Genomic DNA, 40,566 nt, shown 5'->3' with positions numbered 1-40,566 from the left:
CACCCGCTACGACAAGACCGCACAGTCCTACGAAGCAGCCGTCACCCTCGCATCACTCCTGATGTGGGCGTGACATTTGACGACAGAACCTAGTCGAGTTCGAGGACGCGCGCGTGCAGCACCTGGCGCTGCTGGAGCGCCGCGCGGACGGCGCGGTGCAGTCCGTCCTCCAGGTAGAGGTCCCCGCGCCACTTCACGACGTGCGCGAAGAGGTCGCCGTAGAAGGTCGAGTCCTCGGCGAGCAGGGTCTCCAGGTCCAGCTGGCCCTTGGTGGTCACCAGCTGATCGAGGCGGACCGGGCGCGGTGCCACGTCCGCCCACTGCCGGGTGCTTTCCCGGCCGTGGTCGGGATACGGCCGGCCGTTTCCGATGCGCTTGAAGATCACACGGAAAGCCTACCGGGCGAGCGGCTCCCGGCGCAGCCACGCGAGCCCGGTGCGATGCTGGGACGAACCATGACATAAACGTACAGATTCGGGTCGCACACGATCGGACAGCGGTCGGGACAGCGGTCGGGACAGGGGTCCTCATGAGCGTCAGCGAGCAGCCGGACGGGAAGCCCGGTGGGCAGCCCTGGGCGGAGATCGCCGCGGGCTACGCCTTCGACGGACCCGCACTCGATCTGGGGGCCCTGCTCTGGGACGGGACGTGTCACCCGGACGCGCCGATCCGCATCCCGCTGCCGATGCTCAACCGCCACGGTCTCGTCGCGGGCGCCACCGGCACCGGCAAGACCAAGACGCTCCAGCTGATCGCCGAGCAGCTGTCCGCCAACGGCGTCCCCGTCTTCCTCGCCGACATCAAGGGCGACGTCTCCGGCATCTCGGCGGCGGGCGAGGACGGCGAGAAGGTACGGGAGCGGGCCGGGCAGGTCGGTCAGGAGTGGGCGGCCACCGGCTTCCCCTGCGAGTTCTACGGCCTCGGCGGCATCGGCCCCGGCATCCCGCTGCGGGCCACCGTCACCAGCTTCGGCCCCGTCCTGCTGTCCAAGGTGCTCCAGCTCAACCAGACCCAGGAGCAGTCGCTCGGCCTGATCTTCCACTACGCCGACACCAAGGGCCTGGAGCTGGTCGACCTCAAGGACCTGCGGGCGGTCGTCGCGTTCCTGGTCTCGGACACCGGCAAGCCGGAACTCAAGGGCATCGGCGGTCTTTCGACGGTCACCGCCGGGGTGATCCTGCGGGCCATCACCGCCTTCGAACAGCAGGGCGCGGGCGGCTTCTTCGGGGAGCCGGAGTTCGACACCAGCGAGTTCCTGCGCACCGCCGCCGACGGCCGCGGCCTGGTCTCCGTACTCGAACTGCCCGCCGTGCAGGACAAGCCGCAGCTGTTCTCGACCTTCCTGATGTGGCTGCTCGCGGACCTCTTCAACGACCTGCCGGAGGTCGGCGACGTCGACAAGCCGAAGCTGGTCTTCTTCTTCGACGAGGCCCATCTGCTGTTCAACGGGGCCTCGAAGGCGTTCCTGGAGTCGATCACGCAGACCGTGCGGCTGATCCGGTCGAAGGGCGTGGGGGTGTTCTTCGTGACGCAGACGCCGAAGGACGTGCCGGGCGATGTGCTGGCGCAGCTCGGCAACCGGGTGCAGCACGCGCTGCGCGCGTTCACGCCGGACGACGCGAAGGCCCTGAAGGCGACCGTGCGGACGTTCCCGAACTCGGCGTACGACCTGGAGGAGGTGCTCACCGGGCTCGGCACCGGCGAGGCGGTGATCACCGTGCTGAGCGAGAAGGGCGCCCCGACCCCGGTCGCGGCGACCCGGCTGCGGGCGCCGGAGTCGCTGATGGGGCCGATCCCGGCGGCCGAGCTGGAGGCGGCGGTGAAGGGTTCGCTGCTGTACGGGCGGTACGCGGAGGCGGTGGACCGCGAGTCGGCGTACGAGAAGCTGACCGCCGAGCAGCAGGCGGCGGAGGCGGCGGCGCTGGCGGCGGCCGAGGAGGCCGCGGCCGCGAAGGAGGCCAAGGAGGCCGCGCGCGAGGCGGCGCGGGCTCCCCGGCCGAAGGAGGATCCCTCGCTCGCCGAACAGGTCGTCGGGAGCGGGATGTTCAAGTCCCTCGCGCGGTCGATCGGGACCCAGCTGGGCCGGGAGATCTCCCGTTCGATCTTCGGTACGGCGCGCCGGAGGCGGTGAGACCCCGGCGGCGCGCCGCGCCGCGCCCGTACGACTTACCGGTTGGCCTCGTCCTTACTGGGTGACCTCGTCGTGGTCGGCGTGCAGACCGCCGCCGCTGCCCGTGCCGCCGGTGGTCGGGGTGGAGACGACCGGCTTCTTGAGCGAGCTGAGGTCGTGGGCGTAGGTGCCCACGGCGTTGGCGATGACGCCGATGTTGATGCCGAAGGCGCGCATGTCGATGTTGCGGATGTCGTCGCCCTTGGCGTGGTAGTTCACGTCGTAGGCGACGCCCGCCGTGCCGCCGAACTTGGCGGCCTGGGCCGGGGTCTTGAGGCCCTCGGCGCCGGTGAAGGTGCCGCCGGAGGGGATGCCGACCTCGATGAACGGGCCGTAGTCGGAGCGGCCGTCGAAGTCGGTGCCCTCGTGCGGGACGCCGCTCCTGTCGAGGTACGCGTTGATGTCGCGCTCGATCTGGGCGGAGCCCTCGGGACCGGCCTCGGCGCCGACGCCGTCGGAGTTGTCGCCGTCGTAGACGAACTGGCCCCAGTTCGGCGAGGCGATCATGTCGAAGTTCAGGTAGAGCTTGATCTCCTTCTTGTCGAGGGAGCTCATGTTGGCCACGTAGTGCTCGGAGCCGAGCAGGCCGTTCTCCTCGGCGGACCACCAGGCGAAGCGGACCTTGTTGCGGATCTTGTCCTTGGACTTGGCCAGTTCGAGGGCGGTCTGGAGCAGACCGGCGGAGCCGGAGCCGTTGTCGTTGATGCCGGGGCCCGCGGTGACCGAGTCGAGGTGGGAGCCGAGCATCACGGTGTTGGCGGCGTTGCCGCCCTTGGTCTCCGCGATGACGTTGTTGGTGGAACGCTTCTCCGAGAGCTGGCGGATCTCGAAGGAGAGGTTCACCGGGCCGGTGGCGAGGTCGGCGGCGAGCTTGTCGCCCTCGGCCTTGCTGAGACCGCCGGTCGGGATCTTGCCGGCCGCCGGGTCGCCGAGGGTGCCGGACAGCGTGCCGTCGACGTTGTTGTAGATGACCGCGCCGACGGCACCGGCCGCGGCGGCGTTCTGCTGCTTGACCGCGAAGGTGCAGCCGCCGCGCTTGATCAGCGCGAGCTTGCCGGTGAAGGTGCCGGAGGCGAAGTCGCCCGGCTCGCAGCCGGTGGTGCCGTCGGCGTCGACCGGGACGGCGACGAGCGGGGCGGTGATCCCGCCGACCGGCGTCGACTTGGTGTAGGTCATCGCGTGGATGGCCAGGTCGCGCGGCGCGGGCGAGACGACGGACGCCTTCTCGGCGAGCGTCTGGGTGAACTGGAAGTCGAACTTCTGGTACGTGACGTTGTAGCCGGCCTTCTTCAGCTGCGTGTAGACGTACGCGGCGGAGGCGTCGTGGCCGAGGGTGCCCGCGGCCCGGTTGCCACCGGCGGAGTCGGCTATGGCCTGGAGCTTCTGCAGGTGCTTGAAGGCGTCCTTGGCGGTCGTCTCACGGGTCAGCTTCTTCGCCAGCTTGGCCGCGTCACGGGCCGGGGCCGCTCCCGGGTCGGGCGTGGCGGTGGCGGGCGCCGCGAGCACGAGCGGGGTGGCGAGTGCGGCGACGGCGAGCGCGGCTGCGGCTCTGCGCTGGGATGTGTTCACAGAAGTCCAGTCCTTCCCGATGCGTACGAGGTTGAGGGGAAGTTAGCGATCTCCGGGGGCTTCTGTGAACACATCACACACAATTCCTGTCAGGTCGAACAGGATTGACATCGGGAATTCGCAATTCCGGTGCGTTTGCCCGATGTAGGGGCGGGACGGAGAGAGTGGAGCGCGCGGGGGAGGCTCAGGAGGAGCCGTTCGCCTTGGCCGACTTCGCCGACTTGGCGGTCTTCGCCGCCTTCGCGGCGGCCTTCATCTCCTGCTTGTGGGCGCGCACCTTGGTGAGCGACTCGGGTCCCGTGATGTCGGCGGCCGAGCGGTAGCTGTTCTTCTCGCCGTACGCCCCCGCCGCCTCCCGCCAGCCCTTCGGGGTCACCCCGTACTGCTTGCCGAGCAGCGCCAGGAAGATCTGCGCCTTCTGCTTGCCGAACCCGGGCAGCGCCTCCAGACGGGCCAGCAGTTCCTTGCCGCTCGCCGCGTCCCGCCAGACGGCCGCCGCCTCGCCGCCGTACTCGTCGACGAGGAAGCGGCAGAGCTGCTGGATCCGCTGGGCCATCGAGCCCGGGTAGCGGTGCACGGCGGGCTTCTCGGAGAGCAGCGCGGCGAAGGACTCCGGGTCCTGGGCGGCGATCTCCTGCGCGTCCAGGTCGTCGTGGCCCATCCGGGTGGCGATCGTGTACGGGCCTGAGAAGGCCCACTCCATCGGCACCTGCTGGTCGAGGAGCATGCCGACCAGCGCGGCGAGCGGGGAGCGGCCGAGGAGCTCGTCGGCGTCCGGCTGCTGGGCGAGGTGGATCTCGGGGGTCATGCCCCGATCATCGCGCCGGGCGCCCGGGCCCGCCCGGTGGACCGCTCCGGCGGGTCGCGGGCCGCGGGGGCCGGTCACTCGGGCGGGTGCGGCCCCGGATGCGCGGTCGCAGCGTCGGCGGTCGTCGTCGCGAACCGGGCGAGGGCGGTCATCAGGTGGGCGAGGGTCTCGTCGCCGCCGAGGTGTCCGGCTCCCTCGACCACGTGCAGTTCGGCGTCCGGCCAGGCCCGGGCCAGCTCCCAGGCGGTGTTCAGCGGCCCGGCCATGTCGAACCTGCCGTGCACGAGGACGCCAGGGATCCCGGCCAGCCGGTGCGCGTCCCGGATCAGCACGCCCTCGTCGAGGAACGCGCCGTGCGCGAAGTAGTGGGCGCAGATCCGGACGAAGCCGAGCCGGGCGGCGTCGATCCGGTCGGTGTACGGGGTGCCCATGTTCTCGCCGGACAGCACCGCGTCCTCCCAGGCGCACCAGTCGGCGGCGGCCCGCTCGCGGACGGCGGGGTCGGGGTGGTCCAGCAGGGCCGCGTAGGCGCGGATGAGGTCCTCGGCGCGGTCCCCGCCTTCGCCTCCGTCCCCTCCGTCCCCGGCGCCGGACCCGGCTCCGGCGCGGAACCGCTCGTACGCCTCCGGGAAGAACCGCCGGACGCCCCCGTACAGCCAGTCCGTCTCGGAGCGGCGGGTGGTGGTGACGGACGCGAGGACGATCTCGCTGACGCGCTCCGGGTGCGTCTCGGCATACGCCAGGATCAGGGTGGCGCCCCAGGAGCCGCCGAACAGCAGCCAGCGGTCGATGCCCAGGTGGCGGCGCAGCCGTTCCATGTCGGCGACCAGGTGGGCCGTGGTGTTGACCGACAGGTCGGTGGCGGGGTCGCTCGCGTGCGGGGTGGAGCGGCCGCAGCCGCGCTGGTCGAAGAGGACGATCCGGTACCGCTCGGGGTCGAAGAGCCGCCGTGAGCCCGGCGACGAGCCGGAGCCGGGGCCGCCGTGCACGACGAGCGCGGGCTTGCCGTCGGGGTTGCCCGCGACGGACCAGTGGACGTGGTGGCCGTCGCCGACGTCGAGCATGCCCTCGGCGTACGGGGCGAGTTCGGGGAACGGAATGAGTGCGGGTGCGGGGGCGGCGGCGGGAAGGGGGGTGGGAGGGGTCGGCATCCGGCCGACGCTAGCCCTCCCGCGCGGTGATCCGCACCTCCGGGTTCTCGCACCAGGCCAGGACGGCGGGCCAGGGGCCGAAGCCGTGGCCGGGGTTGAGGTGCCCGCCGCCGGGGACGTGGTCCATGTCGAGGCCGAGCGGGATCCCGTACGCGCGATCGGCGCCCTCGGGGCAGTACGGGTCGCCGTCACCGTGCACCAGCCGGGCGGTGTCCTTGACCGGGGCCAGGGCCAGGGTCAGGGCGTCGGCGGCGGGGCCGGCCGCGAACGCGGCGATCTCCGGGATGCCGGCGGCCACCCGCGGCGAGGGCGGCGCCACCAGGAGCACCCGGTCGGCGGCGGGCGCGCGTCCGGCCGCGACCGCGTGCAGCCACAGGAGCACCCCCAGGCTGTGGGCGAGGACGACGAACTCGCCCTCGGGCCGGTCCCCGTCGTTCGGCGGGGTGCCGTGCTCGGTCAGGGCGTCCAGCCAGTCCGCGAGTCGGGGCGCGTCGGGTTCCGGAAGCTGCGGATAGCGCACCTCGTGGCCGCGGGCGCGCAGTTCACCGGCGAGCCAGTGCTGCCAGTGGCCGGGCGGGCGGCGGTTCTCGAAGCCGTGCAGCAGGAGGTAGGTGCTCATGGGCCCGATCGTGCGGCCGGGCGGCGGGCCCGGTCCAGGGGCGTTCCGAGGCGTGGAACGCGCGCCGCCGGGGCCGCCCGTACCGTCACGGGCCGTCGGGCAGCGGACGGGCGTCCGGTGCCGCTCGCAGCGTGAGCAACTGGCGGACTCCCCGCTGCAGTTCTGGCGCGGACAGCTGTTGCTCCTGGGACAGGTGATGCATCAGGCTCGGTGAGAACGGGGCGAGCAGGAGATGGGCGAGGAGACCGCTGTGGGCGTCGGGGCGGGCCTCGGAGACCAGCAGGGCGACATGGGTGTGCATGGCGAGGTAGGCGCCGCTGGTGTAGCGCGCGCTGGGGGCGGCGGTCTGCGCGGCGAGCAGGATCGCGCGCTGCTCGACCACCCGGTCGACGAGCGCGTCGAGGAAGGCGTCGAGCCGTTCCCCGGCGGGCGCGCCGGGACCGAGCGGCGGCGGGCCGCTCAGATACGCCTCCTGGAACTGCCGCTCCCGGTCGTCGAGCAGCGCCCAGAGCAGCTGGGACACGTCGCCGAACCGGCGGTAGACGGTGCCGACGCCGATGCCGCTGGCGTGCGCGACCTGGTTCATGGTGACGGCCTCGGGGCCCTGCTCGGCGACGATCCTGGCCGCCGCGTCGAGGATCCTGCGCCGGTTGCGGGCGGCGTCGGCGCGCTCGGGGGCGGGACCGCCGACGGTGGGGAGGAGATTGAGCATCTGGGCGCCGTCCCCGGCCGCTCGATTCCTCGTGTTCATGACGTGCTCCCTGCCCTTCGGCTCCCGGCCTGCCGCCCGGCTTCCCTTCGCTCTGCCCCCTGAGCTGAGCATACCTGCCGTGCTTGCTAAACGGATACCTGTCCGCTTAACCTGATCCCGTTGAAGCGGAAAGTAATCCGGTTTTCAGGAGGGCTCGTCATGTCCGTCAAGGTCGCCGTCATCTACTACTCGGCCACGGGGAACGTCCACCGTCTTGCCGAGGCCGTCGCCGAGGGTGCCGAGAAGGCCGGCGCCGAGGTCCGCCTGCGCCGGGTGCCCGAGCTGGCCCCCGACGTCGCCATCGACTCCAACCCGGCGTGGCGCGCCCACGTCGACACCACCGCCGCGAACGTCGACGTCGCCGCCCTTGAGGACCTGGAGTGGGCGGACGCGTACGCGATCGGCTCGCCGACCCGCTTCGGCAACATCGCCGCGCAGCTGAAGCAGTACATCGACACGGCCGGTGGCCTGTGGAACCAGGGCGTGATGGCCGACAAGCCCGCGACCGCGTTCACCAGCGCGTACAACCTGCACGGCGGCAACGAGTCGACGCTGCTCGCGCTCTACAACACCTTCCACCACTGGGGTTCGGTCATCGTCTCCCCCGGCTACACGGACCAGACCGTGTACGCGGCGGGCGGCAACCCCTACGGCACCGCGTTCGCCGGTTCCAGCGGCGAGCTCGACGACAAGGTGCTGGCCGCGGCCCGCTACCAGGGCACCCGCCTCACCACGATCGCGAAGCGCCTGAAGGGCCTCCCGGTCGACTGACCCGAAGTCGCATGAGGGCATGAGAAAGCACCCCTGGGGAGACATCCCCAGGGGTGCTTCGTCCGTTCGGTCGCGGGCCTTCGGTGGTGTCCGGTGGCGTCCGGTGGCGCTCAGGCCAGGGAGAGGAAGAGCTTCTCCAGGCGGGCCCGCATCTGCTCGGGGTCCTCGCCGTCCTTGCGCCCGTTCTCCATGTCGGTCAGGCACTGCTGGAGCCCGGTCGCGATGATCGCGAACCCGGCCCGGTCGAGGGCGCGGGAGGCGGCGGCGAGCTGGGTCACGACCTCTTCGCAGTCACGGCCCTCCTCGATCATCCGGATCACGCCGGAGATCTGGCCCTGCGCCCGGCGCAGCCGGTTCAGGACCGACTTCAGCTCGGCGCCCGCGAGATCAAGTTCCACAGCCCATCACTCCTCACAGATACCCCAGGGGGTAATTTACTCCCCGTGGTGGGGTCCCGTCGAAGAATCCCGACGACCACCAAGGATGACACCGCCCGGCGCGGCCCGCGGTCGCGTCGCGTCGCGTCGCGTCGCGTCGCGTACGGCCGGGCGGAGGGCGAGGGTGGAGACATGGCCGATGACCCGCCACCGGCACGAGACTCCGATCCGGACCGTTCGGATCCGGACCGACCGGAGCCGGACCGTTCGGATCCGGACCGCCATGAGACCGCGGACGAACGCGCGGACCGCAACCTCCTGGAGCTCCTCCAAGAGCTGCGGGTGCTCCAGACCGGGGTCCAGATCGTCTTCGCCTTCCTCCTCGGCGTCGCCTTCACGCCCCGTTTCCTCGGGCTCACCGACGTCCAGCAGGACATCTACGTCGCCGCGCTGCTCCTCACCGTCATCGCGTCCGCCCTGCTCGCCTCGCCGGTCGCGATCCACCGCGTGCTGTTCCGGCAGGGCGAGAAGGACCGGATCGTCGCCTGGTCGGCCCGGCTCGCGCGGGCCGGTCTGGTCGTCCTCGCGCTCGCGCTGAACACGGTGCTGCTGCTTCTGCTCGACGTCGTGATCGGCCGGACCGGGGCGGTCGTGGTCACCTGCCTGAGCTGCCTGATGTTCGCGGGGCTCTGGTACGTGCTGCCCACGCTGCTGCGCCGACGGTGAGCGCGGTACGAGGCCGGGGTCAGCGGCCCCGGCCACCGTCGTCCTCACCCGGCGGGTGGAAGCGGTGGTCGGCCCCGGCGGCGCGCAGCTTGGCCTTCGCCCGGCTGATCCTCCCCCATGGCCTTCGGCATGGGAGGTGCCCCCAGCCACCGTCGCCTCCGGCACGAGGAAGGCGCGGGCGATCTCCGCCGTGGTCAGGCCGCCGACCGCGCGCAGGGTCAGCGCGATCCGGGCGGGCGGCGGCAGCACCGGGTCGCAGCACAGGAAGAGCAGGGCCAGCGTGTCGTCGTCGGCGGGCGCCGCCCGCACCTCGCGCGGCTGGAGCCGCACCGCGGTCGCCTCCCGCCGGGCGCGGGCCTCGTCAGCCCGCAGCGCGTCGGTGAGCCGCCGCGAAGCCACCCGGATCAGCCACCCGCGCGGGTTGCCGGGCACGCCGTCCCGAGGCCACTGCCCGGCGGCGGCGAGCAGTGCCTCCTGTACGGCGTCCTCGGCGGCGGCGAAATGCCCGTACCGGCGCACGAGCGCACCGAGGACCTGCGGCGCGTGACGGCGCAGCAGGTCCTCGACGGGTTCGGGGCGGGGCCGGGGCCGGGCGGGGGCGGAGGTCCCTCGGGTCCCTCAGGCCCGTCGGGCCCCATCGACCCCTCAGGTCCCACCGGCCCGGCCGACCCCTCAGGCCATCCAGGCCATCCAGGCCCCTCGGGTCCCTCGGAGTCCTCAGGCCCCGCCGTCGGCACCCGCACCCCCGGCGCCGAGCTCCGATCCGCCCGCCTCGTCGACCGGGCGGATCACCACCGGGTACTCCGGCGCCCCGGCCGGCTGCGGGCACTGGGCGACGCGGGCCGCGATCTCGGTGACCCGGTCGAGGCTGGTGCAGTCCAGGACCCAGTAGCCCGCCAGGACCTCCTTCGTCTCCCCGTACGGGCCGTCGCTGACGACCGGACGGCCCTCGGCGTCGGCGGTGACGAACCGGGTCCTGGCCGGTTCCACCAGGCCCTGCGCGTCGACCAGCTCACCGGTCTCGGCCAGGTCGTCGTTGATCGCGTTCATGTAGGCGAACATGGCGCGGAGCTCCTGCTCGCTCCAGGCCGGGCTCTGCGGCGACGGGCTGCCGTTCATGGCGTTGTAGTCGGCCTGCGAGCCCTGCACCATCACCAGGTACTTCATGACGTCCTCCTTGGACCGTGATCACGCGTACCCCTCACGGGGTTCTCTCACAGGGGACGTCGGAACAGGTCCTGGTTTCTCGACAACGCGCCCGGCGGATGCCCGCTGTCGGCCGACCGGCCGACAGCGGGCATCCGCCGGAGTGACGGTCCGGCTCAGTCGGCGGCGGCCCGCTCGCCCATCGGCCGCCGCCGCAGCGCGGGTTCGGTCAGGGAGCGCGGCTGCCAGACGCCGTCGGCGCGGTAGAGGTCGGTGCCGGGCGGCACGATCGTGTCGATCCGGTCCAGGACCTCGTCGGTCAGGACCAGGGAGGCGCCCTTGAGCAGCCCGTCGAGCTGGTCCATCGTGCGCGGGCCGAGGATCACCGAGGTGACGGCCGGGTGCGTGGCGGCGAACGCGATGGCCAGCTCGGGCAGGGTGCGGCCGAGCTCGTCGGCGAGCGCGACGAGCCGCTCGACCGCGTCGAGCTTGGCGGCGTTGCCGGGCAGCGCCGGGTCGAAGCGGTGCGGGGTGAGCGCGGCGCGGCCGCTGCCGAGGTCGACCGCCCGCCCCTTGCGGTACTTGCCGGTGAGGAAGCCGGACGCCAGCGGCGCCCAGGTCAGCACGCCCATGCCGTACCGCTGGGCGGTCGGCAGGACGGCGGTCTCGATGCCACGCGCGAGCAGCGAGTACGGCGGCTGCTCGGTGCGGAAGCGGCGCAGGCCGCGCCGCTCGGCGACGGCGTGCGACTCGACGATCAGGTCGGCGGGGAAGGCAGAGCAGCCGAAGGCGCGGATCTTGCCCTGGGTGACCAGGTCGCCGAGGACGTCGAGGGTCTCCTCAAGGTCCGTGCGGTGGTCGGGGCGGTGGACCTGGTAGAGGTCGATCCAGTCGGTGCCGAGCCGCCGCAGGCTGTTCTCGACCTCCTGGACGATCCAACGCCGGGACAGACCGCCCCGGTTGGGCCCGTCGCCGCCGACCGGGAAGTACACCTTGGTGGCGAGCACGGTGGCGTCGCGGCGCAGCGGGTCGCTGAGCGCCTTGCCGACGATGACCTCGGACTCGCCCGCCGAGTACATGTCGGCGGTGTCGACGAAGTTGATGCCCCGGTCGAGGGCTGAGTGGATGATCCGTACGGAATCCTGGTGATCAGGATTGCCGACGGCACCGAACATCATGGTGCCGAGGCAGTACGAGCTGACTTCGATCCCGGTTCCCCCGAGTACCCGATAGCGCATGCGGCGCAATCTAGGTGTTGGAGCGCGCTCCAGCGCAAGGGCTTTCGGCCACGGCGCGGGTGGGGGCGGCGAGGAAGTCGCGGACCAGGCGGTACAGGGTCTCGGGCTGCTCCAGGTGCAGGTCGTGACCGGCGTCGGGCACGCTCACGGACCGCATCCGGTCGGGCTGCAGCCGGGCCATCTCGGCGTGGTCGGCCGCGCCGATGATGCCGTGCCGGCCGAGGACGACGAGCACGGGCACGTCGATCGCGGCCCACTCCCGCCACCACGAGCGGGTGGTGTTCTCGCGCAGCGAGGCGATCAGGATCTCGGGGTCGAACCGGGGGCGCAGTCCGTCGTCGTGCGGTTCGAGGCCGTCCGCCCAGGCTTCCCCTACGGGGCCGCCGCCGAGGTGGGCGACGGCCGCCTCGCGGGAGGGGAACGGCACCGGCCAGCCGCGCAGCCAGTCGGCGACGGCCTGGAAGCTCTCGGGGTCGTCACGACCGGGCCCGGCCTCCACGAGCACCGCCCCGGCCACGCCCCCGGCACCCGTCCCGGCGGCGAGGAGCGCCGCATGTCCGCCGTACGACTGGCCGATCAACACCACACCGCTCAGGCCGAGTTCGGAGATGACGGCGTCGATGTCGGCGACGTAGGCCGCCCGGGACACGTCGGCGGGGCGGCGCTCGCTGGCGCCGTGGCCGCGCTGGTCGAGCGCGAGCACGCGGTGCCCGTCGGCGCGCAACCGGCGGGCCAGGTCGTCCCATTCGCCGCAGTGCCCGGCGAGCCCGTGCAGCAGGAGCACGGCCGCCGCCCCGTCACCACCTTCGCCCCCGCCGACGCCCCAGTCGCGGAGGGAGAGCCGTACCGCGTCTTCGGGCCCCTCCCCCTTCCGTACGAGGACGCGCTCGGTCCATTCCACCCCCTGGGCCCGCCCCGTCACGCGTACTCCTTGCGGGCCGTGTCCGGGCAGAGCAGCGCGTCGGCGACGGCCGTACGGGCGTAGAGCACCGAGCGGCCGGTGCGGTGGGCGCTGACCAGACCGGCGTTGCGCAGGGCCACCAGGTGCTGGGAGACGGCGGGCGCCGAGAGGCCGAACGCGGCGGCGAGCTGGGTGGTCGAGGCCGGGGTGTCCAGCTCGGCGAGGAGCAGCGCGCGGGAGCGGCCGAGCACCCCGGCGACGGCCTCGGTGGCGGTCGTGACGGTACGGGGTTCCCACAGGTTGCCGATCCCCCGTGCGGGATAGGCGAGCTGGGGCGGGTCGGGGGCGACGGAGCGGGTCAGCACCCGGGGCCAGATGAACGCGGACGGTACGAGCAGCAGCCCGGCCCCGGTCTCGTCGCGGTGGAGCGAGCAGGCGCGGCGGACGAGCAGCAGGGTGCCGTCGTCCCACCGGACGGTCTCGTGGAGTTCGCCGAGGACCCGCGCGGAGCCGTGTTCGGCGACCTGCCGGGCGCGGTGGAAGACGTCGGCTTCCAGGACGGCCCTGATGCGCGCCCAGTAGGGGGCGAGGGCGACTTCCCAGTAGGCGAGGATCTCGTCGGCGAGCCGGTCGAGGTCGAGCTGTTCGGCCGGGATGCCGAGGCCGAGCAGGGCGAGGTCGGGGCGGAGCTGTTCGACGGGGGTGCGGCGGATCGCGTCGAGCTCGGCCTCCAGGGTGGGGAACGGCCCGGCGGGGGTGGGGTTGAGGAAGTCGGCGACGTAGCCGTCCGCGGGGATCAGCCGGGCGAGCAGGCCGCGGTCGAGTCCGGCCCTGCGGAACCGGGGGCGTACCTGCTGGGCCCAGGAGCGGTGCAGCGGCGGGTCGGTGTCGGCGAGGAGCAGCCGGTAGCTGGTGATGACCTCCCACATGGGGGAGACCGCGAAGCGGGTCTGGGCCAGGTCGGCGGCGGAGAAGCTGAGTCCGGTGTCCATGTGCGGTGGTGTGCCCCCTGGTCGGAACCCCGTGACACCCCCTGCGGCACGGTCGATTCGGCCTGAGCTTAATCATTGGAGGGGTGGTGGCCCAGCCCCGCAAGCTCTCGCCATGCCCTCCTCCTTCAGCAATCTGCCGTCCGTGGTCTGGACCCTGTTCGCCGGGACCGTGATCAACCGCCTCGGGTTCCTCGTCACCCCGTTCCTCGTCTTCTTCCTCGCCTCGCGCGGCGTCACCGGCGCCGGGACCAGCTATGTGCTGGCCGCGCTCGGTGCCGGAAACCTGATCGGCCCGGCCGTCGGCGGGGTCCTCGCCGACCGGATCGGACGGCGCCCCACGATGCTGATCGGTCTGGTCGGCTCGGCGGTCGCGCAGGGCGCGCTGTTCGTGGCGCCCGGGGTGTGGACGATGGCCGCCGCCGCGCTGCTGATCAGCGCCGCGGGGATGGCCGTCTCGCCCGCCTCGTACGCGCTGATGACCGACGCCGTCGACGCGGAGCACCGGCAGCGCGCCTACGCCCTGTTCGGCTGGGGCGTGAACATCGGCACGGCGGTCGCCGGTGTCCTCGGCGGCTTCCTCGCCGCCCAGGGCTACTGGCTGCTGTTCGCCGTCGACGCCGGTTCGATGCTGCTGTTCGCCGGGGTGGTGGCCGTCCGGCTGGCCGAACCGGCGCGCGGCCCGCGGCCCGCCGGTGAGGGCCTCGGTTACGGCGTGGTGCTGCGCGACCGGCTCGCGCTGCTGCTCCTGCCGCTGTTCGGCGCCCAGCTGTTCGTCTACTCGCTCACCGAGGTCGCCCTGCCGCTGGCGATCCGCGACCACGGGCACTCGCCCGCCGTGTACGGCACGGTGGCCGCGCTGAACGCGATCCTGGTCGTCGCCCTCCAGCCGTTCACCACCGCGCGGCTCGCCCGGCTGCCGCAGATCCCGGTGCACGTGGCGGGCAGCGCCCTGATCGCGCTCGGGGTGGCCCTGACGGGGATCGCCGACGGGGTCCTGGGGTTCGCGGTGTCGGTGGCCGTCTGGTCGCTCGGCGAGGTGGTGGTCGCGGGCATCGGCGCGGCGGTCGTCGCCAACCTGGCCCCGGCCCACGCCCGCGGCCGCTACCAGGGCGCCTTCAGCTGGACCTGGGGCGTGGCCCGGTTCGGCGCGCTGACCCTGGGCGTGAGCGTCTACACCGGGATCGGCCCGGCCGCCCTGTGGTGGACGGCCCTGGTGGTGGGCCTCGCGGCGGCGGCCGGCACGCTGGCCCTGACCAGCCGGGTCACGGCCCGCACCCGGCCGGAGCCCGCCCCGGTCCCGGCCGCCCCGACCCCGACCCCGACCCCGACCCCGGCCGCGACCCCGGTCGGCGAACTGACCCCGGCGGCCTGACCCCGACGCGACCAGGCCCGACGAGGCCCGGCCCGACGCGCTGTCCGCCGTCCCACCGGCCGCGCCCCGCTCCTCCTACGCTCCTCGGATGACCGCGTACGAGAACGAGATCAAGCTGAAGGCCATCGCCGCGCTGACGGCACTGCGGGGCGGCGTCGAGGAGAGCCTGGCGTCCGACCTGCTGGGAGAGGTGATCCCGGTGCGGTTCGCGGTACCGGACGGGGCGGGCGCCGAGGAGGTGGGCCTCGCGGTGCTCGCCCAGCTTTCCGAACCCCTCAGCGCCCTGGTCAACGGCTTCATCCTGGCCTTCGACACCGTCGCCCAGGCCCACGACGCCACGGGCGCGGGGCCGGACACCGAGACGCTGCTCCAGGAACTGGCGCTACGGCTCGCGGGCGACGAACTGGGCTGACGGGGACGGGGAGGGCGCGGAGGCGGTGGGCGGAGGTTCGTCGCCCCGGAGGACCTCCCCTTCGGTCGCGGTCCCGGTCGCGTTCTCTGTCTTCACCTCCGGCGACTGCCGGGGGGTCGGGATCCCCACGGGATCGGGAGTCGCGGTTCGTACGGGATCGGGGGCCGGGATCTCGACGGGATGGGTGCAGCGCCACAGGGCCTTCGTGCCGGTCCCCGCGCGGACCGTCTCCTTGAAGCCCTGCTGGTCGCAGCGGGTGCAGGCGTCGATGACGGCGCGGTCGTACACCCGGCGGATGTCCTCGCGCAGCGTGCGGAGGCCGTCGAGCGCGAGGGGAGCCCGGTGCCAGCGGGGCACGTCGTACGCGGAGATGTCGTAACCGCACTCGATCGCCTTGCCGATCCGCGTCTTCAGGCCGGTCACCGAGGCGGACGCCGCCTCCGGGGCCCCCACCCCGGGGGTCTCGTCCCGCCAGGTCGCCGCGGACCGGGCGGCGCCCCAGGCGAAACAGAACATCTGGCCCGTGCTGTACCCGTGCTCGAAGCCCTTCCGGATGATGCCCGCGAGCTCGTCGCGGCGCGCCTCGGGCGTCTCGGGACAGCTGTGCTGCCTGCCGAGCACGCCGTTGAGGTAGGCGATCACGTCCGCGGTCTCCGCCTGGGCGGTCAGCGTCCTGAGCGCTTCGCGGGCGGCCGCTCCGTCGGGGCCCGGCCGGGTCAGGAGGGTGTACGTGATCTCCTCGGCGCGTGCGCGCCTGGCGGCGGGTCCGCCGACGAGCCGCCAGGCGACGTCCGCGACGTAGAAGGTGACGCCTTCGTCGTCCTCCGTGGGGAGGAACGCCTCCGTGGGGCTCTCCCGGGCGAGGGCGAGCAGACCGGCGGCGTACAGGCTCAGGAGGAACTCGCCGTCCTGCTCGGTGTCGCCGGTCCAGCCCAGCGGGCCGACGGCGGTGAGACTGGGGAGGAGGTTGCCGGGACCGCCGGTGGCGTGCTGGACCAAGGCCGCATAGAGGGCCAGGGCGCGCGGGTCCACCTCGGCGAGGGGGCCGGCCGGCTCGCTCTTCGCGTCCTCGTCCTTCAGCGCGGCGCCGATCAGCCGCTCCACGCGCTCCTGCTCGGCGCGCCTGGCCTCCTCGGCACGCTGCCGCCGCTCGTCCTCCTCCTGCCGCTGGACCGCGGTGCAGTCCGGGCAGAGGTACGGGGGAGCCTCGGCGTCGAGGTGTTTCCCGCCGATCTTGTTGGCCCAGGAGCGGTTGGTGACGGCGATCGGTTCGGAGCAGTTGGCGCACGGGCAGTCGAGCAGCACGGCATGGGAGTGCCCGGTGGCCACCGCACCGACGTCCCCGGTGACCCCGATGCTGCTCACGGTCCTGGCCCAGGTGCCGTTCTCCTTGACCTCCCAGTAGAGCAGGCTGATCCGCCGCGCCTCCTCGGGAGCGTCGTGCCGGATCACCACGCGAATCCGCGGAGCCCCCACCGGAAACTCCCGCACGACCGGCCCCGGGGCCCCCACCCGCTCCCGCCTGCGGCGGCGTTCGCGCCTACCCATGTGTCTGTCCCTGGTCCATATGGGGATGTTGGCGTACTTCGACTGCCGACACGATGGATTTCCGCCAATTGCGACAACACGCGCAGACGAAACAAAACGAACACAAGGGCGGGATCGGGGTGCGTGTTCGGTCCGACGGGATGTGGCGGGGCGCGCCGGAACACGACGAGGCGGTCGGCCGGGCCGCTTGCCTGGTCCCGCTCGCAGCGTTCCTGGCCTTGCCTGAGCGGGCGGCGGTCCTTCGGGGATGCCTTGACCAGGCCGGTCACTCGCCCCACACTATGTGTATGACATTTGTACGACAGGCTGGAGGAGGCATGGATACCGCAGCAGCTCCCAAGAGGAAGGCAGCCAAGAAGGCTGCCGCGACGGCGACGAGGCGAAATGCAGCGGCTGTGCTCGGGCCCAGTCGGTTGGCGCAGGTCCGGCTCCGTGGCGATGAGATGCAGGCCCTTCAGGAGGTCATGCGGACACTGAACCTCACCTCGACCTCGGACGCTCTTCGCGAAGGGCTTAGGCTCCTCGCGCGGGAAGCGGCCGAGGTAGGGGCGGCCGAAGAGATCCGCGCCTTCTACCAGGAGCAGGGTGCGCCTCTGCCTGACGGCGTGGTCGAGCCGAGTGACGCGGAGCTTGCGGCAGCAGACGAGATGCAGTGGTGAGTCCAGGCACGGCGCTTCGCGGCGAGGTGTGGGTGTGCGCGCTGCCACAACCAGTGGGGCCGCACCCCGTCGTCGTCCTCACCGTCAACCGGATCGCTGAGCCGCTCGCTTCGGTGACGGTCGCGCTGATCACGGGTACGTCAGGTCCCCAGGTCACCCATGTCCCGATCGGGCCTGACGCCGGGCTGACGAAGCACGACGAGTCGTACGTGAACTGCGCGGACCTTCACACGGTGGCGAAGTCGCGGTTGCGACGGAAGCTGGGCCTGCTCGCTCCGGGGGAACTGCACCGTGTGGAGGACTCCGTCCGTCTGATCCTCGGGCTGCAGCGCTGAACTTGTGCGTGCGGCCTCGCCTACACCGGCATGACGCCTTGGATGCGGGACAGAGTGAAGACCCGTTCGGCTTCACGCAGGTGGCACCAGGCTTCGAGGTAGGGCGGGTCGAGTTCGAGGCGGCTGAGGGTGCGCACCGTGCGGTTGCCGGAGGTGGCGGCGTATTCGACGGTGAGGGGTGTTCCCGTGTCGATGGCGTGGGCGAGCTGGCGGACATCGGTGTAGGACAGCCGCTTCGCCCACCCGGCGACGATCTCCTCGGTGTCGGTGCCGAAGGGGACCCCGCTGCCGAAGGGGTCGGGGTCCGGGGTGGTGGGCGGGGCGGTGAGCAGGCGGGCGGCCAGGGCGTTCGGGTCGGGGGCGGCCGGTGTCCTCTCGGTGTGATGGACCGCGCTGTGGCGGTCGGCGCCCTTGCCGGCCTTTCGGAGGGTCGGTACGGCGGCGGCCCTCTGCGATCGGGTCTTCTCGATGCGTACGGTTCCGTCGGCCGTCTCGGCGACGGGGGCGTAGCCCTCGGCCCGGAGCGCGGCGAGGGTCGTCTCCAGCGGGCTGCGGCTGACCAGCACCGTGGGAGCCAGCTGTCGCAGGCCGAGTTCGGCGAGCTTGCGGTGGGCGGCGAGCTCGGCGAGCAGCGCCGGCTCCTCGCCGTGGATGACGCAGGCGGCGGGGGCGACGCGCACGCGGCCGTGACTGCGTGCGGTGTCGGCGATGAGATACGACAGGGGCTGGGGCAGCGGTCCGGTGGTGACGGCGGCCAGATCGGCTGTGAGGTCGTCCGGTGTGTGCCCGGCGTCCAAGGCCCGGCGGACACTGCCGGTACTGAACCGCCACACCGAGGCCGTGCCGCTGGTCTCGCGGTCGGCGACGGAATCCAGCAGCGCGGCGAGTGGCGCGGACGGCGTGCCGGTGACGATTGCGGTGAGGTCGGCACCGATCCGGGCCGTTCGGGTAGCCGTGGGCAGGAGCTCTCGGCAGGTAGTGGCCAGTCCTGCCGGGTCGTCTTCCAGCAGGGTGCTACCGAGGGGGGACAGCGCGCCGCGCGCGAGTACGCCGACCAGCTCGGCCTCGCGGATCAGAGCGGCGAACGGTGTCCCGTCCAGGGGCGACGCGTCGGCGAGCGGGCGATGCCAGGCCACCAGCGGCCCCAGGTCCGCGGCGGTGGTCGCGCCGCGCCCCGCCGGAAGCTGCGACGCCGCGTGGAGCAGCCCGCGCCGGGCCTGCAGGCAGCCGCCGCAGGGGGGTGCTCCCGCGAGGGCGGGGAGCGCCTTGTTGTCCTCGTCACGCGCTTGGGTGGGGGTGAGCGCCAGGCTGTGCCATGCCTGGAGCAGTACGGCGAGTCGCCCGGCGGGCTCCTGCTCCGCCCAGGCGTCGTATGCCCCGGTGGGCGCCATACGGTCGCCGTCCCGGCCGAGCAGTCCGGCGGCGTACGCGGCTTCCAGGGTGAGGCGTACGACGGCGTCGTCGGCCTGGGACGCCTTGCCGATCCGGGCCAGTTCACGGGCGCCGATCCCACCGGATTTGAGTCTGGCCGGCGGGGACACCGAACAGGCAGCCAGAACCGACGCGGCCTGGGAGGCGAACGCCGTGGCCGCGGCTGCGGCCTCCCGCTCCACCTCGGCGGAGCCGACGGCCACCGATCGCACGGAGGGCGGAAGGGGATCGAACGGGGCGTGCCAGTCCGGCCCGCGCAGTGCCAGCGTGACTTCGACGGGCATGCGCGCGGGGCCGTACCGGTGGCGGTCCACGATCAGGAGCCCCCGGTCGAGTGCCCATCGCGCGCCGGGTTCGAGGTCGGGCCCGGGTGACCCGAACATGATGAACTGCCGCTGCCCCGCCGTGGAGTCCGCTCGGCGGGCAAGCAGCTTCCGTGTGATTGCGGGTGCCCGTGCCACCAGTGTGGCGATGGCTTGCGGGTCGCTGTGGTGATCCACCAAGGCCGCCAGGCGCTGCTGCTTGGTGCCGGGTGGCTTGATGCCGAGGGTGACGAGCATGGTGCGCAGCTCGTCCGAGGGCACGCCTGCCAGCAGCTTCTCCAGAGGGGTGTCCAGCCCCAGGGGTGAGTCCCACGCTTGCCGCAGGGGTGAGGCCATGCGGAGCGCTCCGGTGTCGTCCGGCCACACCAGTGCGTGATCGGCCAGCATCGCCAGCGTGGAGTCCAGCCCGCGGGCGGCTTCGCTGTCCGTCGCCCCCAGCAGCTTCGCCAGGGCATCGTGCGACGCCGGTTCTCCCAGTGCCGCCAGCGCCTCGGCCCCTTGCAGGCACGGCAGGGGGAGCCGCGGCAGGGCCACCGCTACCGATCCCGGGCGCTGGAGGCGGTCCGCCAGTTCCCCCACCGTCCGCGGCTCCGGAGATGACGCCGTGTCCTTCCGCGCGGCGAGCACGCGTGCCAGGCGCGGAGCGTCGAGGCTGCCCAGCCAGGACGCCAGCGTTGATCGGGATTTCATGGGGCACCTCGTCGAACCGCGCCGGAGCAGCGCCGAAGCCGCTCCGGCGCAGACTTCAAGGATGGCGCCTTCGCCGGGTTCGCGGGTGCGGAACGGAAGGTGTTCCTCCCCGATAGCGGCGCCTGGAGGGCGGCCTCGCCCACGTATGAACCGAAAGATGCTGTACTGATGCGATCTAAACGCAACCAGAAACGCGACCACGGCACGACGAAGGCCCCGCTGCGAGCAGCGGGGCCTTCGACATCGTGCCCGGTGAGGCACTGGCGGAGGATACGAGATTCGAACTCGTGAGGGGTTGCCCCCAACACGCTTTCCAAGCGTGCGCCCTAGGCCACTAGGCGAATCCTCCGGCGCAAACATTACATGACTCCGGGGGGTGCTCACGAACCCGATCGGCGGAGGTCCGTCGAGGTGGGGTGCGCGGGGGAGGGGGTGGGGCGGGTGGGGGTGGGGATCGGGTACCCTTGGCGGAGCCCCTCACGTGGCGCTATCTGACTGAACTCCCCCAGGGCCGGAAGGCAGCAAGGGTAGGTCGGCTCTGGCGGGTGCGTGGGGGGCGCTTGCGTTTTCCGGGGAGAGCCGTGGGGGTCGGCCGTCCGGCCCGGTTTGTCGGTGGGCGCCTATAACCTCGTACACGTGTCGTCTCTCGCGCTGTACCGCCGCTACCGCCCGGAATCCTTTGCCGAGGTCATCGGGCAGGAGCATGTCACCGACCCGCTGCAGCAGGCGCTGCGGAACAACCGGGTCAATCACGCGTACCTGTTCAGCGGGCCGCGCGGCTGCGGCAAGACGACCAGCGCGCGCATCCTCGCGCGCTGTCTGAACTGTGCGGAGGGTCCCACCCCGACGCCCTGCGGGAAGTGCCAGTCCTGCCAGGACCTCGCGCGCAACGGGCCGGGCTCGATCGACGTCATCGAGATCGACGCCGCCTCGCACGGTGGTGTGGACGACGCCCGTGACCTGCGCGAGAAGGCGTTCTTCGGGCCCGCGTCCAGCCGCTACAAGATCTACATCATCGACGAGGCCCACATGGTCACCTCGGCGGGCTTCAACGCCCTCCTGAAGGTGGTCGAGGAGCCGCCGGAGCACCTCAAGTTCATCTTCGCGACGACCGAGCCCGAGAAGGTCATCGGGACCATCAGGTCCCGGACCCACCACTACCCGTTCCGGCTCGTCCCGCCCGGCACGCTCCGCGAGTACCTGGGCGAGGTGTGCGGCCGGGAGGGGATCCCGGTCGAGGACGGCGTGCTGCCGCTGGTCGTGCGGGCCGGTGCCGGTTCGGTGCGTGACTCGATGTCCGTGATGGACCAGCTGCTCGCCGGCGCCACCGACGTCGGTGTGACGTACGCCATGGCGACCTCCCTGCTCGGCTACACCGACGGTTCGCTGCTCGACTCCGTCGTCGACTCCTTCGCCTCCGGCGACGGCGCCGCCGCCTTCGAGGTCGTGGACCGTGTCATCGAGGGCGGCAACGACCCCCGCCGCTTCGTCGCCGACCTCCTGGAGCGGCTGCGCGACCTGGTGATCCTCGCCGCCGTGCCGGACGCCGCCGAGAAGGGCCTGGTCGACGCCCCCGTCGACGTCATCGAGCGGATGCAGGCGCAGGCGTCGGTGTTCGGCGCCGCCGAGCTCAGCCGCGCCGCCGACCTGGTCAACGCCGGGCTCACCGAGATGCGCGGCGCCACCTCGCCGCGGCTCCAGCTGGAGCTGATCGTCGCGCGCGTGCTGCTGCCCGCCGCCTTCGACGACGAGCGCTCCCTCCAGGCGCGCCTCGACCGGCTGGAGCGCGGCGCCGCCGCCGCGCCGCCCGCCGCCGTCTTCACCACCAGCTCGCCCGCCCCGCAGATGGGGTACGTGCCCGGGCCCGACGCCCATGTGCAGGCGCCCGCGCCGACGCAGCAGGCCCCGGCCCCGGCACCCGCGCCCGTGCAGCAGGCCCCCGCCCCGGTCCAGCCGCCCGCGCCCGCACCGGTCCAGCCGCCCGCGCCCGCCGCCCCGGCCCCCGGGGCCTGGCCCGGTGCCGCCCGGCCCGGCGGCGGGACCCCCGGCGCCTGGCCGGGAGCCGGGGGCGGGTCCGCCGCGCCCGCGCCCGCCCCCGTACCGGCGCCGCAGCCCACCGCCCCGGCCCCGCAGGCCCCCGCGCCCGGGGGACCGGCCCCGGCCGGGAACATGGCGGCCGGCGCGGGCCAGGTGCGGAGCATGTGGCCGCAGATCCTCGACGCCGTGAAGAACCGGCGCCGCTTCACCTGGATCCTCCTCTCGCAGAACGCGCAGGTCGCGGGCTTCGACGGCACCACCCTCCAGCTCGGCTTCCTCAACGCGGGCGCCCGCGACAACTTCGCGAGCAGCGGCAGCGAGGACGTCCTGAAGGCGGCCCTCGCCGAGCAGTTCCAGGTGAACTGGAAGGTCGAGGCGATCGTCGACCCGTCCGGCGGCGCCAACCCGCCGCCCGCCGCGGGCGGCGGTGGCGGCTTCGGCGGTGGCGGCGGATACGGCTCCGGTGGCGGCGGGGGGTACGGCTCCGGCGGCGCCGGCCGCCCGCCCGCGCCCGCCCCCGCGCCGCAGGCCCCGGCGCCCGCCCCCTCGGCGCCGCCGCAGGCGGCCGCCCCGCAGGCCGCCGCGCCCGCGCCCCAGCACGCCCCGGCGCCCGCGCCGGTGCCGCAGGGACCGCCGCCGGTCGCCCCCGAGGACGACGTGCCGGAGGAGGACGACCCGGACCTCGTGGACTCGGCGCTGTCCGGTCACGACCTGATCGTGCGCGAGCTCGGTGCCACGGTCCTGGAGGAATACACCAACGAGTAGCGCCGTCTCGCTCGGTGGCCCGCACAAGGACCGGTCCGCGCCGCGGGCTACCCTGGCTGGCGTGAAGGTCCTCGTCATCGGCGGCGGCGCCCGCGAACACGCCCTGTGCCGCTCCCTCTCCCTCGATCCCGACGTCACCGCTCTGCACTGCGCGCCCGGCAACGCCGGGATCGCCGAGGTCGCCGAGCTCCACCCGGTCGACCAGCTCGACGGGGCGGCCGTCGCCCTGCTCGCCACCGAGATCGGTGCCGGGCTCGTCGTCGTCGGCCCGGAGGCCCCGCTCGTCGCGGGCGTCGCCGACGCCGTCCGCGCGGCCGGCATCCCCTGCTTCGGCCCGTCCCGAGAAGCGGCGCAGCTGGAGGGCTCCAAGGCGTTCGCCAAGGACGTCATGGCCGGCGCCGGGGTCCCCACCGCCCGCAGCTACGTCTGCACCACCCCTGAGGAGATCGACGAGGCGCTCGACGCCTTCGGCGCTCCGTACGTCGTCAAGGACGACGGTCTCGCCGCGGGCAAGGGCGTCGTCGTGACCGACGACCTCGCCGCCGCCCGCGCGCACGCGCTGGCCTGCGACCGCGTGGTCATCGAGGAGTTCCTGGACGGCCCCGAGGTCTCCCTCTTCGCGATCACCGACGGCGAGACCGTGCTGCCGCTGCAGCCCGCGCAGGACTTCAAGCGCGCGCTCGACGGCGACGCGGGCCCCAACACCGGCGGCATGGGCGCCTACTCGCCGCTGCCGTGGGCCGACCCCAAGCTGGTCGACGAGGTCATGGCGACCGTGCTCCAGCCGACCGTCGACGAACTGCGCCGCCGCGGCACCCCGTTCGCCGGGCTGCTCTACGCGGGCCTCGCGATCACCAGCCGCGGGGTGCGGGTCATCGAGTTCAACGCGCGGTTCGGCGACCCGGAGACCCAGGTCGTGCTCGCCCGTCTGAAGACCCCGCTCGCCAGCGTCCTGCTGAACGCCGCCAACGGCACCCTCGACAGCGAGCCGCCGCTGAACTGGCGGGACGACGCCGCCGTCACCGTGGTCGTCGCCTCCCACAACTACCCGGACACCCCGCGCACCGGCGACCCGATCGAGGGCCTGGCCGAGGTCGCGGAGCGGGACGCGCCGTACGCGTACGTGCTGCACGCCGGGACCCGCCGGGACGGCGACGCCGTCGTGAGCGCCGGTGGCCGGGTGCTCTCGGTCACCGCCACCGGAACGGACCTGTCGGAGGCCCGCGAGCGTGCCTACGCGGCGGTCGGCCGTATCCGTCTTGACGGCGGACAGCACCGCACGGACATCGCCGAGAAGGCCGCGCGGGGCTGACGGCCCCCTGCCGTACCGGCGCCGTACGACGTCGAGCGGCGCGGTCGCACAGTGAAGCGTACGACCGCGCCACCGTCATCACCTTTGCCCAAAGCCATTCCATCGGGTGACGACTCGCCCATCTGGATGACGCCCGCCGACACCCCAACTAGGGTGCGGCGGAGGCATTCCCGGGGAAGCTTCCGGGGTGCCACCGAGGCGTTCCCGGGAGAGTCCGGCACTTGGCCCACCGACATTGCGATGTCAGTGACGGGTGCCACAGTGGGGGAGTGAGCAACACCGCCACGGGCAGTCCCATCGAGGGCAGGAGGGGGTGAGGTACGGCGTGACAGCCACCGGATCCGCGGTCGGCGAGGAGCTCGGCGCGCGCGCCGCCCGCGTCCGCGCCCTCGCGGTGCTCAGGGTCCGCGGCAGGGCCCTCGGCGTCGCGGTGCTCCCCGCCGCCGTCGCCGTCGTCCTGTACGCGGGCGGGGTCACCGGCCACCTCACCGGACCCGGCTGGGACACCGCCCGCTGGGTGACCGCCCTGATCGCCGTGGTCGTGCTCCTGGTCGCCGCCGCCGTCGCCCTCGTCGTCGCCAGGTCCAGGCCCGCCGTGACCCCGACGGTGGAGCTCACCGAGCGCCAGGCCCCCGACCTCTACCGCCTGGTGCGCGACCTCGCCGACCGGCTCGGCGTGCCCGCGCCCTCCGCGATAGCCCTGACGCCCGACTGCGACAGCTGGCTGGAGGACCGCTCCCACCCGGCGCACGCGCGCGGCGCCCGCCGCGCGCCCGGCGCGGCCCCCGAAGCGCCGGTCCTCGTCATCGGCTCGCCGTTCATGTGGTGGATGCGCGTCGCCGAGCTGCGCGCCGTGCTCGCCCCGGTCGTCGCCGGTACGGGCCCGGCCGCGCACCCCGACATAGCCGCCGCCCGCCGCTTCGTGCGCGGCCTCGACGCGGCCGTCGCCGCACCCGACACCCCCGGCCTCGACCCGCTGCGCAGGCTCGGCGCCCGGGGCGTCGGCCGGCTGGCCCGGCTCATGCTCCAGGGCTGCCGGGGCCACGCCGCCGAGATGGAGCGCGGGGTCGCCGCGGCCGGTTCGGAGCGCGCCCAGGCCGTGGACTACGGGGTGCGGATCGTCGCCCAGGAGCAGGTCGGCCTCGCCTACGCGGGCTGGGACCGGCTGCTCACCCGGGTCGCGCTGCCCGCCTGGCGGATGGGCCGCTGGCCCGCCCGGCTGGACGCCGGAGTGGTGTCGGCGCTCACCGAGCTGTCCCGGCGCGACCGGCTGGCCGACGGCTTCACCTCCCGGCTCGGCGAGCGCCCCGCCTGCGACCTCCTGGAGGAGCCGGGCACGGTCGACGCGGCGACCTCGCTGCTCGCCGCCCGCCTCTTCCACGGCGCCCCGGCCGAACCGGGCCCCGACTGGGCCCCGGTGGAGTGGAGCGAGTACGCGGAGGAGGTCGTCGACCGCAAATGGCGCGCCGACGCGGCCCGCCTCCACCAGGTCCTCGACCGGCTCGGCGCCGGCACCCCGGCCGGCCCCGGCCCGACCGGGGGCGCGGTGACCGACGCGCCCACCCTGGCCCGGGTGATGAGCCACCTGACGGCCGCGCCCGGCGCCGTACGGCCCGAGGAGCGGGACGCGTACGACGAGCGGCGCGGCGCGTACGACGACGAACCGGACCTGGCCGGGGCCGGGGCCGGGACGGCGGCGGCCGAGGTGCTCGCCGCCGCGCTCACCGCGCAGACCGTGCGCGAGGAGGAGCGGCGACCGGTCGTGCCCGCCGCCGAGGGCCCGGACGGGCCGCTGCCGCTGTTCCCGCTCCAGCCGCCCCGCACCGGGCGTGACCTGCTCGCCGACCATGTGACGGCGATGGTCTGCTGCGCGGCCGTCGACACCGCCGACGCGGCGCCCGGCCTGGACTGGCTGGACGGCCCCGCCCTGCTGCTCGGGGGCAGCCGGAGCACCGACCTCGCCCCGGCCGTGCTGTGCCTGGTCGAGGACGGCGACCCGGAGCCGCTGCGGGCCTGGCTGACCAAGGCCGGGGTGCGCCCCGAGAAGCCGGTCCGGCTGGTCTGACCCCGGCTCGGGGCGCCGCTCGGGGTGCCCGCTCGGGGCGCCCGCTCCGGAGGGCCGTCTTCCACTCTCGCCGATTCACGACGAACGGTGACGGAGTGCGCGCGTTATGTGATGTGCTGGAGACCGGCACTGACAGAGGCAGGATCCAGCGGCAAGACCACGGCAGGACCACGGCAGGACCACCGGCAGGAACGGCCGTACAGCCGAGAAGTCGAACAGCCGAGAAGCCGAACAGTCGAGGCAGTCGAGACCGGCCGACCGGGGGAGTCGAGGGAGGGGCGCGTCATGGGGGCGGAACAGAACAGGCGGCGGTGGGAGTCGGGCGCGCTGGCCCACGCCGTGTCGGATCCGTTCGGACAGGGCCCGCTGCCCTGGCTGCGCGGTTCGGAGAACTATTTCGACGACACCGGTCAGATGGTCCCGTGGTACGCGGACGAGACCCTGGCCAGGGGCGGCGCGGGCGGCCCGCGCACGGCCGACGACGTGCACGGCCAGATCAAGGGCTTCGTCTCCAACGCGGCCGTGGCACCCGGCGAGGCGATCGATTTCCACGTCACCGTGGACCCGCCGCAGCAGTTCTCGGTCGACATCTACCGGATCGGGCACTACGGCGGCGACGGCGCCTCGAAGATCACCACCAGTCCGCGGCTCGCGGGGATCGTCCAGCCCGCGCCGCTGACCGCCGACCGGACCGTCTCCTGCCACCACTGGTGGCAGTCCTGGCGGCTGCAGGTCCCGAGCTACTGGTCGATCGGCGCGTACGTCGCCGTGCTCACCACGGTCGGCGGCTACCGCTCGCACATCCCGTTCACGGTCCGCGACAGCCACCCGGCGGACCTGCTGCTCGTACTGCCGGACGTGACCTGGCAGGCGTACAACCTCTACCCCGAGGACGGGCACACCGGCGCCAGCCTCTACCACGCCTGGGACGAGGAGGGCCGGCTGCTCGGCGAGGGCGAGGCGGCGGTCACCGTCTCCTTCGACCGCCCCTACGCGGGCGCGGGCCTGCCGCTGCACGTCGGCCACGCCTACGACTTCATCCGCTGGGCCGAGCGGTACGGCTACGACCTGGCGTACGCGGAGACCCGCGACCTGCACGCGGGCCGGGTGGACCCGAGCCGCTACCGGGGCCTGGTCTTCCCCGGCCACGACGAGTACTGGTCGGTGCCGATGCGCCGGACCGTCGAACTCGCCCGTGACCAGGGCACCTCGCTCGTCTTCCTGTCCGCCAACACCATGTACTGGCAGGTGGAGCTGTCGGCCTCGCCGTCCGGCGCGCCGGACCGGCTGCTCACCTGCCGCAAGCGGCGCGGCCCCGGCCGCCCGGCGCTGTGGCGGGAGATCGACCGGCCGGAGCAGCAGCTGCTCGGCATCCAGTACGCGGGCCGGGTGCCCGAACCGCACCCGATGGTCGTACGGAACGCGGACCACTGGCTCTGGGAGGCGACCGGCGCGGGCGAGGGCGACGAGATCGCGGGCCTGGTCGCGGGCGAGGCCGACCGCTACTACCCGCGCACCCCGCTGCCCGAGCACCAGGGCCGCATCCTGCTCGCCCACTCCCCGTACCAGGACGGCGAGGGCGCGACCCGGCACCAGGAGACCAGCCTCTACCGGGCGCCGTCCGGGGCGTGGGTGTTCGCGTCGGGGACGTTCGCCTGGTCACCGGCGCTCGACCGGCCGGGCCATGTGGACGCCCGGGTCCAGCGGGCCACGGCCAACCTCCTCGACCGGATCTGCAAGCGCGACTGAGCCGGGACCGAGCCGCGCGCGAGCCGGGACTGGGCCGCGCGCGAGCCGGGATCGAGCCCATCCGGAGCACGGGCCGGGCGGCGGGGCCGCCCCGCGCGTCCGCCCCGTCCGGATGTGCGAGAGAATCGGAGCGCTCCTGGATCTACCTACGCGGAGGAACCGTGTCCGGATTCGTAGAAAAGCCCGAACCCGTGCAGGTCCCGGGCCTCACCCATCTCCACACGGGCAAGGTCCGCGATCTCTACCGGGACGAGGCCGGCCGCCTCGTCATGGTGGCGAGCGACCGCATGTCCGCGTACGACTGGGTGCTGCCCACCGAGATCCCCGACAAGGGCCGGGTGCTCACCCAGCTCTCGCTGTGGTGGTTCGACCGGCTCGGCGACCTCGCCCCGAACCACGTCCTGTCGACCGAGCTCCCGGCCGGCGCCCCCGCCGACTGGGCGGGCCGCACGCTGATCTGCAAGTCCCTGAACATGGTCCCGGTCGAGTGCGTGGCCCGCGGCTACCTCACCGGCTCCGGCCTGGTCGAGTACGACGAGTCCCGCACGGTCTGCGGCCTCGCGCTGCCCGAGGGCCTGTCCGACGGCTCCGAGCTGCCCGCGCCGATCTTCACCCCGGCGACGAAGGCGGCCGTCGGCGAGCACGACGAGAACGTCTCGTACGAGGAGGTCGCCCGCCAGGTCGGCGCCGAGACCGCCGCGCTGCTGCGGCAGTCGACGCTCGCCGTCTACGGCCGGGCCCGGGACATCGCCCGTGAGCGCGGGATCATCCTGGCCGACACCAAGTTCGAGTTCGGCTTCGAGAGCACCGAGAACGGCGACCGGCTCGTGCTCGCCGACGAGGTGCTGACCCCGGACTCCTCGCGCTTCTGGCCGGCCGACCAGTGGCAGCCGGGCCGCGCCCAGCCGTCGTACGACAAGCAGTTCGTGCGCGACTGGCTGACCTCGCCCGCCTCGGGCTGGGACCGCAAGAGCGAGCAGCCGCCGCCCGCGCTGCCCGCCGAGGTCGTCGAGCGGACCCGCGCCAAGTACCTGGAGGCGTACGAACTCCTCACCGGCCAGACCTGGTCCTGACGGACCGCCCCGGCCTCAGGGGCCCCGGGAACCCCGGGATCCCCTGAGGCCGCGCCGCTCCGCCCGCTCCACACGGAGTGCGCGCACACGAGAAAGCCCCCGGTCGGATCGACCGGGGGCTTCTTCATGGAGCGGACGACGAGATTCGAACTCGCGACCCTCACCTTGGCAAGGTGATGCTCTACCAACTGAGCCACGTCCGCATGCGCCGTAGCGCGCTGCTTACTATACCCAACCTTTCGCGCGGGCGAGACGCACGGCCGTGTGACGGTTCTCCGCACCGAGTTTGGCGGCGGCGGAGGAGAGGTAGTTGCGGACGGTTCCGGGGGAGAGCGAGGCGCGCTTGGCGATCTCCGCCACCGGTGCCCCGTCGGCGGCGAGTTCGAGGACCTCGGCCTCGCGGGCGGTGAGCGGCGAGTCCCCGGAGGCGATCGCGTCGGCGGCCAAGTCGGGGTCCACGTAGCGGTTTCCGGCGTGCACGGTACGGATCAGCTCGGCGAGCCGCTGGGCGCTGACGGTCTTCGGGACGAAGCCGCGGACGCCCGCCGCGAGGGCCCGCTTGAGGTGCCCGGGGCGGCCGTGGCTGGTCACGATCATGGTGCGGCAGCCCGGGAGTTCGTCCCGGATCGCTGTGGCGATCGTCACACCGTCGGCACCCGGCATCTGGAGGTCGAGCACCGCGACATCGGGCCGGTGGGCCCGGGCCATCGCGAGCGCCTCGGGTCCGGTGGCCGCCTCGGCGACGACCGCGAGATCGTCCTCCAGGGCGAGGAGTGCGGCGAGCGCGCCCCGGATCAGATGCTCGTCGTCGGCGAGCAGCACCCGTACGGGGCCGGGCGGCCGCTCCTCGGTCCGCGCCGCCCTGCCGTGCTCGGTCATCGGGCCATCTCCTCTTCCTCTCCGGAGTCCGCTCCGGACTCTTCGCCGAATTCCTGGCTCCGCGCGGCCCCGGGGTGCTCGCCCCGCGGCACGGTCGCGGTGACCGTGAACGCGTCCGTACCGTCCGTACCGTCCGGCCCGGCGGCCAGCTCCCCGCCGACCCGGCCGAGCCGCTCCCGCAGCCCCGCGAGCCCCGAACCCGCCCCCGGTACGGCCGTCACCGCGCCCGCCCCGTCGTTCGTCACGGTCAGCACCACCGCCCCGTCCGGCTCCCTCCGCAGGGTGATCGCGCAGTGCCGGGCGTCGCCGTGCCGCAGCACGTTCGTGGTGGTCTCGCGGACCACCCAGCCGAGCGTCGACTGCACGGCGGCGGGCAGGTCGAAGGGGGGCGCGTCGACCGTGCAGACGATCCCGGCGGCGCCGAGGACGCCCCGCGCGCCCTCCAGCTCGACCCGGAGATCGGCCTCGCGGTAGCCGCGCACCACCTCGCGCACCTCGCGCTGCGACTCGCGGGCGATCCGCTGCACCTCGGTCATCTGGTCCACGGCGGCCTCGGGCCGGCCGCGCCGGGCGAGCTGGACGGCGAGCTCGCTCTTGAGGGCGATCACCGACAGGTTGCGGCCCATGACGTCGTGCAGATCGCGGCCGAACCGCAGCCGTTCCTCGGCGACCGCGAGCCGGGCCTGGACGTCCCGGGCCTCGCGCAGCTCCCACAGCACGCCGAGCGTCCACAGCGAGAGCCGCACGGTGAGCGCGAGCCAGCCGCTGCACAGCGCGACCACCACGACGGCGAGGACCGAGCGGGGCGGGCCGATACCGGTGAGCATCGTCAGCGGCAGCAGCGCGCAGGCCACCAGCGCCTGGTGGAGGGCGATGGTCCGGATCCGGACGACGAGGGAGTGCCCGCAGAAGAAGGGGACGAGGGTGGCGCCGAGCCAGCCGGGCAGCCCGCCCGCGCCGAGCGGCGCGGTGGCCGACTCGGCGAGCACCGCCCCGGCGGTGAGGGCGGCGGCGACCGCCGACGCCACCGTCTGGTGGCGCGGGACGGTGGCGCCCGGGCGCAGATAGGCGCTCATCGCGGAGCGCAGGAAGCGGTGTCCGAGGACGCCGTTGGCGAGCACGAGGACCGGGGCGGCCAGGACCAGGAGCAGCGGGGAGTGGTGCCGTACCGGTTCGGTGAGGCAGATCAGGAAGGTGACGAGCACGGCGACCCACAGCAGCATGTAGGCGGTGACGCGGGTGTACGTGTCGACCTTCGCCAGGCCGCTGCGCCCGCGCCAGCTCTTCATCCTGTTCATCCGCACCGCCATGTCCCCGCTCATCGCCCGCCTCCCGTCCCCCGCACCTGGATCCTGGATCCCGGATCCCGCACCTGGATCCCGGATCCCGCACCTGGATCCCGGATCCCGCACCTGGATCCCGGATCCCGCACCTGGATCCCGGATCTCGGATCCCGGATCCCCGCTCCCGCCATCGTCACAGCTCAGCGGCGCGGATCCCAGCGGAACCAGCGGCGGACGGCGTACGCGGACAGCGCGATCCAGACCACGGCGGCGAGCGCGGCCAGGGCGAGGTCGGCCGGTTCGACGGTGCCGGACCACCCGGCCCGTACCAGCGTCATGACGCCGGTCAGCGGCAGCAGTTCGCAGAGGGCGGCGATCCGGTCGGGCAGGATGCTGATCGGGAAGAACAGGCCCGAGCCGAAGATCGAGACGAGCAGCAGCGGCAGCGTGGTGAGCTGCGCGCTCTCCACGGTGCGGGTGACGGCCGAGGTGGCGGCGGCGATCGCGGTGAGCAGCACGATGCCGAGCAGGACCCCGGCGATCAGCAGCAGCGGCCGGGTGGGCGCGCCGAGTCCGAGGACGGTGACGCCGCCGACGGAGAGCAGCACGCACTGGGCCACGGTGAGCGCGGCGGCGGGCAGCGCGATCCCGGTGAGGATCTCCAGGTCGCGCGGTTCGCCGGTGCGCAGCCGTTTGAGCACCAGGCCCTCGCGGCGGGCGACGAACGCGGCGACCAGATTGGCGTGGACGACCATGAGCAGCGCCATCCCGATGCCGCCGGTGACGGCGGCGCCTGCGGCGCTGAGGCCGATGTCGCTGAGGTCGACCTCGGCGAGGGAGCTGCGGATCGAGCCGACCATGAGGACGGGGAGCAGTACGGCGACGAAGAGCGCCGATCGGTTGCGCAGGAGCAGGGTGAACTCGGCCCGGCCGAGCGCGCGGAGCCGTGCGGCGGCGCCGGTGACCTGGGCGCGGGTGGTGCCGGCGGTCGTGGCCGTGGTCGTCGCGGTCGTCGCGGGCGTCGTGGTCGGGGTGCTCATCGGGTGCTCGCCTTCTGGGAGATGCCGAGGGCGGACGGGGTGGGGGCGGTCTCGCCGGAGGCCGCGATCTCCAGGAACGCTTCCTCCAGGGACGCGGACCGGGCGTCGAGCCCGTCGAGCCGTACGCCCTCGGCGTCCGCCCAGCCGAGCAGTTCGGTGAGCGCGTCCTGGAGGTCGTACGTACGGATCTCGACGCGGCCGAGTTCGACGCGGCCGGCGCCGACGGTGTCCTCGGCGGCCCGCAGCCGGAGCGGAAGCCGGGCGGCGGGGACACCGGCGGGGAGCCGGAAGCGGATCCGGGCGGGCTGGGCGGCGGTGACCTCGGCGGGGGTGCCGGAGGTGACGATCCGGCCGCCGTGCATGATCGCCAGCCGGTCGGCGAGCGATTCCGCCTCTTCCAGGTAGTGGGTGGTGAGCACCACGGTGGTGCCGCGGGCGCGCAGGCCGCGGACTAGTTCCCAGGTGTCGCGGCGGCCCTCGGCGTCGAGTCCGGTGGTGGGTTCGTCGAGGAAGAGCACCTCGGGGTCGCCGAGCAGGGCGAGCGCGAGGTCGAGCCGTCGGCGTTCGCCGCCGGACAGCTGTTTGGTCCTGACGTCGGCGCGGTGGCCGAGTCCGACGGAGTCGAGGGCTTCGGCGAGCGGCCGCGCGCCGGTGGTGCACCCCGACCACATGCGTACGGTCTCGGCCACGGTCAGATCGGCGGGGAAGCCGCCTTCCTGGAGCATCACGCCGATCCGGGGGCGCACGGCGGCCCGTTGGGTGTAGGGGTCGTGCCCGAGGACGCGGACGGTGCCGCCGCTCGGGGCGGCCAGGCCCTCCAGGAGTTCGACGGTGGAGGTCTTTCCGGCGCCGTTGGTGCCGAGCAGGGCGAAGATCTCGCCGCGCGGCACGGTGAAGGAGATTCCCCCGACAGCCTCGAAGCCGCCGGTGTAGGTCCGGTGGAGGGCGTCCGCCTCGATCACGTTGGTCATGGATCCAGCGTCGGCCCGGCCGTGGGCCCGCGGCAGTGCGCGCTGTCATCGTCCGGACTGACAAATGTCATGGCGGGGACGGCGGCTGAGGCAGATGAAGGCACGGGAACACTGGGAACGGGGACACGACGAAGGCCCCGGTTCCTGAGAACCGGGGCCTTCGCTCCCTGAGCGGACGACGAGATTCGAACTCGCGACCCTCACCTTGGCAAGGTGATGCTCTACCAACTGAGCCACGTCCGCATGCCTCCGACCGGCTTCACCGGGCGGTGCGAGCACCACTCTACCTGATGCACCGGAGTGCTCGGTAATGCGGTGCAGAGCGGGTGACAGGGATTGCACACTGCGGCTTCCCCCTGGAAGGGGGCTGTTCTACTACTGAACTACACCCGCACGCTGCGTGGGACTTGGCCTGCGGCCTCGCCCCTCGGCGTGCTCCAGACTCTAGCGGATCATGGGGGGTGCAGTGCAAATCCGCTGCCGCGGCCCGTGGCTCGGCTCGCGGCTCGGCTCGTGAGCCCGCCCGTGAGTCCGCCCGTGAGTCAGCTCGCGGCCTGGAACGCCTCGTAGACGCGCTTGGGGATGCGGCCGCGGGCCGGCACCGCCATCTTGTTGGACTGCGCCCAGGCCCGTACCGCCGCCGGGTCGGGGGCGAGTGCGGTGCGCTTGAGCGGGCCGCCGAGCGGCCGGGCCCCGGCCTTGTGACCTGCCGCACTCACCTTGCGTCCGGCGGCCAGGTAAGGGGCGAGGGCCTTGCGCAGTTTCTTTGCATTGGCGGGATTCAGGTCGATCTCGTACGTCTTCCCGTCCAGTGCGAACGCGACCGTTTCCGCCGCTTCTCCGCCGTCGATGTCGTCGAAGAGGGTGACCACCACACGCTGAGCCACGGATATCGGTCCTTTCCTGCGGATCACCGCGCCGTCTCGCCTGCACGCACCGCCCTGACGTGCGGAGATGCCGATGGCGCGGTCAGCCGGGGACAATATTGCGTTCCTCTGCATTCCTTTGTACAGCGGTGGGCGGCGCATTGTGAAGCCCAGGCAATTGTTTCCGCGTGTCTCGGCGGCCGGGTGTCGGCGGAGAGTATTCCGCTTGAATTCACCGGGCTGGTGTGCTGGGGCCCTTTTGTAGGATCCTTCAGACTTCTACTCGCGTAGATTTTGGAGGCAGGTACGCTGAGGGAACCGCCCACGCAACACACCACCGGGAGTGCCAGTGGCACGCGTCGTAGTCGACGTCATGCTCAAGCCGGAGATCCTCGACCCGCAGGGACAGGCCGTGCAGCGCGCACTGCCCCGTCTCGGGTTCGACGGGATCGCCGACGTCCGCCAGGGGAAGCGCTTCGAGCTGGAGGTGGAGGGACCGGTCGACGAGGCCGCCCTCGCCCGCATCCATGAGATGGCCGAAACCTTCCTTGCCAACACCGTGATCGAAGACTTCATCGTGAAGGTGGAGTCGTGACCGCACGCATCGGCGTCGTCACGTTCCCCGGAACGCTCGACGACCGGGACGCGCTGCGCGCCGCCCGGCTCGCGGGCGCCGAGGCCGTGCCGCTCTGGCACCGCGACAAGGACCTCAAGCAGGTCGACGCGGTGGTCCTCGCGGGCGGCTTCTCGTACGGCGACTACCTGCGGGCCGGCGCCATCTCCCGCTTCTCGCCGGTGATGGGCACGATCATCGAGCAGGCGAAGGCGGGCATGCCCGTCCTCGGCATCTGCAACGGCTTCCAGATCCTCACCGAGGCCCATCTGCTGCCGGGCGCGATGCTGCGCAACAACCACCTGCACTTCATCTGCCGTGACCAGAAGCTGCGGGTGGAGAACACCGGGACCGCCTGGACCGCCGACTACGAGCAGGGCCAGGAGATCCAGGTCCCGCTCAAGAACATGGACGGCCGGTACGTCGCCGACGAGCGCGTCCTCGACGAGCTGGAGGCGGAGGGCCGGGTCGCGTTCCGCTACCTGGACGTCAACCCCAACGGCTCGCTTCGGGACATCGCGGGCATCACCAACGCCGCCGGGAACGTGGTCGGTCTGATGCCGCACCCCGAGCACGCCGTGGAGCCGCTGATCGGCACCGGCAGGACCGACGGCCTCGGTTTCTTCACCTCGATCCTCAAGAAGCTGGTCAACGCCTGATGCTGTCTTCTTCCGGGGGGCGACCCCCGTACCCCCGCTCTCTCGACACCGTCAAGCACGCGAACGAGACGCCCGACGTCGAGCAGCCCTGGAAGGAACTCGGCCTCAAGGAGGACGAGTACGCGCGCATCCGGGAGATCCTCGGCCGCCGCCCGACCGGCGCCGAGCTCGCCATGTACTCGGTCATGTGGTCCGAGCACTGCTCGTACAAGAGCAGCAAGGTCCACCTGAAGCAGTTCGGCGAGAAGGTCCCCGCCAACGACGCCATGCTCGTCGGCATCGGTGAGAACGCCGGTGTCGTCGACGTCGGCCAGGGGTACGCGGTCACCTTCAAGGTCGAGTCGCACAACCACCCCTCGTACATCGAGCCCTACCAGGGCGCGGCCACCGGCGTCGGCGGCATCGTCCGCGACATCCTCGCCATGGGTGCCCGCCCGGTCGCCGTGGTCGACCCGCTGCGCTTCGGCGCCGCCGACCACCCCGACACCAAGCGCGTGCTGCCCGGTGTCGTCGCGGGCATCGGCGGCTACGGCAACTGCCTGGGCCTGCCCAACATCGGCGGCGAGGTCGTCTTCGACTCCTGCTACCAGGGCAACCCGCTGGTCAACGCCGGCTGCATCGGCGTGATGAAGCACGAGGACATCCACCTCGCGAAGGCGTCGGGCCCCGGCAACAAGGTCATCCTGTACGGCGCCCGCACCGGCGGCGACGGCATCGGCGGCGTCTCCGTGCTGGCCTCGGAGACCTTCGACGACACCAAGCCGACCAAGCGCCCCGCCGTCCAGGTCGGCGACCCGTTCCAGGAGAAGCTCCTCATCGAGTGCACCCTGGAGATCTTCAAGGAGAAGCTGGTCGCCGGCATCCAGGACCTCGGCGGCGCCGGGCTGTCCTGCGCCACCAGCGAGCTGGCCTCGGCCGGTTCCGGCGGCATGCGGGTCGACCTCGACACCGTGCCGCTGCGCGACGCGACGCTCTCGCCCGAGGAGATCCTCATGAGCGAGTCGCAGGAGCGGATGTGCGCGATCGTCGAGCCGCGGCACGTCGACCGCTTCATGGAGATCTGCGAGAAGTGGGACGTCACCGCCACCGTCATCGGTGAGGTCACGGACGGCGACCACCTGGAGATCTACTGGCACGGCGAGCTCGTCGTGGACGTGCCCCCGGGCACCGTCGCCCACGAGGGCCCGACCTACCACCGCCCCTACGCGCGCCCGGAGTGGCAGGACGCCCTCCAGGCCGACGACGCGGGCAAGCTGCCCCGGCCGCAGGACGGCGCCGCGCTGAAGGACCAGGTCCTGAAGCTGGTCGGCTCGCCGAACCAGGCGTCCAAGGCGTGGATCACCGACCAGTACGACCGCTTCGTGCAGGGCAACACCGTGCTCGCCCAGCCCGAGGACGCCGGCATGATCCGGATCGACGAGGAGTCGAACCTGGGCGTGGCCATGGCGACCGACGGCAACGGCCGGTACGCCAAGCTCGACCCGTACACCGGTGCGCAGCTCGCGCTGGCGGAGGCGTACCGCAACGTCGCCGCCTCCGGCGCCAAGCCGCTGGCCATCTCGGACTGCCTGAACTTCGGTTCGCCCGAGGACCCGGCCGTGATGTGGCAGTTCGCCGAGGCCACCCGTGGTCTCGCGGACGGCTGCCTGGCCCTGGGCACCCCGGTGACCGGCGGCAATGTGTCGCTGTACAACCAGACCGGTGACGTGGCGATCCACCCGACGCCCGTCGTGGCCGTCCTCGGTGTGATCGACGACGTCAACCGCCGTACCCCGATCGCCTTCGCGGAAGAGGGCCAGCTCCTCTACCTGCTCGGCGACACCAAGGAGGAGTTCGGCGGTTCGGCCTGGTCCGAGGTGATCCACCAGCACCTCGGCGGGATGCCGCCGGCCGTGGACCTCGACCGGGAGAAGCTGCTCGGTGAGATCCTGATCTCGGCCTCGCGCGACGGCATGATCGACGCGGCGCACGACCTGTCCGACGGCGGTCTGGTGCAGGCGGTCGTCGAGTCCTGCCTGCGCGGCGGCAACGGCGCGCGCCTGATCGTGCCGGAGGGCCTGGACGCCTTCACCTTCCTGTTCAGCGAGTCGGCGGGCCGCGCGGTCGTCGCCGTCCCGCGCAGCGAGGAGCTCCGCTTCACCGACATGTGCGGTGCGCGGGGTCTGCCGGCCACCCGGATCGGTGTCGTCGACGGCGAATCGGTCGACGTGCAGGGCGAGTTCAGCCTGACCCTGGACGAGCTGCGGACGGTCCACGAGGCGACGATCCCGGGCCTGCTGGCCTGAGCGTTCCGAGCGTTCTGAGTGACGAGCCCCCATCCGTACGGTCGTCCGTACGGGTGGGGGCTCGGCCATGTCGTGCGGTCGTGCGGTCGTCCGGTCGGCCGGTCAGCCGGTGCCCCAGAAGGAGTCCGCCTCCACGATGTCGGCGACGCATTCGTCGATGTCGGAGATCTTGTCGCCGATCAGGGTGAAGAACAGGCCGCCATCCATCTCGATCCCGCGGTCGCCGTGGTCGGCGTGGAACCGGTGGACGGACATGGCGTGCCCGCGGCCGTCCACGTACACGTCCTTCAGCTCCACCTGGAAGGTGCCGCCGGTGAGTTCGGCGAGCTTGGCGTAGTAGCCGCCGAGCACGTTGTCCCGGCCTTTGTAGTGCCCCGAGAGCTGGCTCTCGCCGGGCACGTGGTGGGTGCAGTCGCTGGTCATCATCCCGGCCAGCGCCGCCATGTCACCTGCGCTGAACGCTGCGTAGCCCCGGCGGATCAGCGCGGCATCGGGGTGCTCATGATGCGTCATGGTCCCGGCACTGCCTTTCGGTGAGGGGATGTGCCCCCTTCCTCAAGTCTCGGGGCTAGCCTCTGCCCATGCCACCCGCGAACCGCCCGGCGAGCCCGGCCGCCAAGAAGCGCCCCCGCCGCTACGACTCCGCCAAGACCCGGGCCGCCGTGCTCGCCCAGTTCCGGCAGGTACGGGACGGGGTCCTCGCGCTGTCGCCGGAGGCGCTCGACGGGCCGACCCGGCTCGGCGCGTGGACGGTACGGGACCTGGCGGCGCACCTGGTGTGGATGATGGGCTCGGTGCCGGAGCTGCTGGCCGCCCCCGCCCCGCCGAAGAGTGAACTCGCGCTGCTCGACTGGCCGTTCCGGCTCGCCGGGGCGGCGGAGCGGATCGACGAGTGGACCCGGGGCATGGACGCGGCCGATCTGGCCGGGCTGTTCGCGGAGACGGAGCGGGCGTACGAGGCGGCGCTCGCCGGTGCGCCGGACGAGCGGGTGCTGCCGGTGAGCCTGGGTGCGATGACCCTGGGCGACTTCCTGGTGACCCGTACCGTCGAGCTCGTCGTCCACACCGACGACCTGAACGCGGCCACCGGGCTCGCGATCCCCTTCGACCGGCAGGCGCTCGCCGCGTGCACCCGGCTGCTCGCCGACGCCCTCGCGGCGAAGGCGCCGGGCGGTGCGGTGGAGGTGCGGATCCCGCCGTACGCGGTGGTGCAGTGCGTCGAGGGGCCCCGGCACACCCGGGGCACCCCGCCGAACGTGATCGAGACCGACCCGACGACCTGGCTGCGGCTGGCGACCGGCCGGGCGGCCTGGGCGGCGGAGCTGGACGCGGCCCGGGTCAGCGCGAGCGGCGAGCGGGCGGACCTGACGGGGCTGCTGCCGCTGCTGAGCTGAGACCCGGATCCCGGATCCCGGATCCCGGATCCCGGATCCCGGATCCCGGATCCCGGATCCCGGATACGTACGGACCTGGGCACCGAAGTCGTACGGGCACCGGAACCGTACGGGCACCCGCCCCGTCCCACCGGCATGCAGAAGCCGCGCACCCTCCGCCACCGCCCGGCCGCTCCGGCGCTCCTGGTCGCCGCCACCGCCCTGGGCCTCCTCCTCTCCGCCTGCGGTACGGGCTCGGGCTCGGATCCGGGATCCGGTACGGGATCCGGTACGGGTTCGGGTTCGGGCTCCGGCGCGGACAGCCCGGACCTGCCGGTGACCGGCACGGCCTGGCAGGTCGCGGCGGTCACCGCCGACGGCGTCCGTTCGGTGGCGCCGCCCGGTGCCCGCCTGGAGTTCAAGGACGGCGGGCGGGCCCAGGGCGACACCGGCTGCAACCACTTCGGGGCGACGGCCGCCGTGCGCGGCGACACCGTCACGGTGAAGCCGCAGGAGGTCACCGCGATCGGCTGCCCCGGTGACCGGCAGCGCTTCGAGAAGGCGCTGCTCGCGGCCCTCGGCGGCGGTGACCTCAAGGGCCGGCTCGCCGGTACCGCCCTCACCCTGACCTCGGCCGACGGCCGCCGCGGTGTGGAGCTGACCGCCGAGCCCGCCGCCCCGCTGGTCGGCACCGAGTGGCGGGTGACCGGCCTGGTCGAGGGCGACACCGCGAGCTCGGTCCCGGCCGGGGCCGAGGACAAGGCGCGGCTGACCTTCGGCGAGGACGGCCGGCTGACCGGCCGCCTCGGCTGCAACCGGGTCACCGCCCCGGTCACCGTCACCCCGAAGACGCTGACCCTGGGCACGATCGCCACCACCCGGATGATGTGCACCGGACCGGAGATGGCGCTGGAGACCAAGCTGTACGAGTCCCTCGACGGGCCGCTGAACTACCGGGTCGACCACCGCACCCTGACGGTCACCGATGCGAGCGGGCACGGTTTCACGGCGACGGCGACGGCGGCAGCGGCCTGAGGACACGACCTAGACCGGGTACGGCAGCAGCCCGGCGTTGGTCCGTTCCCAGGCGGCGCGCAGTTCGGCGAGCCGCCCCGGTTCGTGCCCGGCCCGGTCGGCCTGTTCGCGGACGTCCTCGGAGAGGTGGAACAGCTGGTCGCGGCCGCCGCTGCCCCGGTAGTACTTCCAGTCGCCGCGGCGCAGCGCCCGCTCCCCGCGCACCCGCCAGAACAGGTCGCGCTCCGGCACGGACGTGCCGCGCAGCAGGTGTCCGGCGAGGCTGGTGCCGTCGAGCGGGTAGCCGGGGTGGGGGCGGGCGCCGGCGATCTCCAGGAGGGTGGCGGTCCAGTCGGGGGAGTACACGGGCAGGTCGCTGACCTGGCCGCCGTCGATGCGGGCGGGCCAGCGCAGGATCGACGGGACGCGGATGCCGCCCTCCTGGAGGGAGCCCTTGTTCCCGGCCAGCGGCCAGTTGTGGGAGAAGCGTTCGCCGCCGTTGTCGCTGGCGAAGAAGACGAGGGTGTCGCGCTCGCGGCCCGCGCGGCGCAGCGCGTCGAGGACGCGGCCGACCGAGCGGTCGAGGTCCTCGA

Annotated in this window: 37 protein-coding genes, 4 tRNA genes, 1 other RNA gene and 1 pseudogene (1 of these 43 cut by a window edge); 18 read left to right on the top strand and 25 right to left on the bottom strand. The window is 73.0% G+C overall.

What is annotated here, in order from left to right; all coding sequences use genetic code 11:
• Window positions 1-89 precede the first annotated feature (89 nt).
• Window positions 90-386: a type II toxin-antitoxin system VapB family antitoxin gene (locus ACIPXM_RS33985; protein WP_003949502.1), complete on the bottom strand. Its 297-nt coding sequence runs from the start codon at window positions 384-386 to the stop codon at window positions 90-92.
• 143 nt (window positions 387-529) lie between these two features.
• Between ACIPXM_RS33985 and ACIPXM_RS33980 the strand changes: the two genes are divergently transcribed.
• A complete protein-coding gene (locus ACIPXM_RS33980; protein ID WP_401663581.1) occupies window positions 530-2,131 on the top strand; it encodes a helicase HerA-like domain-containing protein in 1,602 nt (533 codons plus the stop codon).
• Between the two features lie 54 nt (window positions 2,132-2,185).
• On the opposite strand, the gene ACIPXM_RS33975 is transcribed toward ACIPXM_RS33980, so the two are convergent.
• From ACIPXM_RS33975 to ACIPXM_RS33955, 5 genes are all read right to left on the bottom strand, one after another.
• Window positions 2,186-3,739, bottom strand: coding sequence for a M28 family metallopeptidase (locus ACIPXM_RS33975; protein WP_401663578.1), 1,554 nt, complete (start codon window positions 3,737-3,739; stop codon window positions 2,186-2,188).
• A 184-nt stretch (window positions 3,740-3,923) separates the two neighbouring features.
• Window positions 3,924-4,547 carry an HhH-GPD-type base excision DNA repair protein gene (locus ACIPXM_RS33970; RefSeq protein WP_401663575.1) on the bottom strand — a complete coding sequence of 208 codons (624 nt, stop codon included), beginning with the start codon at window positions 4,545-4,547 and terminating at the stop codon, window positions 3,924-3,926.
• A gap of 74 nt (window positions 4,548-4,621) precedes the next feature.
• The gene (gene pip, locus ACIPXM_RS33965) at window positions 4,622-5,698 is read right to left on the bottom strand and encodes a prolyl aminopeptidase (RefSeq protein WP_401663572.1); all 1,077 of its coding nucleotides are present in this window, start codon (window positions 5,696-5,698) and stop codon (window positions 4,622-4,624) included.
• A 10-nt stretch (window positions 5,699-5,708) separates the two neighbouring features.
• A complete protein-coding gene (locus ACIPXM_RS33960; RefSeq protein WP_401663569.1) occupies window positions 5,709-6,317 on the bottom strand; it encodes an RBBP9/YdeN family alpha/beta hydrolase in 609 nt (202 codons plus the stop codon).
• Between the two features lie 85 nt (window positions 6,318-6,402).
• Window positions 6,403-7,068 carry a TetR/AcrR family transcriptional regulator gene (locus ACIPXM_RS33955; protein WP_401663567.1) on the bottom strand — a complete coding sequence of 222 codons (666 nt, stop codon included), beginning with the start codon at window positions 7,066-7,068 and terminating at the stop codon, window positions 6,403-6,405.
• Window positions 7,069-7,227: 159 nt separating this feature from the next.
• Here ACIPXM_RS33955 and wrbA point away from each other — a divergent pair, with 159 nt between their 5' ends.
• Window positions 7,228-7,839, top strand: coding sequence for an NAD(P)H:quinone oxidoreductase (wrbA, locus tag ACIPXM_RS33950; RefSeq protein ID WP_401663565.1), 612 nt, complete (start codon window positions 7,228-7,230; stop codon window positions 7,837-7,839).
• 110 nt (window positions 7,840-7,949) lie between these two features.
• Here the strand turns inward: wrbA and ACIPXM_RS33945 are convergent, their stop codons facing one another.
• Window positions 7,950-8,237 carry a metal-sensitive transcriptional regulator gene (locus tag ACIPXM_RS33945; protein ID WP_401663563.1) on the bottom strand — a complete coding sequence of 96 codons (288 nt, stop codon included), beginning with the start codon at window positions 8,235-8,237 and terminating at the stop codon, window positions 7,950-7,952.
• A 171-nt stretch (window positions 8,238-8,408) separates the two neighbouring features.
• Between ACIPXM_RS33945 and ACIPXM_RS33940 the strand changes: the two genes are divergently transcribed.
• Window positions 8,409-8,942 carry a DUF6328 family protein gene (locus ACIPXM_RS33940; protein ID WP_401663560.1) on the top strand — a complete coding sequence of 178 codons (534 nt, stop codon included), beginning with the start codon at window positions 8,409-8,411 and terminating at the stop codon, window positions 8,940-8,942.
• A gap of 90 nt (window positions 8,943-9,032) precedes the next feature.
• On the opposite strand, the pseudogene ACIPXM_RS33935 reads toward ACIPXM_RS33940, so the two are convergent.
• The 5 genes and pseudogenes from ACIPXM_RS33935 to ACIPXM_RS33915 all read right to left on the bottom strand — a co-directional run.
• Window positions 9,033-9,500: pseudogene (locus ACIPXM_RS33935) on the bottom strand (sigma factor); the annotation flags it as partial.
• 159 nt (window positions 9,501-9,659) lie between these two features.
• The gene (locus ACIPXM_RS33930; protein ID WP_401663558.1) at window positions 9,660-10,109 is read right to left on the bottom strand and encodes a YciI family protein; all 450 of its coding nucleotides are present in this window, start codon (window positions 10,107-10,109) and stop codon (window positions 9,660-9,662) included.
• A 155-nt stretch (window positions 10,110-10,264) separates the two neighbouring features.
• Window positions 10,265-11,326 (bottom strand): aldo/keto reductase, encoded by a 1,062-nt coding sequence (locus ACIPXM_RS33925; RefSeq protein ID WP_401663556.1) that lies wholly within the window; start codon window positions 11,324-11,326, stop codon window positions 10,265-10,267.
• 10 nt (window positions 11,327-11,336) lie between these two features.
• A complete protein-coding gene (locus ACIPXM_RS33920; RefSeq protein ID WP_401663554.1) occupies window positions 11,337-12,248 on the bottom strand; it encodes an alpha/beta fold hydrolase in 912 nt (303 codons plus the stop codon).
• On the bottom strand, window positions 12,245-13,219 hold the full coding sequence (locus ACIPXM_RS33915; protein WP_401663552.1) for a DUF5937 family protein: 975 nt from the start codon (window positions 13,217-13,219) through the stop codon (window positions 12,245-12,247). Before ACIPXM_RS33915 ends, ACIPXM_RS33920 begins: the two co-directional genes overlap by 4 nt.
• Before the next feature lie 112 nt (window positions 13,220-13,331).
• Between ACIPXM_RS33915 and ACIPXM_RS33910 the strand changes: the two genes are divergently transcribed.
• On the top strand, window positions 13,332-14,591 hold the full coding sequence (locus ACIPXM_RS33910; protein WP_401663550.1) for an MFS transporter: 1,260 nt from the start codon (window positions 13,332-13,334) through the stop codon (window positions 14,589-14,591).
• An 88-nt stretch (window positions 14,592-14,679) separates the two neighbouring features.
• Window positions 14,680-15,003 (top strand): hypothetical protein, encoded by a 324-nt coding sequence (locus tag ACIPXM_RS33905; RefSeq protein ID WP_401663547.1) that lies wholly within the window; start codon window positions 14,680-14,682, stop codon window positions 15,001-15,003.
• Here ACIPXM_RS33905 and ACIPXM_RS33900 read toward each other — a convergent pair.
• Window positions 14,974-16,455: a hypothetical protein gene (locus tag ACIPXM_RS33900; RefSeq protein WP_401663545.1), complete on the bottom strand. Its 1,482-nt coding sequence runs from the start codon at window positions 16,453-16,455 to the stop codon at window positions 14,974-14,976. The genes ACIPXM_RS33905 and ACIPXM_RS33900 overlap by 30 nt on opposite strands.
• A gap of 413 nt (window positions 16,456-16,868) precedes the next feature.
• On the opposite strand from ACIPXM_RS33900, the gene ACIPXM_RS33895 reads away from it, so the two are divergent.
• Window positions 16,869-17,210: a hypothetical protein gene (locus ACIPXM_RS33895; RefSeq protein ID WP_401663542.1), complete on the top strand. Its 342-nt coding sequence runs from the start codon at window positions 16,869-16,871 to the stop codon at window positions 17,208-17,210.
• Window positions 17,207-17,545: a type II toxin-antitoxin system PemK/MazF family toxin gene (locus ACIPXM_RS33890; protein ID WP_401663539.1), complete on the top strand. Its 339-nt coding sequence runs from the start codon at window positions 17,207-17,209 to the stop codon at window positions 17,543-17,545. Before ACIPXM_RS33895 ends, ACIPXM_RS33890 begins: the two co-directional genes overlap by 4 nt.
• Window positions 17,546-17,565: 20 nt before the next feature.
• Here ACIPXM_RS33890 and ACIPXM_RS33885 read toward each other — a convergent pair whose 3' ends face one another.
• Window positions 17,566-19,989 carry a helicase C-terminal domain-containing protein gene (locus tag ACIPXM_RS33885; protein ID WP_401663586.1) on the bottom strand — a complete coding sequence of 808 codons (2,424 nt, stop codon included), beginning with the start codon at window positions 19,987-19,989 and terminating at the stop codon, window positions 17,566-17,568.
• Window positions 19,990-20,250: 261 nt separating this feature from the next.
• A tRNA-Ser gene (locus ACIPXM_RS33880) sits at window positions 20,251-20,338 on the bottom strand.
• A gap of 119 nt (window positions 20,339-20,457) precedes the next feature.
• Between ACIPXM_RS33880 and ffs the strand changes: the two genes are divergently transcribed.
• From ffs to ACIPXM_RS33850, 6 genes are all read left to right on the top strand, one after another.
• Window positions 20,458-20,556, top strand: an RNA gene (gene ffs / locus ACIPXM_RS33875) — signal recognition particle sRNA small type.
• Window positions 20,557-20,625: 69 nt separating this feature from the next.
• Window positions 20,626-22,791: a DNA polymerase III subunit gamma and tau gene (locus ACIPXM_RS33870; RefSeq protein WP_401663537.1), complete on the top strand. Its 2,166-nt coding sequence runs from the start codon at window positions 20,626-20,628 to the stop codon at window positions 22,789-22,791.
• Between the two features lie 61 nt (window positions 22,792-22,852).
• A complete protein-coding gene (gene purD / locus ACIPXM_RS33865) occupies window positions 22,853-24,103 on the top strand; it encodes a phosphoribosylamine--glycine ligase (RefSeq protein ID WP_401663534.1) in 1,251 nt (416 codons plus the stop codon).
• Between the two features lie 325 nt (window positions 24,104-24,428).
• Window positions 24,429-26,168 (top strand): hypothetical protein, encoded by a 1,740-nt coding sequence (locus ACIPXM_RS33860; RefSeq protein ID WP_401663532.1) that lies wholly within the window; start codon window positions 24,429-24,431, stop codon window positions 26,166-26,168.
• A 285-nt stretch (window positions 26,169-26,453) separates the two neighbouring features.
• Complete coding sequence (locus tag ACIPXM_RS33855; protein ID WP_401663530.1) at window positions 26,454-27,917, top strand: N,N-dimethylformamidase beta subunit family domain-containing protein; 1,464 nt, start codon at window positions 26,454-26,456, stop codon at window positions 27,915-27,917.
• Between the two features lie 161 nt (window positions 27,918-28,078).
• Complete coding sequence (locus ACIPXM_RS33850) at window positions 28,079-28,990, top strand: phosphoribosylaminoimidazolesuccinocarboxamide synthase (RefSeq protein WP_401663528.1); 912 nt, start codon at window positions 28,079-28,081, stop codon at window positions 28,988-28,990.
• Between the two features lie 127 nt (window positions 28,991-29,117).
• On the opposite strand, the gene ACIPXM_RS33845 is transcribed toward ACIPXM_RS33850, so the two are convergent.
• From ACIPXM_RS33845 to ACIPXM_RS33810, 8 genes are all read right to left on the bottom strand, one after another.
• A tRNA-Gly gene (locus tag ACIPXM_RS33845) sits at window positions 29,118-29,193 on the bottom strand.
• 22 nt (window positions 29,194-29,215) lie between these two features.
• A complete protein-coding gene (locus tag ACIPXM_RS33840; RefSeq protein WP_401663526.1) occupies window positions 29,216-29,869 on the bottom strand; it encodes a response regulator in 654 nt (217 codons plus the stop codon).
• Window positions 29,866-31,191: a sensor histidine kinase gene (locus ACIPXM_RS33835; protein ID WP_401663523.1), complete on the bottom strand. Its 1,326-nt coding sequence runs from the start codon at window positions 31,189-31,191 to the stop codon at window positions 29,866-29,868. Before ACIPXM_RS33835 ends, ACIPXM_RS33840 begins: the two co-directional genes overlap by 4 nt.
• 161 nt (window positions 31,192-31,352) lie before the next feature.
• Window positions 31,353-32,192 carry an ABC transporter permease gene (locus ACIPXM_RS33830; RefSeq protein ID WP_401663521.1) on the bottom strand — a complete coding sequence of 280 codons (840 nt, stop codon included), beginning with the start codon at window positions 32,190-32,192 and terminating at the stop codon, window positions 31,353-31,355.
• Complete coding sequence (locus ACIPXM_RS33825; RefSeq protein ID WP_401663519.1) at window positions 32,189-33,163, bottom strand: ABC transporter ATP-binding protein; 975 nt, start codon at window positions 33,161-33,163, stop codon at window positions 32,189-32,191. The genes ACIPXM_RS33830 and ACIPXM_RS33825 overlap by 4 nt, the downstream gene beginning before the upstream one ends.
• 170 nt (window positions 33,164-33,333) lie before the next feature.
• Window positions 33,334-33,406, bottom strand: a tRNA-Gly gene (locus ACIPXM_RS33820).
• A gap of 78 nt (window positions 33,407-33,484) precedes the next feature.
• Window positions 33,485-33,556: transfer RNA gene (locus ACIPXM_RS33815), tRNA-Gly, on the bottom strand.
• Between the two features lie 149 nt (window positions 33,557-33,705).
• On the bottom strand, window positions 33,706-34,050 hold the full coding sequence (locus ACIPXM_RS33810; RefSeq protein WP_401663517.1) for an Lsr2 family protein: 345 nt from the start codon (window positions 34,048-34,050) through the stop codon (window positions 33,706-33,708).
• A gap of 328 nt (window positions 34,051-34,378) precedes the next feature.
• Between ACIPXM_RS33810 and purS the strand changes: the two genes are divergently transcribed.
• Genes purS through purL form a run of 3 tightly spaced genes read left to right on the top strand, consistent with a single transcriptional unit; the run spans window position 34,379 to window position 37,586 of the window.
• Window positions 34,379-34,624, top strand: a complete 246-nt coding sequence (gene purS / locus ACIPXM_RS33805) for a phosphoribosylformylglycinamidine synthase subunit PurS (protein WP_009996980.1) — start codon at window positions 34,379-34,381, stop codon at window positions 34,622-34,624.
• Window positions 34,621-35,301 (top strand): phosphoribosylformylglycinamidine synthase subunit PurQ, encoded by a 681-nt coding sequence (gene purQ, locus ACIPXM_RS33800; protein WP_401663514.1) that lies wholly within the window; start codon window positions 34,621-34,623, stop codon window positions 35,299-35,301. The genes purS and purQ overlap by 4 nt, the downstream gene beginning before the upstream one ends.
• Window positions 35,301-37,586, top strand: a complete 2,286-nt coding sequence (purL, locus tag ACIPXM_RS33795; RefSeq protein WP_401663512.1) for a phosphoribosylformylglycinamidine synthase subunit PurL — start codon at window positions 35,301-35,303, stop codon at window positions 37,584-37,586. The genes purQ and purL overlap by 1 nt, the downstream gene beginning before the upstream one ends.
• Before the next feature lie 102 nt (window positions 37,587-37,688).
• Here the strand turns inward: purL and ACIPXM_RS33790 are convergent, their stop codons facing one another.
• Window positions 37,689-38,099, bottom strand: coding sequence for a nuclear transport factor 2 family protein (locus ACIPXM_RS33790; protein ID WP_401663510.1), 411 nt, complete (start codon window positions 38,097-38,099; stop codon window positions 37,689-37,691).
• Window positions 38,100-38,167: 68 nt separating this feature from the next.
• On the opposite strand from ACIPXM_RS33790, the gene ACIPXM_RS33785 reads away from it, so the two are divergent.
• Together ACIPXM_RS33785 and ACIPXM_RS33780 are read left to right on the top strand one after the other, a co-directional pair.
• The gene (locus ACIPXM_RS33785) at window positions 38,168-38,980 is read left to right on the top strand and encodes a sterol carrier family protein (protein WP_401663508.1); all 813 of its coding nucleotides are present in this window, start codon (window positions 38,168-38,170) and stop codon (window positions 38,978-38,980) included.
• Window positions 38,981-39,115: 135 nt separating this feature from the next.
• Window positions 39,116-39,994, top strand: a complete 879-nt coding sequence (locus ACIPXM_RS33780) for an META domain-containing protein (RefSeq protein WP_401663506.1) — start codon at window positions 39,116-39,118, stop codon at window positions 39,992-39,994.
• 9 nt (window positions 39,995-40,003) lie between these two features.
• Here ACIPXM_RS33780 and ACIPXM_RS33775 read toward each other — a convergent pair whose 3' ends face one another.
• A protein-coding gene (locus tag ACIPXM_RS33775; RefSeq protein ID WP_401663504.1) for a sulfatase-like hydrolase/transferase crosses the window boundary here: on the bottom strand, window positions 40,004-40,566 show its 3' portion. It continues 883 nt past the right edge of the window; 563 of the gene's 1,446 nt are visible here — the last part of the coding sequence; the start codon falls outside the window, past its right edge; it ends in the stop codon at window positions 40,004-40,006.

Origin of the sequence: Streptomyces sp. NPDC090025 (assembly GCF_044748125.1) — a bacterium.
In the GTDB taxonomy this organism is placed as follows: domain Bacteria; phylum Actinomycetota; class Actinomycetes; order Streptomycetales; family Streptomycetaceae; genus Streptomyces.
Note: the sequence above shows the minus strand (reverse complement) of the source record. Positions and strands in the feature narration are given on the sequence as shown.

What these genes read in the sequence shown, in the direction of transcription:
- ACIPXM_RS33980 (WP_401663581.1), top strand. Translation starts at nt 530, where the DNA reads ATGAGCGTCAGCGAGCAGCCGGACGGGAAGCCCGGTGGGCAGCCCTGG.
- ACIPXM_RS33970 (WP_401663575.1), bottom strand. Translation starts at nt 4,547, where the DNA reads ATGACCCCCGAGATCCACCTCGCCCAGCAGCCGGACGCCGACGAGCTC.
- pip (WP_401663572.1), bottom strand. Translation starts at nt 5,698, where the DNA reads ATGCCGACCCCTCCCACCCCCCTTCCCGCCGCCGCCCCCGCACCCGCA.
- ACIPXM_RS33960 (WP_401663569.1), bottom strand. Translation starts at nt 6,317, where the DNA reads ATGAGCACCTACCTCCTGCTGCACGGCTTCGAGAACCGCCGCCCGCCC.
- ACIPXM_RS33955 (WP_401663567.1), bottom strand. Translation starts at nt 7,068, where the DNA reads ATGAACACGAGGAATCGAGCGGCCGGGGACGGCGCCCAGATGCTCAAT.
- wrbA (WP_401663565.1), top strand. Translation starts at nt 7,228, where the DNA reads ATGTCCGTCAAGGTCGCCGTCATCTACTACTCGGCCACGGGGAACGTC.
- ACIPXM_RS33940 (WP_401663560.1), top strand. Translation starts at nt 8,409, where the DNA reads ATGGCCGATGACCCGCCACCGGCACGAGACTCCGATCCGGACCGTTCG.
- ACIPXM_RS33930 (WP_401663558.1), bottom strand. Translation starts at nt 10,109, where the DNA reads ATGAAGTACCTGGTGATGGTGCAGGGCTCGCAGGCCGACTACAACGCC.
- ACIPXM_RS33925 (WP_401663556.1), bottom strand. Translation starts at nt 11,326, where the DNA reads ATGCGCTATCGGGTACTCGGGGGAACCGGGATCGAAGTCAGCTCGTAC.
- ACIPXM_RS33915 (WP_401663552.1), bottom strand. Translation starts at nt 13,219, where the DNA reads ATGGACACCGGACTCAGCTTCTCCGCCGCCGACCTGGCCCAGACCCGC.
- ACIPXM_RS33910 (WP_401663550.1), top strand. Translation starts at nt 13,332, where the DNA reads ATGCCCTCCTCCTTCAGCAATCTGCCGTCCGTGGTCTGGACCCTGTTC.
- ACIPXM_RS33905 (WP_401663547.1), top strand. Translation starts at nt 14,680, where the DNA reads ATGACCGCGTACGAGAACGAGATCAAGCTGAAGGCCATCGCCGCGCTG.
- ACIPXM_RS33895 (WP_401663542.1), top strand. Translation starts at nt 16,869, where the DNA reads ATGGATACCGCAGCAGCTCCCAAGAGGAAGGCAGCCAAGAAGGCTGCC.
- ACIPXM_RS33885 (WP_401663586.1), bottom strand. Translation starts at nt 19,989, where the DNA reads ATGAAATCCCGATCAACGCTGGCGTCCTGGCTGGGCAGCCTCGACGCT.
- ACIPXM_RS33855 (WP_401663530.1), top strand. Translation starts at nt 26,454, where the DNA reads ATGGGGGCGGAACAGAACAGGCGGCGGTGGGAGTCGGGCGCGCTGGCC.
- ACIPXM_RS33840 (WP_401663526.1), bottom strand. Translation starts at nt 29,869, where the DNA reads ATGACCGAGCACGGCAGGGCGGCGCGGACCGAGGAGCGGCCGCCCGGC.
- ACIPXM_RS33835 (WP_401663523.1), bottom strand. Translation starts at nt 31,191, where the DNA reads ATGAGCGGGGACATGGCGGTGCGGATGAACAGGATGAAGAGCTGGCGC.
- ACIPXM_RS33830 (WP_401663521.1), bottom strand. Translation starts at nt 32,192, where the DNA reads ATGAGCACCCCGACCACGACGCCCGCGACGACCGCGACGACCACGGCC.
- ACIPXM_RS33825 (WP_401663519.1), bottom strand. Translation starts at nt 33,163, where the DNA reads ATGACCAACGTGATCGAGGCGGACGCCCTCCACCGGACCTACACCGGC.
- purL (WP_401663512.1), top strand. Translation starts at nt 35,301, where the DNA reads ATGCTGTCTTCTTCCGGGGGGCGACCCCCGTACCCCCGCTCTCTCGAC.
- ACIPXM_RS33790 (WP_401663510.1), bottom strand. Translation starts at nt 38,099, where the DNA reads ATGACGCATCATGAGCACCCCGATGCCGCGCTGATCCGCCGGGGCTAC.
- ACIPXM_RS33785 (WP_401663508.1), top strand. Translation starts at nt 38,168, where the DNA reads ATGCCACCCGCGAACCGCCCGGCGAGCCCGGCCGCCAAGAAGCGCCCC.
- ACIPXM_RS33780 (WP_401663506.1), top strand. Translation starts at nt 39,116, where the DNA reads ATGCAGAAGCCGCGCACCCTCCGCCACCGCCCGGCCGCTCCGGCGCTC.